Consider the following 57671-nt stretch of genomic DNA (forward strand, 5'->3'; position numbering starts at 1 on the left):
AACTAATCAATGCACCCTAAAACCGGAAGAGCCGTTTTATTCTTACTTCTTATTCTGCTTGGTTTCCCGCCTTCTTGGTTGATGACGTTGCCCATGCAAAAGGCTCTCCCCCTTACCCGGAGGTAATAGGGGAGAGCCTTCGAATATACGTCAAAGTGACGAAACGCTCTGGCTTAGAGCTTTACGGGGTAGTCGCGCTGCTCGATCTGTGGATCGATGCGGTTTTCGACGAAAATGCCGTGCCAGATCATGAAGGACAGGACGGTCCACAGGCGGCGGGAGTGATCGGAGACGCCATCGCGGTGCTCCTTGAGCATCTCCAGGACTTCCTTCTTGTTGAAGATGTCCTCGGTCTGCGACTCGTTGATCTGGTCTTGTGCCCACCCGTAGAGCTCGTCGCCGGCCAGCCAGTGGCGCATCGGTACCGGGAAGCCCAGCTTCTTGCGGTGCAATACGTGCGGTGGAACGATCTGCTCCATGGCCTTGCGCAGCGCGTACTTGGTGGTGCCGTGGGAGATCTTCAGATCGTGTGGAATGGTTTCTGCGACCTTGAAGACTTCCTTGTCTAGGAACGGAACACGCAGCTCCAGGGAGTTGGCCATGTTCATCTTGTCTGCCTTGACCAGAATGTCACCACGCATCCACGTGAACAGATCCAGGTGCTGCATGCGGGCTACTGGATCGAAGTCGCGGGACTGCGCGTAGATAGGTGCGGTCACCTCGCGGTGATCCCATTCTTCCTTGGCCCATGGGATGACGCGCTGCATCTGCTCGAAGTTGAAGGAGCGGGCGTTGCCGTAGTAGCGCTCCTCCATGGTCATAGAACCACGGTTGAGCAGCGACTTCCCCTTCATGCCCTCGGGAAGTACCTTGGAAAGCCGGCCTAGACCGCGACGCAGTGGGGATGGGATCTTTTCGAAAGGTGCCAGGGAAAGCGGCTCCTTATAAATGGTGTAACCGCCGAAGAGCTCGTCGGCGCCCTCGCCAGAAAGAACCACCTTGACGTGCTTGCGGGCTTCCTGCGCCACGAAGTACAGCGGGACCAAAGAAGGGTCCGCGACTGGATTGTCGAGGTACCACATGATCTTCGGGATCGCGGTGGCGTATTCCTCGGGGGAGACAATCTTGACAATGTGCTCCACGCCAATTGCCGCAGCGGACTCGGCGGCAACGTCCACCTCGGAGTAGCCCTCGCGCTCAAATCCGGTGGTGAAGGTGAGCAGGTCAGGGTTGTGGCGCTTGGCCAGTGTTGCGATGGCAGTGGAATCAATGCCGCCAGAAAGGAAGGAGCCTACGGTCACGTCTGCGCGCATGTGCTTCTCGACGGAGTCCTCGAGAGCTTTGGCAATCTTGTCGAAGAGCTGCTGCTCCTGCCCTTGGGCAACCTTCTGTACTGGGAAGCGTGGCTTGAAGTAACGGTCGTTGACCACCTTCTGGCCCGGCTTTAACGTGACGGTGGAACCGGACTCAACGCGACGAATGTTGGAGTGTAGGGACTCTGGCTCCGGCACGTATTGCAGATCGATGTAGTGCTCGATAGCTCGCTTGTCTAGGCTCAGGTCTAGACCGAGCGGCTCCGCCATTTCGAGGATGCACTTCATTTCGGAAGCGAAGATGGTGCCTGCATCCGTGGTTGCGTAATAGAGCGGCTTGATGCCGAACTGGTCGCGGGCTGCGAACATCGTCTTGGTTTCGGTATCCCAAATGACGAAGCCGAACATGCCACGCAGGTGGTTGACCACGTCTTCACCCCAGTGGTGGTAGCCCACGACGATCGGCTCACCATCGCCCTCGGTGTTGAGCTTCAGGCCGGCAGCGCTAAGTTCTTCACGCAGCTCGATGTAGTTGTAAATTTCGCCGTTAAAGGTGAGGGCGTAGCGCTCTGGGTTATCTTCTGGTCCCCAGCGAAGTGGCTGGTGGGAGTGCTCAAGGTCGATGATGGAAAGACGGTTGAAACCGAAGGCCGCATCTTCGTCATGCCAGGTGCCGGCGGCATCTGGGCCACGGTGGCGCATGCACTGAAGGGACTGCTCAAGGGCGTCTACGTACTCGGCCGCATTGTGGTTAGCGGTCAATAGTCCGCAAAGTCCGCACATAGTGTGGTTGCTCCTTATTAATGAAGGGTATTTTTCTTCTGACCACTTTACGGCGCGAAGGGGCAAAAGCAGGAACGCGCGCCGAGTTGGCAGCTTCATCTCAGGCTTCATAAAGCTGATAGGGCAGAGGTGGCGTGAGCTTACCCTTTAGGGTGCGAACTTTCGGATGATGCAGACGCCGGCGCTTTGTGAATTGAGTCATAGATGAAGGGGGTCTATAGGGGCCTTGGTTGGGCCCTTATGCAGGTGGGCCGGTAACATCCACAGCGTTCTTTGCTTACAGAGCTTAAAAGCAAGAGTTTGTGGACTCCGAAAAGGTAAGAAACGCAGGCTCCATCCACTATCCTGATTGGATAGGAATGCTCTGTGAGTATTCGAGAAGTTTGTGTGGACAGAAAGGCAGAACACACGTGGGACAGCGTAAACAGCGCAACTTTGCTCGCAAGGCGGGCCTAGCTGGCGCAATCGCTCTTGGTGGCTTTGCATTGGCCGGTTGTGACGTGAAAGCTCCAACCGCCGTTGAGAACCTCTTGGGCTTTGGTTGGCCAAAGGGTATTACCCCTGAGGCAGAGTCTATGTACAACTTCTGGATTTGGGTCTGGGTTGCAGCATGGATTATCGGTTTTATCATGTGGGGCTTGTTCCTCATTGCCATCTTCAACTGGAACGCGAAGAAGGCTGAAAAGGACGGAAAGGGTGAGTTCCCAAAGCAGCTGCAGTACAACGTGCCGCTGGAGATGGTGCTGACCATCGTTCCGATCCTCATCATCATGGGCCTGTTCTTCTTCACTGTTCAGGCGCAGCAGAAGGTTACTGCCCTGGATAAGAACCCAGAGGTTACCGTCGATGTCACCGCTTACCAGTGGAACTGGAAGTTTGGTTACGCCGAGAACAAGGTTGATGGCCAGAACTACAACGGCGAAGACGTCGAGCGTAAGAAGCTGGCGGAAGAGTCTGCTATCGACCCTGAGGGCGTAAAGAACCCGAACCCAATTCACGGCAAGTCCATGGGTGACATCTCCTACCTGAACTTCAACAAGATTGAAACCGTCGGTACCACCGAGGAAGTTCCGGTTCTGGTTCTTCCTTCTGGGACTCCGATTGAGTTCCGTCTCGCTTCCGGTGACGTCTCCCACGCTTTCTGGGTTCCGGAATTCCTCTTCAAGCGAGACGTCTACGCACACCCTGAGGCAAACGCTCAGGAGCGTCGTTTCCAGATTGAAGAAATCACCGAGGAAGGCGCATTTGTTGGCCGTTGTGCTGAGATGTGCGGTACCTACCACGCCATGATGAACTTCGAGATTCGCGTCGTTAGCCGCGAAGACTTCAATAAGTACCTCACCTTCCGTGAGCAGAACCCGGAGGCAACCAACGCTGAGGCTCTTGAGCACATCGGCCAGGAACCTTATGCAGTGACCACCTCTCCGTTCAACTCTCAGCGCGATACCCGCGACGGTGACAACTTCGTTGGCACCCCGAAGGCATAAGTAGAAAAGGACTGAATTCACAATGCGTGCAACATCTAAGGTCTTCTACTCGATTGCGACCTACCTCTTCGTTTCCCTGGTGGTCTACGTTCTGGGCGTTAACTTCGTTAAGGATGATGGCTACCTCTACGGCCCCGAGTGGGCAGGTATCGTCGGCCTTACCCTGGCGTTCCTGCTGTGCGTCATGCTCGGCGTGTACATCAACTTCACCGATTCCCGCGTCGACGTCGCTCCTGAGGACTGGGAAGAGGCAGAGACTGAGGACGGCGCTGGCATCCTCGGCTTCTTCTCCCCGGGTTCCATCTGGCCGCTGGCTATGACCGGCTCCATCGCCCTGCTGGGCCTTGGCATCATCTTCCTGTACTTCTGGTTGATTGTGCTTGGCGCTGCCTGCCTGGTGGCTTCCGTTACTGGCCTGTCCCTGCAGTACGGTCTGCCGAAGGAAAAGCACTAGGCTTTTCGTGAGTGTCGGAACAAGCTTCACGACGCCCGCCTGAAACTTCTCGCGTCCCCCATCGCATAAGCGGTGGGGGACTTTGGCGATCTTGCGTCGGCTAGACGCCAAAAAAGTTCCCGAAGGTTCCAAGAAAATCTCGAAGTTGCTCGCCATTGGGGGAGAGCGAGCCATGAAACTAATGAGCATACGTAGCGCTTTTGAGGAAGTAATAGCACGTGAGGGCCACTTTTTACGGGGGTCAACCGAAAGTTGGAAACCTGCGATTTTGACCTGAAGTCCTTTGTGATTTATGTCATTGAACTTCCTCCTCAAACTGGTTGCAAAGGATGGATGAAGGTCTCAACTTTCGAAACGCAAATTTGGCCTAGTTAGGTGCGGGCTGTTTAAAAGCTTGTTTACCTGCAGGGATGAGGCGTCGTAAAGCGCGCTCAAAAGTTCCCGCTAAACCGTATTTTTTTCCAAATTGGGAACATTCTGGCAGTGGGCTGCAAACGAAGTAGGAGGCGGTTAAGAAAATCGGGGGGAATAGAAGTGACTTCAGGGTTCTGACCGGCCATACTGTTAAGCGTGACGAGCGTAGTTTCAAACCAAGGTATGGCAGCACCACGTGTTGCCGCGCTGAACCGACCCAACATGGTCAGCGTGGGCACCATCGTGTTCCTGTCTCAGGAATTGATGTTCTTTGCCGGACTGTTCGCGATGTGGTTCACATCCCGCGCGAACGGCCAGGAAGGCGACTGGGCGGAGCATACCGCTCATATCAACGTGCCGATGGGCTTTCTCATTACGGCAGTGCTGATTACGTCTTCCGTGACCTCTCAGTTCGGCGTTTTCGCAGCAGAAAGGGGTGACGTATACAAGCTCCGACTCTGGTACTCAGTGACTTTGCTGTTGGGTGTTGTCTTCTTGGGCATCATGGCATTTGAGTGGACAGAGTTGATCATTCACGGTGTGACTATCCAGTCCAGCGTTTTTGGTTCGGTCTTCTACATTCTGACCGGCTTCCACGCTGCACACGTGACCGCGGGTCTTATTTCGTTCGCGATCATTTTGGCGCGTATCGCTAAGTCCAAGTTCACGCCTGCACAGGCAACCGCAGCGATGGCAGTGTCTTACTACTGGCACTTCGTCGACGTTGTCTGGATCGGCGTGTTCGTAGTCATCTACCTAGTCCAGTAGGCCGTAGGAGCCCGGGAGCAGGCTCTCGGCCTACAGCCATCCATTTCCGTGTACGAGTTATCTAAAGGAAAATGATGGATAACATCCAGCAGACCGCCGCAGTGGAAGAGACCACTGCCGCGGCTAAGAAGACCCGCCGTCGCCGCAAGGCGAAGCGCACTCTTGCCGGCGCCTTCGCACTGAGCATCGGCCTGACTGGCGCTGGTGTCCTGGCTTCTGCCTTGACCCCGGATGCGCAGATCGCCACGGCTCAAAAAGATGACCAGGCTCTCATCCAAGAGGGTAAGGACATCTACGATGTCGCTTGTATTACTTGCCACGGTGCAAACCTTCAGGGTATTGAGGGCCGCGGTCCTTCCCTCGTAGGTGTCGGCGCCGGATCCGTGTACTTCCAGGTTCATTCTGGTCGTATGCCGATGATGTCTAACGACGCACAAGCAGAGCGCAAGACCCCGCGCTATACCGAGCAGCAGACTCTGGCACTGGCTGCATACGTCGCTGCGAACGGCGGCGGCGCAGACATCGTCTACAACGAAGACGGCACCGTCGCGCAGGAATCTCTCCGTGGCGCTAACTACAACGGCCAGATTCAGGCCGAGGACGTAGCTAAGGGCTCCGAGCTGTTCCGCATGAACTGTGCATCCTGCCACAACTTCACCGGCCAGGGCGGCGCGCTGTCCTCCGGTAAGTACGCTCCGCCGCTGGCTCCGGCCAACGAGCAGGAGATCTACCAGGCAATGCTGACCGGTCCGCAGAACATGCCTAAGTTCTCCGACCGACAGCTGACTGCAGACGAGAAGAAGGACATCATCGCCTACCTCAAGTCTGCAAAGGAAACCCCGTCTCCGGCTGGTTGGGACCTCGGTGGTCTCGGACCAGTTGCTGAGGGTCTTGCAATGTGGATCATCGGCATCAGCGCTCTGTGCGTTGCCGCTATGTGGATTGGATCGCGCTCATGAGCAATGTAAAGAAGAACTACACCGACGCTGAGCTCGACAAGATGAGCAATGACGAGCTGGCTGCCCTCGGCACCGAGCTCGACGACGTAACCGTTGCATTCCGTAAGGAGCGCTTCCCGGTTGAAGGCGACCTAGCTGAAAAGCGTGCCGCCACCAACGTAACCATCTGGTTGCTGATTTCGGTCATCGCAGGCCTTGCTTTCTTGGGCGTATACCTGTTCTGGCCGTGGCAGTACAAGATGCTGGGTGAAGACGGCCTCTGGGGCCACACCCTGTACACCCCATTGCTGGGTGCTACCTCTGGCCTGGCCATCATGGCCTTGGGCTTCGCAATCGTGCAGTACGTCAAGAAGATTCTGCCGGAAGAGATTTCCGTGCAGCGTCGTCACGACGGTCCTTCCGAGGAAGTTGACCGCCGTACCCTTACTGCACTGCTCAACGACTCGTGGAAGACCTCCACTCTGGGTCGCCGCAGCACCATCAAGGGTCTGCTTGGCGGTGCCGGCGTTCTGTTCGGTTTGACTGTTATTGCTCCGCTTGGCGGCGCGGTTAACAACCCGTGGAAGAAGCGCCACGACCTGAACTACGCAGGTGACGGTACCCTGTGGACCTCCGGTTGGACGATGCACGAGAAGGGCGTCAAGCTCTACCTGGCACGTGATACCTCCACTATTGCTGAAAAGCACGAGGGCGAGTCCGGTACTCACTACACCACTCGTGGCCTTGCTCGCCTCGTTCGCGTACGTCCTGAGGACCTCGCTGCCGGCGGCATGGAGACTGTTTTCCCGCTCGCTGCGGAAGACGTCAACGATGGTGACCTGTGGTCTGAGGATAAGGACGTCTACGAGAACCACATGCACTCCATCCACGGCAACCGTAACGCCGTGATGCTCATCCGCCTGCGTCACTCCGATGCGCAGAAGGCTATTGAGCGTGCTGGTCAGGAAGACTTCCACTACGGCGATTACTACGCCTACTCCAAGATCTGTACCCACATTGGTTGCCCGACCTCTCTGTACGAGGCTCAGACCAACCGCATTCTCTGCCCGTGCCACCAGTCGCAGTTCGACGCTTTGCACTACGGTAAGCCGGTCTTCGGACCTGCTGCTCGTGCACTGCCACAGCTGCCGATCGGCGTGGACGAAGAGGGCTACCTCGTTGCCAAGGGTAACTTCATTGAGCCTGTCGGACCTGCATTCTGGGAGCGTAAGTCATAATGAGTAACAAACTTGCCAAGATGGGCAACAACATGGATTCGCGCTACTCCGCCGCCGGAGTTCTGCGAACCCAGCTGAACAAGGTCTTTCCGACCCACTGGTCCTTCATGCTCGGTGAGATGGCTCTATACAGCTTCATCATCCTGCTGTTGACCGGTATCTACCTGGCACTGTTCTTCGATCCTTCCATCACGAAGGTCATCTACGACGGTGCGTACACCCCGCTGAACGGCGTCGAGATGTCTCGCGCATATGCAACGGCGCTTGACCTCTCCTTCGAGGTTCGCGGTGGTCTGTTTGTCCGCCAGATGCACCACTGGGCAGCACTCATGTTCATGATGTCCATGGTTGCTCACATGCTCCGCATCTTCTTCACCGGTGCGTTCCGTCGCCCGCGTGAGGCCAACTGGATCATCGGTTGTGCACTGATTCTCTTGGGCATGGTCGAGGGCTTCCTCGGCTACTCTCTCCCGGACGATCTGCTCTCCGGCGTTGGTCTGCGAATCATGTCCGCTATTATCCTGGGCCTGCCTATCATCGGCACCTGGCTGCACTGGGCAATCTTCGGCGGCGACTTCCCGTCCGACCTCATGCTGGACCGTTTCTACATCCTGCACGTTCTGGTTATCCCGGGCATCATCCTGGGCCTGGTTGCCGCTCACCTGATCATGGTTTGGTTCCAGAAGCACACCCAGTTCCCTGGACCGGGCCGCGCTGAGAACAACGTCGTTGGTGTCCGCATTATGCCGGTCTTCGCTACGAAGGCAATCGGCATGGGCATGATGGTTGCTGGCGTTCTGGCTCTGATGTCTGGTCTGCTGACCATCAACGCCATCTGGCTGCTTGGCCCGTACAACCCGTCTCAGGTCTCCGCCGGTTCCCAGCCGGATATCTACATGCTGTGGACTGACGGTGTTGCTCGTGTCATGCCGGCATGGGAGCTGTACCTCGGCAACTACACCATTCCTTCCGCATTCTGGGTTGCACTGCTCTGTGGTGCGATGGTCGTCCTGCTGTTCGCTTACCCATTCCTTGAGAAGAAGTTCACTGGCGACGACGCTCACCACAACCTGCTGCAGCGTCCGCGCGACGTTCCGGTTCGCTCCGCTATCGGCGCAATGGCAATCACCTTCTTCCTGCTGGTGACCCTGTCCGGTGGTAACGACCACGTCGCACACTTCTTCCAGATCTCGCTGAACGCAATGACCTGGGTCGGTCGTATCGGCCTCATCGTCCTGCCTCCAATCGCTTACTTCATGACCTACCGCATCTGCGTCGGTCTGCAGCGTTCCGACCGCGAGGTCCTGGAGCACGGCATCGAGACCGGTGTTATCAAGCAGCTGCCGAATGGTGCCTTCATCGAGGTCCACCAGCCGCTTGGCCCGGTCGACGAGCACGGCCACCCGGTTCCGCTGGAGTACGCTGGCGCACAGGTCCCGAAGCAGCTCAACCAGCTTGGTTTCGCTGACGCCGAGACCCAGGGCATCTTTGCTCCGGACGACGCCGCTCTCATGCACCGCGTACACGAGATTCACGAAGAGAACCATGCCGAAGAGGCAGAGATGTACCGTCGTCTTAACGAGGCTAACCGCCGCGAAGACGAAGAGAACGGCCGCATCTAAGCACTCCTTTAAGGGTTAGCGCCCGAAACTCGCTCACAACCCCCGTCTCCTCCTTTATAGGAAGTAGAGATGGGGGTTTCGCGATCCTGTTGGAAGACCTAGCGGTTGTTTCCTACATTGGTTCCCTGGTCGGCTATCAAGGCGTGTAGGGGCGGGCGTTAAGGGGAGCTGGCACCGGGGTGCAATATCTGTTACCTCCGTTGGAGCATTCTGGCGCCACGATGGCTTTAGGCGCGCCCTAAGCGCTGTCTGCTGGAGTGAGGAGCCTTCTAGACAAGTTGTGGGATCGATCAGGTGGTGGGAATCAGGAATTGTCGGGAAATTCCCTTCGAGGATAAATAAGAGAAGCCTTTGAAAAGCGCCGGCAGTTCTTGCCTAGTTATGCCTCTGTACATGGCTGGCACGGCTACTCAATCCCGTGTGCAGATTTGGTCCTATATATAGGAAGGGTTTTAAGTTCTTACGAGGTTGCTACCGTGTGGGCGTGCTTTGCTTTTGCTGCTCTACGCTGTTTGCTTACATATAAGGAGCTAAAGGAAGACTCGGAGTAAGCAGGGGAGTGCGCCCGCCGCAGATTGCCCTTGTGGCGGATATTGACACGAGTCGACTTTTAGAATCGGCTCCAAGGGCTTGTCACGTGATTCCGGGACTGTGTCTTGGTTAGCGCGGGGTACAGCGTCCGAAGGCGGCTATAGCGGCGTTGCTAACTGTCAAACCGAGCGGTGTGGCGTTCTCTGACACCGACCTGACGTTGATTACGGCTCGTGGATTCTCATTTAAGTCTGCTATTTAGGATGCTGATCTTGGCCGTTTTCGGGGCGAGTTTAGAGTGAAAGTTGTTGTTCTAGCGCCTTGTGTGAGTTCGTTTAATCACTGCGTGGCGAAGCTCACAAAATACATTTTTTCAACGATTTGAAGCTTCAATCTTTGATGATATGTGCGCAATCTTAGGGTGTGGCGAAGTGTGGCATTGTCGCAGGTGAGAGATTGTCTCAAAGTGATAACGGGGAGCGTTCCCCGAGCGTTTATTGCAAACATTTCGGAATTATCAACAGAAGATAACAGGACGGTAACAGCGCCCTTTTTTGACGGAAAATTCGACACGGGACGTGATGATTTCGTAACCTACTTGAGACATTGAGTTACCGACACGAGGTGCTCAATACGAACTGAAGATTTAAGCGCCGCATCTGGCCCCTCCTGAACCGGGGCCGAGTGGAGATGTTCCTACAGGAACGGAACATCAACGAACGCTAGGCCCGACCAGGGTCAGAGCTTTGATTATCCGATTCGCTCGGAGGCGGCACACTTTAGTTCCAGCAAAACATCCTTTGCTGAACTGAGTGTGTGCAATCGAAGTAGGCGCGCAGGAAGATTTGGAGTTTATTTCGTGGCTAAGCACCGTCGTCAGGGCGCAATCAACACCCGCCGTATCGCAACCACCGCAGTTGCAGCAGCATCCGCAGCCGTTGCTGTCCCGGCAGTCGCACAGGGTGCAGAGGTTGTTATCCCTAACACCGACTTCCGCTTTGAGGTTGCAGGACTGGAAAACGTCCCGAACATCAACCAGGTGCCGAACATTCAGCAGTATGTTCCTTCCCTGCAGCAGGCAAACGTAAACTACGCCGCGTCCGTACAGGCTCCTGTTCCGGCTCCAGCCGCAGCACCGGTTCAGTCTGTAGGGCAGAAGGCACTTGCAGCAGCGCGCTCTGCAATGGGCTCCCCATACGTTTACGGTGCGGCAGGCCCTAGCGCATTCGACTGCTCAGGTCTGACCTCTTGGGCTTACCGTCAGGCAGGCGTTGAGATTCCTCGCACCTCCCAGGCTCAGGCAGCTGGCGGCCAGCAGGTCTCCCTTGATGCCCTGCAGCCAGGCGATATCATCGTCTACTACTCTGGTGCATCCCACGTTGGTATCTACACCGGCAACGGCACCATCATCGACGCTTTGAACTCCGGTACCCCGGTTCAGGAGCGTTCCCTGCACTACATGCCGATTCACTCCGCAGTTCGCTTCTAAGCGTCCGCCTGTTTCGGCCTAAAGACTCTTCTCGTCCATCTCTCGATGGAATAGAAGGGTCTTTTTATGGTTTTATTGAGACTCGTGCCGGTATAGAAATCGGCAGCTCCATGCGCTATCATCAAGCAGTCTTCTAATATTTTCTAAGCCTTGGGAACTTCAACGTGCTTTCTTCAACTTTGCGGGCTCGCCGCACAGCAACCGCGGCTTGCGCTGCAGCTCTTGCTTTTTCTGCTGCCTGTGGCGCTGTCACTGTGCCTGTAGCTTTTGCTCAGGAAGTGGAGAGCGCTCAACCAGAACAGTTGCAGCAGCTCATTGATCGCGTTGCGGAAGTAGCGCAGCGCGTTTCCGCAAAAAGCGAAGAGGTGAAAACGCTCGAAGATCAGCTCAGCGAAGCTGAAAAGGAAGTCGTAGCCCTCCAGCAGCATGCCGATGAAGCCAAGGCTGCAGCGGAAGATGCGTCAAATGCCGTTGCGGATCAGCAGGGCCGCATCAACGGCATCGCACAGTCTCGTTATCGCGGAGATTCCCGTAGTGCTGTGTCCGCAGCTCTCAATGCGGCAGACACAGCCTCGGCTGTAGAGCGCATGGGATACTTGGGCGCACTATCCCGCACCGCACAACGTCATCTTCTAGAAAAGTCAGCAGCCGCGCAGGAAGCGCGCGCTCTGCAGGAAGAGGCCGCTGCCGCAGTCAAGGCCGCCCAAGATAAAGCTGCCGATCTCAAGGTCAAGCGTGACGGCCTAGTGAAAGAACAGCAAGAGCTCGAGAAACAGAAGAAGGACATCGAGGCACAGGTCGATAGCCTGAACGAGGAGCAACGTGCTGCCTTCGTTGGACGCTTCGGTGCTCAGAACGTTGACCTCGCAGCGTTAGCAGATGGCTCCGGCTCAGAGGCAGTGGCCGCGGCTCTCACCCGTATCGGTGCGCCCTATGGTTGGGGAGCAACAGGTCCGGATACATTCGACTGTTCCGGATTGATGGTGTGGAGTTATCAGCAGATGGGCAAGTCCATTCCGCGTACCTCCCAGGCGCAGCTCGCCGGCGGCACGAAGGTGCCGCTTGATCAGCTCCAACCAGGTGACATTATCGGTTACTACCCAGGTGTAACCCACGTCGGTATGTACGTCGGTGATGGCCAGGTCGTCCACGCTTCGACCTACGGCGTTCCAGTCCAGGTGGTTCCGTTGGACTCTATGCCTGTTCAAGGCGCAGTGCGCTACTAGAGTAGGGCGCATGGCGCGCACTCTACTGGTTACTAATGATTTCCCGCCCACAATCGGCGGGATTCAGTCTTATCTACGGGACTTCGTTGACACGATCGATCCTTCTGAAATCGTGGTGTTTGCCTCCACCCAGGACGCGGAAGCCGCCGCGCTTTTCGACTCTGCCCAGCCCTATACTGTGGTGCGGTGGCCACACAAAGTCATGCTTCCGACTCCCGCAACTGCGCGGGAGATGCAGCGCCTCATCAGGGAGCACGGCGTCGTCAATGTGTGGTTTGGCGCAGCAGCCCCCTTGGCGCTGATGGGCAAAGCGGCCAAAGAGGCCGGCGCGCACAAGGTTGTCGCGACGACGCACGGTCATGAGGTGGGGTGGTCAATGCTGCCTCTCGCGCGCCAAGCCTTGCGCGAAATCGGTCGGCACGCTGATGTCATCACGTATATCTCTGACTACACATTGCGTCGCTTGACCGCGCCCTTCGGGCCTGGTCCGCGGTGGGTTCATCTTCCTTCCGCTGTGAGCCTCGAGGATTTCTCTCCGGCGGATGCGGCGGCAAAACAAGCTGCGCGAGCTCATTTTGGCCTTTCTGAAGGACCAGTTATTACCTGCATTTCCCGCCTTGTTCCCCGCAAAGGGCAGGACCAGTTGCTGCGTGCGCTTCCGCAGGTACGGCAGCGTTTCCCCGATGCCCAATTGCTCATTATTGGCCGTGGGCGTTACCGCACTGCTCTCAGTGAACTGGCTGACATCTATGCCCCCGACGTAGTTATCCGGGAAGCGAAGGACTCCGAAGAACTCCAGCAGGCATTGCATGCGGCGGACGTTTTCGCGATGCCTGCACGCACCCGCGGCGGAGGGCTTGATGTTGAAGGCTTGGGAATTGTCTATCTGGAGGCCCAAGCCTCCGGAATCCCGGTGGTAGCAGGTGATTCCGGCGGCGCCCCGGAGACTGTGACGCCAGAGAGCGGAATCGTGGTACATGGTTCAAGCGTTCCTGAAATAGTCGAGGCATTGTGCACTTTGCTTGGCGACGCCTCCCTTGCTCATCGCATGGGCCGCGCCGGACGCATGCATGTTGAACAGGAATGGACGTGGGAGATCATGGGGGAGCGTCTTCGCCGAATTCTCGATGAAGAGTAGCAAAAGCGATACAACGGCTGCGGGGTATTCGCTTGATCGATTCTTCACTGGCGCGCAGAATGTGAACATTAGCCCACATGGGGTATATCCTTTTGTGCATGCTTGAACACGCCCATCCTGCCGTCGACTCCGGTCTCACCATCGGTTTCGACATTGGCGGCACCAACCTTCGTGCGGCGGCTATCGACGCCGATGGCGAGATCGTGGACTCCGTGAGCGTGCCGACGGCCAAAGTCGCCACGCAGCTTGAAGATGACATTGCCCGTGCAGTCGAGGAACTCAGTGCGACCCACGAGATCTCCGCCGTGGGGCTGGCTCTCGCGGGATTCCTTGACCCAGAGTGCGAAACCGTGCGTTTTGCCCCGCACTTGCCATGGCGCGATGCGCCCGTTCGTGAGATCTTGAGCAAAAGGATTGGCCTGCCGGTGCGTCTCGAACACGACGCAAACTCGGCAGCCTGGGGCGAGTGGCGCTTTGGCGCGGGCCGCGGCGCAAAGGACTGGGTGTTCTTCGCAGTCGGCACCGGAATCGGTGCCACGCTCATGACAGAGGACAAGATCTACCGTGGAGCCTTCGGCACCGCCCCAGAGTTCGGCCACCTCACCGTGGTTCCTGGCGGACGTGAATGTTCGTGCGGCAAGCGCGGCTGCTTGGAGCGTTATGCATCGGGCACCGCACTGCCAGACACCTGCGAGGAACTGCGCCCACAGTACGAAACAGAGCTTCCGGCCAATGCCACAGGCGTACAGATTACGCAAGCGGCCCGCGAGGGTGACCCGCTGGGGTTGGCCGTTATGGAGAACTTTGGCACGTGGCTCGGACAAGGCTTGTCCATCGTGGCAGATGTCTTGGACCCTGAACTCATCGTTGTGGGCGGCGGCGTCGCCAATGACGCGGATCTCTACCTAGAGCGCGCACACGAGAACATGGCACGACAGATCGTGGGCGCTGGACATCGCCCACTGGCCCGCGTGGCCACTGCGGAATTGGGTTCAGCCGCGGGTATGATTGGCGTTGCTGACCTTGCCCGTCATGGGCTCACCGTAGGTTAATTAGACGACAGGGACTTCACGATGCGAAACAAGTGGTACTGGGCCTTTAAGAACATTTTTTTCGGCCCTGCTCTGCGAGTATGGAACCGCCCATGGACCGAAGGAATGGATAATATTCCAGCCGAAGGCCCAGCCATCCTTGTTTCGAACCATCAAGCAGTGATGGATTCTTTCTTCTTCCCTCTCATGTGCCCGCGCCAAATCACGTTCTTGGCCAAGAGCGAATACTTCACCACACCAGGCGTGGTTGGCCGTGCACAGGCTTGGTTCTTTAGTTCCGTTGGACAAGTTCCGGTAGAACGCGACAGTGACGCTGCAGGCGATGCCATGCTTAAAGCTGCCAAGAAGATCCTCGACAGGGGAGACCTCTTTGGTATCTATCCAGAAGGTACCCGCTCTCCAGATGAGCGCATCTATAAAGGCCGCACTGGCATGGCGCGAATCGCCATGGCCACCGGCAAGCCCGTCATCCCAATCGCCATGATCGATACCCGCAAAGCGAACCCCATTGGTAGTTGGGTCCCGCGACCCATCAAGGTAGGGATGCGAGTAGCCAAGCCCATCGATCCGCATGCGTGGGCGGCCGAACGCGGCCTTAACCCAGAAGAGCACGAGACCATTCGTGCTTTCACCGACTTCGTGATGCATGAGCTCGCTGAGTTGGCTGAGAGCTCCTACGTGGACCTATATGCATCGGACGTAAAGGCATCGCTGCAGGCAGGCCACGGATACCCCGCTGGGGCCGAACCAACTGGGGAGGCGCGCTAGCCATTGAGCCCCTCGCAGCCTCGATTAGCGTGGCCGGACATCGCCAAGGGCATTTCAATCCTAGGCGTTGTCCTTTTGCATGTCACCCTCACCGTTCCCGAATCCAGTGAGACTCGGCTGGCCGCTTTCAATGTGTGGCTTGATCCCCTACGCCTGCCGTTGTTCTTCCTCGTCAGCGGCTATTTTTCTAGCAAGGTCTTTAGCTTTACTTTCCCACAGCTCTTTGCCCGACGCCTGTGGTATTTCCTCGTGCCCTACGTCGTGTGGATGGCGGTGGAGCTGCAAGTAAAGCGTGTGGAATTGCATTGGGTTTTCGAAAGCCCGTTGTTTGACCGCAACGAGATGCTCTTCAACATGGTGGTGGGCCACACCATGGCGTGGTTTATCCACGCGTTGATATTCTTCAATATTTTCTTGTGGTGCGTGCGCAAGCTGCCCGGGTGGCTGGCGCTGCTGCTGAGTTTTGCACCCCTGCTCTTTATGGCGTGGCAGGCGCACTACACGGTCATTGCTAAAGCGATGATGTTCCTCCCAGTGTTCGTGGGCGCTGCCTTCTTCCGCGACTGGATTACCCGTTTCGCAGCAGAGGCAGAGGCCCCTTTCCAAGGCCGTTTTACTCGCACAACATTCTTCGTCTACGCGGGAGTCATTGCATCTTATGCTGGTGGTTTCCTGTTCCGCCGCGCCTGGGACGAGTACCCGCAGGAGGTCTTTATCCCGTGGCCGCTTCCTGGTGCGGAATATCTGACTTCGAACGAGGTCCACATCATGGTCCGCTTTGTTGAGCAGACACTCGAGGTTCCTTTTGGCATTGTCATGGCCATTTGGGTTTCTCATTTGCCCAAAGTCTCTACCGCCTTGCGCTTCGTGGGCTCGCATACGCTGCCCATCTATCTGGGGCACCCTATCGGCTTGACAATCGGCTACGGTTTCTTCATGGCTTGGTTCCCGCACACTGTCTCTCTCGACGGCCAAACCCTCCTGGACAACACGCGGTTCTGGCTCATCGCCTGCTTTGTCTTCGCAGCTTGGGCTGCCTTGGCACTGTGGGCGCTGGGCAAAGTACCAATTGTTGGATGGCTTCTTAAGCCTCCGTCGATTACGCATCTGGTGGAAACAGCCCCGCGGCGCGACCACCCAGAAAATGAGGCGTCGTCAAGCATGGGCGCAGGGCCCACGAGACCCCATCGCATTCAGATCTAGGCAAGGCAACTAAGATAAGACCCCGTGCGCTACTTCTATGACACCGAATTTATCGAAGATGGAGAGACCATTGAGCTGGTCTCCATCGGCATCGTTGGGGAGAATGGTAGCGAGTATTATGCGGTGTCCACGGACTTCAACCCTGCCCATGCCAACGCTTGGGTGCGCGAAAACGTCCTAGACAAGTTGCCTTCCCCGAGTAACCCCGTATGGAAGTCGCGCGAGCGCATCCGCGAGGAGCTGCTCGAGTTCTTCGCCGCCCACGCCACGCCGGTGGAACTGTGGGCCTGGGTTGGTGCCTATGACCACGTAGTCTTGGCCCAGCTCTGGGGTGATATGACCGGTCTTCCTAAGCGGATGCCGCGTTTTACGCGCGAACTCAAGCAGTACTGGGAATTTGCCGGCTGCCCCAAGCTGCCGCCGGTTCCGCAGGGCAATCACGATGCGCTTGTCGACGCCCGTCACAATCTCGCAAAATTCCGCGCCTGCATGGATGTACTACCCCTAGGAAGGGCCAACCAAGTCACTATCTAGCATCTAACTAACGCGCGACAGGTTAATAATGGTTAAATAGCCATGTGAGTTGGACAGTAGATATCCCTAAAGAAGCACTTCCGGACCTCCCACCATTGCCAGCAGGCATCGAGGAGCGATTCCAGGACGTCATCGCGCGTGATGCGAAGCAGCAGCCCAGCTGGGATCAGTCCCAGGCAGACAACGTTCGCAAGATCCTGGAATCTGTTCCACCGATCGTTGTGGCCCCAGAGATTGAAGAACTCAAGCGCAAGCTTGCCGACGTCGCCCTGGGTAAAGCATTCCTCTTGCAGGGCGGCGACTGCGCTGAGACCTTCGAGTCCAACACTGAGCCGCACATCCGCGGCAACGTGAAGACCCTCCTGCAGATGGCCGTGGTGCTCACCTACGGTGCCTCCACCCCTGTGGTCAAGCTCGGCCGTATTGCCGGCCAGTACGCTAAGCCGCGTTCTTCCGACGTCGATGGCAACGGTCTGCTCAACTACCGTGGCGACATCGTCAACGGTGTGGAACCCACCGAGGAAGCTCGTCGTCACGACCCAGCCCGCATGGTGCGTGCATACGCGAATGCGTCCGCAGCGATGAACCTCGTGCGTGCGCTGACCTCTTCCGGCACCGCTGACCTGTACCGCCTCCACGAGTGGAACCGCGAGTTCGTGGCCAACTCCTCGGCGGGTGCGCGCTACCAGGCGCTTGCCAATGAGATCGAGAATGGCCTTGCTTTCATGAATGCTTGTGGGGTTTCCGATGAGACGCTGCGCTCGGCGGAGATTTACTGCTCCCACGAGGCATTGCTCAAGGACTACGAGCGTTCCATGCTGCGTCTCGGCGTCGATTCTAACGGCGAAACCAAGCTTTATGACTTGTCCGCACACCAGCTGTGGATCGGTGAGCGCACCCGTGGCTTGGAAGACTTCCACGTCAACTTCGCCTCGATCATCGGCAACCCAGTGGGCATCAAGCTCGGCCCGGGCGTTACCCCGGAGCAGGCCGTTGAGTACGCAGAGAAGCTCGACCCGAACCGTGAGCCGGGCCGCTTGACCATGATCACCCGCATGGGCCACGACAAGGTGCGCACCGTGCTTCCGGCAGTAGTCAAGGCAGTGGAGGACTCCGGCCACAAGGTTGTTTGGCAGTGCGACCCAATGCACGGCAATACCTTCACCGCATCGAATGGCTACAAGACCCGCCACTTCGACAAGATCGTGGACGAGGTGCAGGGCTTCTTCGAGGTACACCGCGAGCTGGGCACCCACCCAGGTGGCGTGCACCTCGAATTCACGGGTGAGGACGTCACCGAGTGCCTGGGCGGCGCAGAGGACATCACTGACGTGGACCTGCCGGGCCGCTACGAGTCCGCAGTGGACCCGCGCTTGAACACCCAGCAGTCGCTGGAGCTGTCCTTCCTCATCGCAGAGATGCTGCGTAACTAGGCGAAGAACGTCGGCATAGAACCGTATTGGCCGGAGCCGAACCACCACCCGCCCAAGGCGACGGCAACGGTTGCTAGCCCAACGAACGCCAAGAACAGCAGCAGCGTGAACACGTTGCGGTTGCTTAATGGGCGCTCGGCTGGCTCGTCTTCAGCGATGTGCGACAGCGCGCCCTGAGGCTGGGGCTCTAGCGGTGCTTGTGCGTGATAGTTAGGTGCTGGATACTCCGCGCCGCGCGGGGCCACAGGTGGACCTGGTGGCGCGGCGAAGGGCGGAGCCGGCAAATCCGCGCGAGTTTCAAAACTCAGCGGTGCGCGGTGGGGGATATCCGCAGGAGGGGTCTGCGGAATGTATTCGGTCGCTGCCTCTGGGGCAGGGGCGGTGTGCTGCTCTGCGGGGGTTGCAGAGGGAGTATCGATAGTGGTCGTCGCGTCAAAGACGTGCGTGGCGCCGGTTCCCGAGAAGTCGGTGGGCTGTTCAGCTGTGCGGGCGGCCGCTGCGTTGCGCGGAACTGGAACGGTGAACTCCGGCAGATCTAGGTCCCGTGTGACGTCGTCAAGAGCGTCGAGGAACTCCCCGGCGTCGGCGAAGCGCTCGCTGGCTTGGCGAGCGGTTGCGGTGGCCACGAGAGCGTCGAAAAGCTTCGGCACCCCGGCAATGCGTGACGACGGCGCCGGAACATCGGCGTGCAGGCGCGCTGTCGCGTGTTCCATCGGGGTCGCGCCACTAAATGGCACGGTGCCGGTGAGCAGCTCGAAGAGAACCACGCCCGCAGAATAGACGTCGGATTCAGGCGTGATCGGCTCGCCCGTGACTTGCTCAGGGGAGAGGTAGGACACCGTACCGACGATCTGGTTCGACGCCTGCTCGGCCGCCGCGGAGCGCACCAGACCAAAGTCACCGAGCTTCACCCGGTTATGCGAGGTAATGAGCACGTTGTCCGGTTTAATGTCGCGGTGTACCAGGCCAGTGCGGTGCACCTCGTCCAGGCCCATGAGCATCGGGTGCATCACGGCGGCAGCCGCATGCGCAGGCATGGGTCCGCGCTCGGCGAGCAGCTCGCGCAACGTGCCGCCCGTGATGAGTTCCATGATGAGGTAGATGGGCACGCCTTCGGAAGAGAAGTCATGCACGGCAACGAGATTGGGGTGCTGTAGCTGCGCCATGGCGCGGGCCTCCCGCTCGAAGCGCTTCACAAAGGCAGGGTCGTCCTGGTAGCGCTCGTCCATGACCTTGGCGGCCACAGCTCTGCCTAGGCGCAAGTCAACGCAGCGATACACGGTGGACATACCACCTTGCGCGATTGGCCGATCAACTCGATAGCGGTCTTCGAGTACGTCGCCTATTTCCAGCCTTGTCATGCATTCCAGTATGGCTGATAGGGAAGCAGATGTGGTATCCAGCTAAGGTTGTGTCTGTGAGTAATGCAGATACAAACAGTGCACGGACAAACAACGTAGAGACAAACAACGCGCAGAACAATTCTCCTGCTGACAAGACGCAACAAATCGCAGCCCTGCTGGCTGATGAGAAGTTGCTGACATTGCAGGAAGTGGCGGACAAGCTTGATCTTCAGATCACCCGCGTCTTCGACCTGCTCAACGCACGCAAGTTCATCGCGTGGCGCGACGGCGAAGGCACCCGCTACGTTCCTGCTTCCTTCTTCAACGAGAAGGGCGTTATTTCCAAGTACGTTTCTGGCGTCATCACGGTCTTGACCGACGGCGGCTTCAACGACGACGAAATCTTCGTGCACCTGTTCACCAAGGACGATTCCCTTCCGGGCCGACCCATCGACGCACTGCACGGTCACCTTGCGCGCGAGGTCATCCGCCGCGCGCAGGCTTCGGCCTTTTAGGAAGCTTCGGGGGAAGATGCGGGGGCGTCGTCAAGCACAGGGCGTGGCTTGGCGGCGCGATCCCGCTCCCGTAAACCGCTGCCGAGGTTTTCCGGCAGCCCAGCAAAGATCCACTGCGTAAGCGCCCATGCGGCGACGACCATGCCGATATCCCACCACCAGTTGTAGAGCTGGTGGTTTCCGTCGCCGGAGAAAGCTACGCCAATAAATAGCGAGACGCCCGTGGTGATCTTGATGAGCAGCAGCGGCGGGCGGAATGTGCCCATGAGGGTCAACACCGAGGCGTAGTACCACGGCAGAGTTACAGAGTTGAACACGAACGCGACCTGGTAGGCGCCAGCGGTACCTGCGATGGCGCGGTTGATGGAACCGCGGCCCAGCCACCACATTAAGACCAAACCGATGAGCATGAAGACCATCGAGATGCTGCGCAGCATACCCAGTACACCGTTGTATGTGGTCTCTGGGCTAAAGACCTGGATAAGCGGGATGAGGACGTCGGCTGCGAAGGTAGGGCCGGCGAGGGGATTGACCACCTTGGAGTTGCCGCTGATTTGGGAGAGCCATCCCCAGGAACTGCCCGAGACCCATGTAATGACGGCGACGGATAGAGCTACCTCAACCAACGCCACGATTCCAGAGATGACGAATGCGAGCACCTGTTTGGCGACGCCGCGTTCCCGCGGTGCGTGGTGAAGCACCATCATCCACACTACGAAGGGTGCTGCAAAGATGGCCGTTGCCTTGAGCGCCACGGCCACGCCGATGAGGATGAGGCCGATGTGGAAGCGCTTGTGTACCGCGGCAAGCAGGCCCAGGGACACGAGGGCCACCATGACGGACTCGTTGTGCATGCCACCGATGAGGTGAAGGACAACTACCGGATTGGCCACACCCAACCACAGTGCCAAAGCGGGGTCGCCGCCTAAGGCGCGGGCCAGGCGGGTAATTGCGAAGACGATGACGGCAAAGCCGAGGACGGAGATTGCCTTGTAGACGATGATTCCTGCGGCGACGTTATCGCCCACTAGGCGCGTGACGCCTTCGGCGGTCCACAAGTGCAACGGGCCATAAGGGGTGGTGGTGTTGCGCCAGTCATGGGAAACCTCAAGCAGAAATGGTCCCGGGTTGACGGCTGCGCCCTCGGTATAGGGATCGAAACCATCGCGCACCATGGCGCCTTGCATGAGATAGGAGTAGACGTCGCGGGAGGCAAGAGGTGCAGCAAAGAGCAGTGGAGCGATCCATGCGGCGAGCATGCGACGGATCTCGCGCAGGCCTCCGTCAGGAGTAGGATTCTTCAGCTGCGGCGCGACCACCTGGCGGCCGGCCAGGATCCATGCAGCGACGAGGCCAAAGAGGCCGAACCAGTAGAGAACCATGCCCACGTTGCGGCCGTGCCCGTAGGCCAAGAACCCGATGTTGAGGGCCTCCAGAAAACCGCCTCGGTTGCGCGTAGCGCCGCCGGAGAAGGAGACAATCATCAAGATGATGGAGGCAACGATGCCCACCGGTAGTGCATTGGGCAGCTGCAGGCTATACACCTTGTGCTTTGGGCCTGCGGTCTGAGGAGCAGGGGAGGCAGGAGATGTAACTGACATGCTGCCTACATTCGACGAGCCGTGGCCTTGGTGGCCAGTGCCTCGAGGGTCTGAGTGACGTCGGCATCAACCTGCGCCTCGCGGAGGTGGCGCAGCCCTGACTCGGTGAGAGCGGTGATTTGCTCTTCAAGCAGCGCTGGGGCGCCGGAGTCCTCGATGATTTGCGCCATACGGGCAATGTCAGCGGGATCCTCGGTGTTGCCGATGAGACTACGCAGCGTCTTGGCAGCGGCTGGGTCCTTCGCGTCGGCGTGCTGGAGCGCCAAGGAAAGGAGGACGGTGCGCTTGCCTTCGCGCAGATCGTCGCCAGCAGGCTTTCCAGTGATCGCGGGGTCGCCGAAGACGCCGAGCTGGTCATCGCGCAGCTGGAAGGCGATTCCGATGTCGCGGCCGTAGCCACGGAAAGCGTCGATAAGCGCAGGCTCGGCGCCTGCGACTGCGGCACCAAGGTGAAGCGGTCGCTCGATGGTGTACGCGGCCGTCTTGTAACGGTTGACCGAGTTGGCTAGCGCTAGGTCTTCGGAACCCGCGGCCTCCAGCGAAATGTCTAGAATCTGGCCGCCGATGACCTCGGTGCGCATACCTGACCATGGGCCGCGAGCGCGATGCAGCGCGGCGCCGCTGAGGCCGGAGCCCTGCAGCATGTCTTCGGCCCATGCGAGTGCAAGATCGCCAACCAGGATGGCTACTGATTGACCGAAGAAGTCGGCATCGCCGTGGTAGCCCTTGGCCCTGTGTTGTGCTGCGACGGCGCGATGCACAGTGGGATTTCCGCGCCGGGTATCAGAGGAATCGATGATGTCATCGTGGATAAGCGCGCACGCCTGGATGAACTCCAGCGATGAGGCGGCGGTGGCCATAGCCTGGGCTTCCTCGCCGCTCTCTAGGCCGTGCGCGCCGAGGAAGCCAGCCCACGCGTAGGTGGGGCGAATGCGCTTGCCGCCATCGAGAACGAAGGACTCTAGGAAGTTCGTTGCGTTGACAACGGGTTCACCAATTTCTGCAACCTCGGGGCGACGCTGTGCGAGGAACTCGCTGAGCTTTTCGCGGGCGAGGTCGGGGAACTGCTCGATGGTGGGAATGCTGTTGTCTTTCACCCCTCACACGTTACCTGTTAGGGCAGACGTTTCTAATTAGGTGGCAGACAGGGGCAACCGTGCCGCGAGAATCGCAAAGGCGCGTTCGTCTGCGGGGTATTCGAGGTTGCGTAGGACATCGAAGAATCCCACTTTGCGGTAAAGGCCAAAAGCGGCGTTTGCCTCGTTGGGGACCTCGGGCGTGGATAACAAGAGATAGGAGGCTGGCGCGTTCCACGCGAGTTCCTCGATGAGGCAGAGGCCTAAGCCATGGCCCTGCAAGTTAGGGGTGACATGAATCTCGGCGAGCTCGAAATAGTTGTGCAAGATGTCCAGTTGCTCGGGCGTGGGGCCGCCGGCCTCGGTGAAACCGCGGCGCAGCTGGCGGTCCCACCAGGTGTCCGGCGTACCGACAAAACCGTAGGCCAAGCCCGCGATGCCGAATTCATTTTCGGCGATAACCGCAGTGAATCCGGGACGCATGACATCAGCCTTCCACGCGTTAATCCGGTTAGCCCGAATGGTGGGGTTATATCCCATGGCTTCGATGTAGATGTCCACCAACTGTGGGGCCAGCATGGCGAATTCTTGGGGGCTCAGGCGCCGAATTTGAAAACTCACACTTCTAATAACAGCAGACTTAGGGGTTGTTCGACAACGTAATTGCGCAGCTTTTCTGTTTTTAAAAATGAACATCGTGTGTAGATTTTCGAAAGTTAAAAACGCTCTGAAGTGGAAAAACTATTGCACTATTCGAACAAGCGATCTAAAATGAAGGTAGATGTCCGGAAGGCTCTTTAGATTGTTAGTCAATACCAGCGAAGGAGGAGCATCATGGCACAGGTAATTTCAGCTACGGCCCAGTTCAGGGGGTCGCGCGCGGCAGTGGGCGCATTCAAGCGTGACCGTTTTATGGAGCAAGCAAGCGACTTGCTAGCGCAAGCTCGTGTCATGGCTGCTGCGGGCCGTTGGGATCAGGCGCTGGAGTTTGCTTATCAGGCGGGCCTCCGTACGGCCGGTGCTCGTATTGCGGACTCTGCGGTGGCAAAGCGGCGTCGCCTTCCGTCGAGTGCTTGGGCGCAGCTCGCACTCGTTGGGGGAGAGGAAAAGGAATGGGCTGAGCGCTTTGGTGCTTACTCTCGTCTTCGCTCCCGGGTGGTCTCTGGCTTGGAGGACGCTCCTTCGGACGAGGTTGTCCTTGAAGTGATGGCCTTGGCGGCGGAATTCCTTTCCTATGTGGAAGAGGAAATGGGCTTCGGCTCCCTTGCTGCGTAAAGCGGGAACTGGGACATGTTCGGCGTGTTGTACCCCAGTTATGTGGGGGTAGACTGTATTTGCGGGAACTAACTGGTTACTCTGGGCGTTAGATAATTAGTAGTTCACAAAATATGGTGTATCCCAAAGCGTGTGCGGCCAGCATTTGTGCACTGCGTTGTGGAACTTAGCCCTAGACCCATTGAAATCAGTTGGAGGAACAGTGTCGCTTTCCGAGCACGAGCAGCAAGCTCTCCGTGAAATTGAACGGTCCTTATTGCAGGATGATCCTAAGTTTGGTTCCTCTGTTGCTGAGGATTCCGGCTTCGGTGGCAACGGTGGTGCGATTACCCTTCGAGGCATTGCGCTCATCGTCGTGGGTCTCTTGCTCTTGGTGGGCGGCGTAGCCCTCGCGCAGCAGAACCTCTGGTTCGTCAGCATTTCTATCGTCGGATTCCTTGTTATGTTTGCCTCTGGCGTGTGGATGCTGCGTGGGCGCAAGGAGAAGGTGCCGTCTTACTCGGATGCTCGCGCTAAGCAGAAGTCGGCTGGTGGTCAGGGCGGAGTAGGCGGCCGTCTGGAGGAGAACTTCCGCCGTCGTTTCGAAGAGCGATAAGCGCCAGCGCTGAAACAAGCCGAATTTGTGGGTTGAGCCCGCATTCCTAACTTCCCAAGTGGAAGAGGGGATGCGGGCTTTTTGCGTTCAGCCCTTTGTGAGATTCCCACTTCAAGGTTCCCACTTTCTAATCCCCACTTTGCCCCATATTCCCCACTTTGCCCCATATTCCCCACTTTCTCCCACATTCCCCACTTTGCCCCACCGGGGGGACGTTTGGGTTGAAGTTGTGGCGGCGCTTTCTAGAAGTGCAACCCTGGAATCCCAGACCTTGTGGTCGCTGTTGTCGGAGTTTGGAGTGTGAGCAAAACTGACCTTGACGTCTGGTTTTCCAGGTCTGTTATTTTGCGAAATGGGTAAATGGCGTCGGATGGTGCGCGGTGTGCGGGTGGAGAATTCACAATATAAGGGGCTATTGAGACTTATGGTGCGCAATATGTAGGTGTTACATGTGGGGCCAAAGGGGTGGTTGTGGGGTGGCGTCAAGGGGGTAGCGGGGATTTCTTCCCACCGTTAAAACAGGTGTCTACCTCGATCGATCGACTTGAAATTCTTTGAACACGCGGCTTGAGGTGACAGAAGTGGGGGAAAGTGGGGTAGAGTGGGGCGCAGTGTGAAAGTGAGCGTCGGAATTTCGAGTAAATCCCGAGGGTTTGGCGCAAGGTTTCATGCCAGAGGAATCCGGAGTTTCGAGTGACAGGAAGGTGGGCCCGGGATGTTTCTGGGTACCTACACTCCCAAACTCGATGACAAAGGGCGGCTTACGCTTCCCGCTAAGTTTCGCGAAGATTTGGCTGGCGGCCTTATGGTCACCAAAGGTCAGGATCACTCTCTAGCGGTTTATCCGCGTGAGGAATTCGCGGCGCGTGCACGGAAAGCGGCAGCAGTGTCTCGCACCAACCCAGACGCGCGTGCGTTTATTCGTAACTTGGCAGCAAGTGCGGATGAGCAAAGGCCGGATGGACACGGACGAATCACTCTTTCAGCCGCACACCGCGAATACGCAAACCTCTCAAAGGAATGCGTGGTGGTCGGTTCAGTGGACTTCCTCGAAATCTGGGACGCAGCCGCGTGGGCTGAGTACCAGGCGCAAACTGAAGATGCTTATTCGGCAGCAGACGCCGATGACGTACTCGCTGGGTTGCTCTAAAGAGCAAGGGCAGCGATGAGTGCGTGTACGGACTCTGCCCGAGGTGGATGCTCTGGTGTACTTCCCCGATATCAGAAACCTGCCTCGGACAGGGCCCTATACGCACTTTTTTTGCTCTGTGGGACCAATTGAGAAAAAAGGGGGTGACGAGCAGTAATGACGGCTCAAGACAAGAACACTGACAACGTAGCCAACAACATTAACTACGACATAGCCGAAAACCACGGCCATGTTCCAGTCATGCGCGAGCGCATGGCTCAACTGCTCGCGCCCGCAATTGAAGCGGCCGGGAGCAACGCGGTTGTCGTTGACGGCACCTTAGGTGCCGGTGGCCACGCCGATTTTTTCCTGCGGACTTTCCCTAACCTGCACGTGGTAGGCGTTGACCGTGATGGCGCATCGCTGGCCGCAGCCACCGAGCGCTTGGAGCCATTCGAGGATCGCTTTGTGGGCGTCAACGCACGCTTCGACGAGGTCGGCGGCGAAATTGCCAGGGGAGAGGGTGCAATCTTTGACATTGCTTGCGAGCACGGCATTGCTGGCGCCCTGTTCGACTTGGGTGTTTCTTCCATGCAGCTCGACCAAGTTGAGCGCGGCTTTGCGTATAAGACGGATGCACCGTTGGACATGCGCATGGACCCCTCGCATGGCATTACCGCTGCAGACGTGTTGAACACGTACAGCCATGGCGACCTTGCACGAATTCTCAAGACCTACGGGGATGAGCGTTTCGCAGGCAAAATTGCCTCGGCGGTCCTCAAGGAGCGTGAGAAAGAGCCGTTCAGCAACTCCGAACGTCTTGTCGAACTGCTCTACGCCACCATCCCCGCGGCAACTCGCCGCACCGGTGGGCATCCGGCAAAGCGCACCTTCCAGGCATTGCGCGTCGAGGTTAACCGCGAGCTTGAGGCAATCGAGCGGGTGATCCCCGTTATTACAGATGCACTACACGTCGGCGGACGCGCGGTGTTCATGAGCTACCAGTCTCTCGAGGACCGCATCGTTAAGCAGGCTTTCGCCGAGCTGGCTGCGTCTAAGACGCCAGCCGGGCTTCCGATGGATCTTCCAGGCACGGCTCCAAAGTTTAAAACGGTCACCCGTGGCGCTGAAAAGGCGAGCGCCGAGGAAATTGAAGAAAACTCCCGCGCCGCATCCGTGAGGGTGCGGGCCATAGAGAGACTCGAGGGCGAGCCTCACCTGCACCCACCGGGAGGTAGTGCATGAGCCTCTACGAACGCACTACCGCACCACACACTTCCCGCAACACCACACAAGAGAGGACCCGCACCATGGGGGCGAGCCGCGACTTTACAACCGGTGCCGATACCGGAGCTGCCACGACTCTTCTAGAGCCAGGCCGCCGCGCCGTTCCCCAGCGCACTCCGCGCCAAATGCCGCACCGTACGCAGGTGCCGGCGCGCCGCGGAAACCGCTTGGGTTCGAAGCAGGTTGTTTCTTTCCGTGGCCGTCGTCTTCCACAGCAGTCGCTAAATAAAAAGAGCTCGCTTTTTACTCGTATGTCCTTCATGGCCATCGGATTGCTGATTTTCGGCGTCGTGGTGTCGATGTGGCTTTCTGGTATCTCGACTGCCCAGACCTTTGTGGTCAAGGACTTGACAGTTCGCGAGTCTGAGCTGAATAACCAGCTTGAGACGCTGAATCGTGACCTCGAAAATGTGCGCTCGGCTTCTGACGTTGCGCGGCGTGCCAATGATGCCAAGATGGGTGTACCTACCCAGCCAGGAATCGTAGAGGTCGGCCCAGACGGGGCTGTCAACGAGAAGCGTCCGGCTGAGTTGAGCACTGAGTCCATTGTTGACGTCAACGGCGAGCCAGTCCGTCCGGGCCAGGCATCGAGTGATCCGAACGCAACGAAGGACATCTCAGATAGTCTCAACGAGGTGCCGCAGGGTCGTCAACGTGAGGCGCGCAATAACAATGGCCAGGCTCCGGCCGGGCAGGAATCTGCTCCGGCAGCACCGCAGGATCTGCCGAACATCCCAGCCCAAGCGCCATACGCTAACTAGCTAAAAATCCTGCTTCTTCAGATGTGCTCGCGCGTGCCTGTGCGAGCACTTGGCTTTTATAAGGCAGAATCTTCAAGCAAGACTGCCTGCTTTGCGGGCGAGCTTCAAGACCATCGGTCACGCCGAGCCCGCAACCGCATTTAAGTGGCTTTTATATTCGACGCGGCATAAGGAAAAGGTGACTTTGTGACTCCACCCAATTCAGGTGACCGTCGACGCGGTTCCCGAGGGGAGCATGGGCGCGATGGCAGGGATAATGCTGCCGATCGCGGTCGTTATGGCCGCCAAAGAGGGCGTTCCGGTGGTCGTAGCCATCGGGGTGCCGCCACTGGATCCGCTATGCCGCGTGCAGGTGCGGCGTCGCGCCCGAGTGAGCGAGTAACGCCTGCAACACGTGATCCACAGGCCCAGGGCGGTGGCCGTACCGGGCGTGCCAAGGCTGCCATGGCTTTGCCGCAGAAGGCTATCTTGCGGCAGCGAGTCAAAACCGTTGTTGCTGTCCTTATGGTGGTGTTCGTGGCATTGGTCGGGCGCTTGGCTTGGGTACAACTTGTCTGGGGTCCCGACTTTGCCGCTAAAGCTGTGGCTCAGCGATCCCGCGTGTATATCGACTCGGCTCGCCGCGGTGAGATTGTCGATCGCAATGGGCAGCGACTTGCCTACACAATGAAGTCGCGTTCACTCACCGTTTCGCCAACGCGCCTGCGCGACGAACTTCGTGAGCAGGAGGAGTTGGAAGCTACCGGAGAAGCTTCCTTTGACGGGCTTGACGACGCCGCGCGTAAGAAGTTTCTTGACGATAAGCTCGAAGAGCGACTCAAGGACATGGCGAAGGGCATCCCTTCCAAAATCAAGGATGCTGGATTGGACACCGGCGACGTGGACGAGAAACAGATTCTGGATAAACTGCACGCGGATACCCAGTACGAGGTTCTAGTTCGTAACGTGGACCCGGATGTAGCAGTGAAAATCGCTTCTGAGTACCACGGACTCGCAGCTGATGAGCAGCAGATTCGGCAGTACCCGAATGGCTCCATCGCGGAGAACGTCATCGGCAAGGTCTCCATGGACGGACAAGGTCAGTTCGGCTTCGAGGCTTCCGGCGACTCCACCCTGACCGGTATCGATGGCAGCTCCACCGAGGATGTTTCCACCAATGGGCAGGCAATTCCCGGCACGTTGCGCGATGAGGTCTCAGCAACCGACGGCAAGAACGTCACCTTGACCCTGGACCTTGATTTGCAGACCTATGTACAGCAGAAGCTGGAGAAGGCACGCGCCAACTCCAAGGCCAAGAATGCACAAGCGGTGGTCCTCGACGTTGCTACGGGCGAAGTCTTGGCCATGGCCAACACGGGAACCATCGATCCGAACAAGGACATCGAAAAGCAGCTCAAGGAAGACAAAACCTTCGACAACCACAGCGTTTCGCACCCGTATGAGCCTGGCTCAGTGGCCAAAATCATCACCGCGGCCGCAGCGCTGCAGGAGGGCGTTACCACCCCAGACCAGGTTCACCAGGTTCCAGGATCCATCGATATGGCTGGCGTAACTGTTAATGATGCCTGGGATCACGGCGTCGAGCCTTACACCACCACCGGTATCTTCGGTAAGTCCTCAAACGTGGGCACTCTGATGATCGCCCAGCAGTTGGGGCAGGAGCGCTACGCTAAGTATCTCAAGGCCTTCGGCCTTGGTCAGACCACTGGTATTGAGCTGCCAAACGAGTCTGCAGGTTTGGTCCCCGACGTAGAGCAGTGGTCCGGCGGTACCTTCGCCAACCTGCCGATCGGCCAGGGCCAGTCGTGGACCACGCTGCAGATGGCCAGCGTCTACCAGGCTTTGGCGAACGGTGGTGAGCGCATCGAGCCACGCATCATTTCCTCCATCACCAATTCCAACGGCGAGAAGGAGGAGCTCGACGCTCCCAAGAAGACGCAGGTAGTAAGCAAGGAAACCGCGAAGACCACTGTGGATATGTTCCGCGCTGTATTCCAATCCGACCCGAATGGCGTCCAGAACGGCACCGCCGGCGGCAACAAGATCGAGGGATACCAACTTTCCGGCAAGACCGGTACCGCACAGAAGGTTGACGAGAAGACGGGAGCCTACTCGAACTCCGCCTACTGGATCACCTTCGCGGGTATCGCGCCTGCCGACGACCCACGCTTTGTTGTGGCAATCATGCTCGACGAGCCGCAGTCCGGAGTTAACGACAATGGTTCCGGTGGTCAGTCCGCGGCGCCTGTCTTCACAGACATCGCAAGCTGGCTGCTCAATCGCGATAACATCCCTACCTCCCCGCCTGGCCCAGAATTAACCTTGCGAGCTCAGTAAGCCCCTCAACTATTAAAACCTCAAGAAAAGTTCACTAGAAAGCTTTAGGGAGAAATGCAATGAGCGTAGACCTCCAGACCCTCGCCACCATTGGCGGCGGCCGCGTCATCGGCGATGAATCCGTCACTGTTTCGACGTGCAGTCTCGACTCGAAGGCGATTGCCGCCGGCGGGCTCTTCGCGGCCCTTCCAGGTACGCGAGTACACGGTGCCCAATTTGCCGGTGACACTGAGGCAGCGGCCATCCTCACCGATGAGGCGGGTCTACAACACCTGCAAGAAGCTGGTGAGCGTCGCCCCATCATTGTCGTGGAAGACATTCGTGCAGTGTTGGGTCTCATCGCCGCTGAAATTTACGAGCACCCCACTGAGCACTTGACCGTACTGGGCGTGACAGGAACATCTGGCAAGACCACCACGAGCTACCTCCTCGAGGCGGGTCTTCTCCACGCAGGCCACAAGGTGGGTCTTATCGGCACAACCGGAACCCGCATCAACCGTGAACCCGTGCCGACTAAGCTCACCACTCCCGAGGCTCCGACCCTGCAGGAGCTCTTTGCGCGCATGCGCCACGAAGGAGTCACGCACGTGGTCATGGAGGTCTCCTCCCACGCACTTGAGCTTGGGCGCGTGCGAGGTACCCAGTTCGATGTTGGTGGTTTCACCAACTTGAGCCAGGACCACCTCGACTTCCACCCAACGATGGAGGATTACTTCGCAGCCAAGGCAGCGCTTTTCGACGGCCCGCAAGCAGCGTCCGCTGCCGTAATCTGCGTTGATGATGACTGGGGCAAGCGCATGGCGCAGCAAGTCGCCGGCAAGCCACTGACGCTCGTTTCAACCACAGGCGAGGAAACAGCCGAGAACACCAACCAGGTGATTAGCGCCCGTCAGTTAGGCATCGAGCCCACTGGCGCACAGCACGTTGAATTGAGCTTCAGTGGGGAGACCTATTCCTTTGAGCTGCCGATGCCAGGCAAGTTCAACATCGCCAACGCTGCGCTGGCAGCAGGCATGGCAGCTGCGGTAGGCGTGGACACCGAAACCTTCCTAAACGGTGTCGAGCGCGTGGCCGTACCGGGGCGGATGGAGAGCATCAGCCGTGGCCAAGATTTCGTGGCAGTTGTTGACTACGCCCACAAGCCAGCAGCCATTGCAGCGGTCCTTGATACCCTGCGCGGCCAGCTGTCTGAGACCGGCGGACGCCTCGGCGTCGTCGTCGGCGCCGGCGGCGACCGCGACTCCTCAAAGCGTCCGCTCATGGGCGCAGCTGCAGCAGAACGCGCAGACCTCGTCGTGGTTACGGACGACAACCCGCGTAGCGAGGACCCTGCAGCCATCCGTGCCGCTGTCATGGCGGGCGCGCAGAAGGCTTCCCAGACCGCAGACATTCGCGAGATCGGCTCCCGTGCCGCGGCCATCGACGCAGTAGTGGAGTGGGCACAGCCCGGCGACGCTATCATCGTCGTTGGCAAGGGCCATGAGGTCGGGCAAATCGTGGGTGATGAAACCCTGCACTTTGATGACAGGGAAGAAGTTGCCCGCGCTCTTGACACCAAACTCGGCGGTGGCGCGCCGGTTAGGCATGCGGAGTACGGTGACACTGTGAGTAAGGAACAAGCATGATTGCATTGACCCTCCAAGAAATCGCCGACATTACCGGCGGCCGCCTTGACTGCGTCCCAGATCCTGCAGCTACAGTTACTGGATTCGTAGAGTTTGACTCCCGCAAGGTCACCCCAGGTGGCCTCTTCCTCGCGCTGCCAGGCGCCCGCGTCGACGGCCACGACTTTGCCGAGAAGGCCGTTGAATCCGGTGCGGTGGCCGTTCTCGCAGCGCGTCCAGTGGGCGTTCCGGCCATCGTTGTTGAACCCACCGGCAAGGTGGAAGGCGACGGTGCAAACGCCGACATCTATGCCAATGACGAGGATGGCACCGCTGCCGCAGTCATCCAGGCGCTGTCCGCACTGGCCCGCGCCGTCACCCAGCGCCTAGCAGCTGAAGACGGCCTCAACATCGTGGGCGTGACCGGTTCCGCTGGTAAAACCTCCACCAAGGACCTCATCGCCACGATCTTCCGCGCCGCTGGGGAGACGGTGGCACCACCAGGCTCCTTCAACAATGAGGTCGGTCTGCCTTATACCGCACTGCGCTGTGACGAACACACCGAGTACCTCGTGGCCGAGATGTCTGCTCGTGGCATCGGCCACATCCGGCATTTGACCGGCATCACCGCGCCCAAGGTGGCCGTAGTCCTCAACGTTGGTACCGCACACCTAGGCGAGTTCGGTTCGCGGGAGAATATCGCGCTCGCGAAGGGCGAGCTCGTCGAGGCGCTCCCATCTGCAGCTGAGGGCGGCGTCGCCGTGCTCAATGCAAACGATTCTTTCGTCGCTGGCATGGCGCCCCGCACGAATGCAAAGGTGGTCTATTACTCGGCCGTCGCCAAGCAAGGCTACACTCCGCCAGCGCAGTACTATGCCACGGACGTGAAGCTTGACGACGTCGCCCGTGCTTCCTTCCTCATGCATACCCCAGGCCATGCGCCACTTCCGGTGAAACTACAGGTCTTCGGTGCGCATCAGGTGTCGAATGCGCTGGCCGCCGCGGCCGCCGCCATCGAGCTGGGGCTAAGCGCTGAACTCGTGGCAAACGCGTTGTCTGGACACCGCATTGCGTCGGAGCACCGCATGGACGTGCGCAACCGCCGCGACGGAGTCACCCTGATTGATGATTCCTATAACGCAAACCCGGATTCCATGCGTGCGGCCATCGCAGCGCTGGCATACACGGCCACTGCGCGTCCCGACGCACGTTCTATTGCCGTGCTCGGCGAGATGGGTGAGCTGGGCGACGACGCCCTCGACGCACACCGTCAGCTGGGCGCAGAGCTCGCGAAGTACCACGTAGACCATCTGGTTGCTGTAGGCAGCAGTCCCAATACGCGGGCGATGGCTGAAGCTGCACAGGCAAAGGGTATAAATACTAGTGTCAGTGCCGATGTTGATGAGGCCGCAAAGATTGTTGATAGTCTCCTCCGTACCCCGCCTGTGGGCGTGGACGATTGGCCGCAAAGGGACGTTAAAGATGTCGTCCTTGTCAAAGCTTCGAATGCCCAACGCCTGTGGCTCGTTGCAGAAAAGCTCAACCAGAGCTAGTTCACGAAATAGAAGGAACCCAAGCACGTGACTCAGATCATCATCGCTGGTGTGGTCAGCTTCCTCGTAGCGATTTTTATCACCCCACTCCTGATCCGTTATTTCTCGGAGGCAGGAAAGGGCCAAGAAATCCGCGAGGACGGCCCCAAGTCGCACCTTCGTAAGCGCGGCACGCCAACCATGGGCGGCCTTGCGATCCTCGCTGGTATCACCGTGGCTTACCTGACGGTCGGCATCTACGGGCAAATCACCGGCCATGGTGGCTTCACCTACTCGGGCATCTTGGTCCTCGGCTTGACCCTGGGGCTTGGTGGCTTGGGTTTTGCTGATGACTTCATCAAGCTCTTCAAAGAGCGCAACCTGGGCCTGAACAAGACGGCCAAGCTGGTGGGCCAGCTGGCGCTCGCTCTGGCCTTCGGCCTGCTGGTTCTACAGAACCCCGATGAGAAGGGCCTGACGCCTGGCTCCACGAAGCTTTCCTTCATTCGTGACATCGAGACTTTCGACATTGCCGTTGGCCCGACCATTGTCGGCACCATCGTGTTCCTCATCTTCATGTACATCCTCATCGCGGCATGGTCTAACGCGGTCAACCTGACCGACGGACTGGATGGTCTGGCAGCGGGTACCACCGCAATCGTGATGGGGGCGTACACCATCATGACCTTCTGGCAGTTCCGCAACTCTTGCGCGGCTGACTTCACCGCTGGCTGCTACCAGGTCCGTGATCCGCTGGACTTGGCGGTTCTGACTGCCGCCGGCCTGGGTGGTTGCCTGGGCTTCCTGTGGTGGAACGCTGCACCGGCCAAGATCTTCATGGGCGATACCGGTTCCCTGGCCCTGGGTGGTCTGGTTGCGGGCATCTCCGTGACCAGCCGCACCGAGCTGCTCATGATCATCATTGGCGCGCTCTTCGTCATCGAGACCGTTTCTGTGGTCATCCAGATCGTGGTCTTCCGTTCCACCGGCAAGCGTTTCTTCCGCATGGCTCCAATCCACCACCACTTCGAAAACGGCGGCTGGGCCGAGACCGCGGTTGTCATTCGCTTCTGGCTCATTGCGGCGATGGCCGCCATGACTGGTGTGGCAATCTTCTACGGCGAGTGGCTCGCTGATTCCGGCATCGGGCTGGTGGGCTAGTCATGACTAAAGTGCCAGAGAACCTAGCTGGAGGACTTCCCGAGTCCTTGCGAGGCCGTATCTTGGTGGCCGGCGCCGGAGTGTCCGGCCGCGGCTGCGCCACCGTCTTGCGGGGGCTGGGAGCAGACCTGGTTGTGGCCGATGGCAACGCCGACTCACGTGCCACACTCGCTGCCGACCTAGGCGTCGCGACCGTTGATACCGCCGCTGTTGATCCCGCGGAGTTCTCCCTCGTGGTTACCTCACCAGGCTGGGCGCCGAGCTCACCACTGTTGGTGGCCGCCGCTGCAGCGGGCGTTGAGGTGATCGGCGATGTCGAGCTAGCTTATCGCTTGGATAAGGCAGAGGTCTTTGGCCCCACGCGTACCTGGCTCGCTGTGACCGGCACCAACGGCAAGACCACTACCACGGGCATGCTGGCTGCCGTCATGGCGGCCGATGAAAAGCGCTCGGGCAAGCGCTCCCAGGCCGTGGGCAATATCGGAACCTCGCCCTTCGATGCGCTGGCGGCAAGCTCACGCGTTGACGTACTGGTTGCTGAACTTTCTTCCTTCCAACTGCACTGGTCCTCCCAGCTGACCCCAGAGGTCGGCGTACTGCTCAACCTGGCAGATGATCACCTCGACTGGCACGGCTCCTTCGCCGCCTATGCCGAGGCGAAGGCCAAGGTCCTCAAGGGTACACACGCAGTCATCGGCCGCGACGATGCGCACGTGCGCGAATACGCGGACAAGGCGCGCAATGCCGGATTGATTTCCGCCGATGTGCACGCCTTCACCCACACCGACCCTGCCGATGGGGAAGCGGGCGTTGTCGAAGGAAAACTCGTTCTTAACAACGTTGCCGGCCACTCGGTTACCCTCATCGAGGACGTCACCACCATTGAGCCTGCCGGAATGGCTGGAGTGCTGGACGCCGGTGCCGCCGCAGCTGCCGCCGCACTGGCAGGCGCAGTACCCCACTCGATTACCGAGGGGCTCGAGAGCTACACCGTGGCCGGCCACCGCGGCGAGGTCGTGCACTCTCACGCAGGCGTCGACTATATCGATAATTCCAAGGCCACCAATCCGCACGCTGCCGAGGCCGCGATGCGTGGGCTTGATTCCGTGGTGTGGATCGCCGGCGGTCAGCTTAAAGGTGCTGACACCTCAGAGCTGCTCGAAACACACGCCGCGCATATCAAGGTGGCGGTGATAATGGGCGTCGACAAGCAGCTGCTCGCCGACGCCATCGTCGCGCATGCCCCAGGCGTGCTTACCATCCTTATCGAATCCACCGACCCCGTTGCCGCCATGGATGAAGCTGTGGCTGCGGCAGTGCAACACGCCGAGAGCGGCGATACTGTGCTTTTGGCACCTGCTGGGGCATCGTTGGATATGTACACGGGAATGAGCCAACGCGGTGACTGCTTTGCCGCGGCTGCCCGACGCATCGCACGTTAATCACGCACGCACCCCAGGAGAATCCATGACTGCCACTCGGCCGCAAACACCGGCGTCGAAGACGCTCGGCCAGCGCGTGCAAGAAATCCGCCAGCACTACCGTGCTCAGCCGGGCTTGGACTATCAGCTGCTGCGCATCATCATCTTCTCGTTGATCGGCATCGGCGTGCTGATGGCTTTTTCTGCATCCATGGCGACATCCTTTACGGAGACTTCCAATGTTTGGTCAGAGGCCATCCGCCAGTGCCTGCTTGTCTTCGGTGGCTTGGTGCTGTTCTGGCTGGCGTTGCGTATCTCGCCTTATACGCTGCGTAAACTAGTCCCGTGGCTGCTGCTGCTGTCAATACTCCTGCTCATTGCGGTGCTTATTCCGGGAATCGGTACCGGACGCGAAACCGTGGGTTCCCAGTCGTGGATTTCCATCGGTAGTGTTGGCTTCCAGCCTTCGGAGTTTGCCCGAGTGACGGTGGCTATGTACGGCGCAACTGCGTTGGCCGGTAAGTCCCACCGCTCGCTACATCCGACCGATCCCTTCATGATGTATTCCATCATCTCGGGGCTGATGTTCTTCCTCATCGTGGCCCAGAGTGACCTTGGCATGGCGGTATCTTTCGCCATGGTCGTGGTCTTTACTTTGATTTTCGCTGGCGTTGACTGGCGGGTCCCCGCGGTGGTCTTGGTCCTCGGTACGTTGGGCTTGCTCGCTGTGTTCCTATCGGGTGGCTTCCGTTCGCACCGATTCCATACCTACTTTGATGCAATTCGCGGAAACATTGAGGATACGCAGGGCACAGGTTTCCAGGCATACCAGGGCTTTCTATCACTTGCCGACGGAGGCTTTTGGGGCGTAGGTCTCGGGCAGTCGCGCGCCAAGTGGTTCTACCTTCCCGAAGCTAAGAATGACTTTGTCTTCGCTATCATCGGGGAGGAACTCGGCCTGTGGGGCGGCGTCCTCGTTATTTTCCTGTTTGCGGCATTGGGATACATCGGATTGCGCACTGCGAAAAACGCTCAGGACCAGTTCCAATCCTTGTTGGCTGCCACTTTGACGGTGGGTGTGGTTATCCAGGCGTTTATCAACATCGGCTACGTCATTGGTTTGTTGCCTGTGACTGGTATTCAGCTGCCGATGATTTCTGCAGGTGGTACCGCTGCTCTTATCACTATTGGCTCGATGGGAGTGTTGTGCAATGTGGCGCGGCACGAGCCATTACAGATTTCGGCGATGCAGAACTTTGGGCGCCCGCTATTCGACCGCCTATTCTTCATCCCCGAGCCCCAGCTTGCTGGTGACGCGCCAAAGCGTAAGACGGGACGACACGCTTCACTAACTCCAGCAAAACGCGGGAAAGGGCAATCCGGCGTAGTCGGACAATTGGCTCGTCGCAACGCGGAACGAGAAGAACGCTTTGGCCGCCCAGTGACGAGCCGACAGCCGCGGGCTGGGGAGAATAACACCGGTTCTACGGCGCCGCGGGGTGAGTACCGCCAGCGTGGCGCCGATCGGCGAGACGGGCGCGGCGAGCGCCGTTAAGCAGCAGGCGCACTGGTAGCGTGTAGGGCATGAATTCCACCCCCATTTCCGTCGTCATTGCAGGTGGCGGCACCGCAGGCCATATTGAACCAGCACTCGCAGTGGGTGAGGCGCTCAGGCAGCGCCACGGCGCCCGATTAACGGCGCTCGGTACCCAGAAAGGGTTGGAACGCGACATCGTTCCGGGGCGTGGGGTCTATCTGCGCCTCATTACGCCAGTGCCCGTGCCGCGCAAGGTTAACGCTGAGCTGTTCAAGCTTCCCTTCAATCTGATTAAGTCCGTGCTGCAGACGCGCAAGGTGCTTAAAGAGGTCGAAGCGGACGTGGTGTTTGGAACCGGTGGTTATGTGGCAGCGCCGGCATATCTAGCTGCCAAGTCCATGGGTATGCCGTTCTACGTGTTGGAGACGAACGCGCTTTCCGGCATCGCCAATAAGCTCGGCGTGCGTATTGGCGGAATTGGACTTAATGCACACCGTAACTCCGGCATGCCCGGCGAGGTCGTGGGCATTCCGGTACGTCCTGGGCTGGGCGAGGACCCCGACGGCAGCGCCGCAGCCGCAGCACGCGAACGCTGGAATTTGGACCCAGAACGTCCAACCATCGTGGTTACTGGCGGCTCGCAGGGCGCTGTCAGCATCAACACCGCGGTTGCGGGCGCGTTGTCGCAGTTGACGGAGAAATACCAGGTTCTTCACGCCTATGGCAAGAAGAATGTGGCCCCAGCGGAAGCTGAGCACTACACTGCGCTGCCTTATATCGATGACATGGCCGGTGCACTAGCCGTGGCAGATCTTATGGTGTGTCGTTCCGGCGCCATGACGGTTGCCGAGGTTACTGCGGCCGGCGTGCCTGCAATTTACATTCCGCTGCCTATCGGAAACGGTGAGCAGGCGCTGAACTCTCGCGAATTGGTTGCGGCTGGTGCTGCAGTGCAGATTCTTGATGCGGAGCTAACCCCGCAGCGCCTGGTGGATGAAGTACAGGCAACCCTTGGGGATGAGCAGCGGTATGCGGCCATGCGTAAGGCGGCTGCCACTAACTCTGCGGGCGACGTTGCCAATACGATTGCCGATCACATCAGGGATATGATCGACGAAGCCTCGCGCGCAGCGCACACCGACTAAAAGTCGGCCTTATTAGCGAATGTGAAGGAAAAGTAAATGACAAACTCCTACGATCTTTCCCGCGTCCACATGGTGGGTATTGGTGGCTCCGGCATGTCCGGTTTGGCCCGCATCTTGGCTAACCGCGGGGGCGTCGTGACTGGCTCTGATGTGAAGGCCTCCACTCCAGTGGAAGTACTGCGCACGATGGGCGTGAAGATCGCTATCGGCCACGCAGCTGAAAACCTTGAGTTGGCAGGTGACAAGCCTACTGTTGTGGTGACTTCCTTCGCCGCTATTCCACAGGACAATCCAGAACTTGTAGGTGCTCGCGCGGCCGGTATCCCGGTCATCCGCCGCTCTGACCTTCTGGCGGAGCTCATGGAGGGGCACCAGCAGATTCTGTTGGCGGGCACCCACGGAAAAACCTCCACCACGTCCATGACCGTGACCGCGATGCAGCAGGCCGGATTGGATCCTTCCTTCGCTATCGGCGGCCAGCTCAACCGTGCAGGCACCAACGCCCATGCGGGAACCGGCGCGGCATTCGTGGCCGAAGCCGATGAGTCCGATGCCTCCTTGCTGCGTTACAGCCCAACCGTCGCAGTAATTACCAACGTCGAGCCTGACCACCTAGATTTCTTCCACAACGCCGAGGCTTATTACAAGGTCTTCGATGATTTTGCTGATCGCATCGAAGAAAGCGGGTACCTCGTTGTGTGCCTGGAAGATGATCACGCTGCCCAGACTGGCCTGCGCGCGCTCGGACGCGGCATTCAGGTCCTAGGTTATGGCAGTGCGGAAGCGGGGGAGAAGTACTCGTCCATCCCGCTGGCGGCTGAGGTTCTGGAGGAGAAGGTTTCCGTCATCGGAATGCAGGTCCGCGTGCGCGTGGCATTGCCGGGTGCACAGCCCCAAGAGCTGTCCTACGAGCTGCAGATTCCGGGCCATCACATGGTGCTCAATTCCTTGGCCGCGCTTGTCTCCGGCGGGCTTGCGGGCGGCGAGCTCTCCGAGCTGGCTGAGGGCCTGACGGACTTTACCGGCGTGCGCCGCCGTTTTGAGTTCCGAGGCACCGAGTCTCAAGTGCGCGTCTTCGACGATTATGCGCATCATCCCACCGAGGTCACTGCGGTGCTCACGGCAGCGCGTCAGAAGGTCGAGGCTGAGGGCAAGGGGGCGCGCGTTATCGCTTGCTTCCAGCCGCACCTGTACTCGCGCACGATGGAGTTCGATAAGGAGTTCGCGCAGGCGCTGGCGCTTGCCGACGCCGCCGTGGTCCTCGACATCTACGGCGCCCGTGAGCAGCCGGTGGAGGGGATCACCTCTCGCATCATCACTGACAAGATGCCGGAAGACATGAAGGTAATCTTCGAACCGAACTTCTCTGAGGCGGCGCAGGACGTTGTCTCGCTGGTGCAGCCTGGCGACGTCGTGCTCACCATCGGCGCCGGTTCAGTGACGATGCTTGCCGCAGAAATCTTGGACGAGCTAAAGGCGCTGAATGTCTAAGAAATCAATTACCGCAATAGTCGCCGGAATTCTTGCCGTGCTGGTTTTGGCGACTGCTGCCGTGTGGCTTTTTCCAGTGTTTAAGGTTTCCTCCTTTGAGATCCAAGGCAATTCCCACGTGGATGCTGCACAGGTGGAAGAGTCCAGCGGGGTAGCGGTGGGGGAGAATCTGGTTCGCGTTGATGCTCGTGCGGCGGCGTCGGGAGTGGCACACCTGCCGTGGGTAAAGTCTGCGACGGTATCGCGTGCCTTCCCATCGACCCTCGATATCGAGGTCATCGAACATGAGGCGGTGGCTTTCCGCGAGGGCAATTTGCTTATCGACGCCGAGGGTAAGGAGTTCACCACGGATACCCCGCCGGAGGGCGCAGTGGAAATTACCGGCAGCGCGGAGCCGGGCTCGCAGGAGATGCGCGATGCCGTTGATGTGCTTGCTGCGCTGCCGCAGAACCTGCGTGCGCAGGTCAAGTCGCTGGAGGTGAAGAACGCGTACTCGATGACTTTCCACCTCAAGGACGAGCGGACCGTTTTCTGGGGCGCCTCGGAGGATAATGCGAACAAGGCCTTGGCGTTTGAAACCATTCTAAAGATGGAGGGCCAAAACTGGAATATTTCTAACCCGGAATTGGTCACAAGTAAATAAAATTAGCGTTCAAAACTTAAGCCCTGCGCAGCCCCAAAAAGTGTCAACGGATGGGGTGCGTGGGGCTTTTGTGATCCGAAAACCTGCATGTCAGCAACCCTAAACCACTACTTGAGGGTACCGACACGCGGCAAAATGAACGCGAAAATTACAAGCGCGTCGTTAAAGATGGAACTAACCGCTCGCAACAAATGCTGCGCGCACAAAATCCTCGTTTACGCACCAACAGTGAAAGGTGAGAGCCCCTCACATGATCTCTACTAGCAATAACCTCGCGGACATCAAGGTCGTCGGTGTCGGCGGCGGTGGTGTCAACGCCGTTAACCGTATGATTGAAGAAGGCCTGAAGGGCGTTCAGTTCGTCGCAATCAACACGGACTCGCAGGCACTGATCTTCTCTGATGCCGACACCAAGCTCGACATCGGACGCGAGGCCACTCGCGGTTTGGGCGCGGGTGCTAACCCAGAGGTCGGCAAGACCTCTGCAGAAGACCACAAGACCGAGATTGAGGATGCCCTGGAAGGCTCCGACATGGTCTTCGTGACCGCAGGCGAGGGCGGCGGCACCGGTACCGGCGCCGCCCCGGTCGTTGCTTCCATCGCCAAGAAGATGGGCGCGCTGACCGTCGGCGTTGTGACCCGTCCATTCAAGTTCGAGGGCGCTCGCCGTACCCGTCAGGCTATGTCCGGTATCGAGGAGCTGCGCGAGGTCTGCGACACTCTCATCGTCATTCCGAATGATCGCCTCATGCAGCTCGGTGGCGAAGAGCTCTCCATCGTCGAGGCATTCCGCGCCGCCGATGAAGTTCTCCACAACGGTGTGCAGGGTATTACCAACCTCATCACCATCCCGGGCATGATCAACGTCGACTTTGCTGACGTCCGCTCCGTCATGGCTGATGCCGGCTCCGCACTCATGGGCATCGGCTCCGCACGGGGCGATAACCGCGCGCTCAACGCTGCTGAACAGGCCATCAACTCGCCGCTGCTCGAGTCCACGATGGAAGGCGCCAAGGGTGTCCTGCTCTCCATCGCTGGTGGCTCCGACCTTGGCCTGCACGAGGTCAACGCCGCTGCTTCCATGGTGGAGGAGCGCGCTGACGAGGATGCCAACATCATCTTCGGTACCATCATCGACGACAACCTGGGCGACGAAGTCCGCGTCACCATCATCGCCACTGGCTTCGATGCGCAGGCAAACATGACAACTAACGTTGCACCTCAGCAGCAGCAACAACAGCGTCCGGGCTCCCTCTTCGACAACCGCGAAGAGGCTGCCCCAGTCCAGCAGTCTGCACCGCAGCAGCGCTACGAGGAGCAGCGCTACGAAGAGCCGCGCTATGAGGAGCCGCGTCAAGAAGAGCGTCCTCGCTTCGAGGAACAACCGGCAGAGACCTACCGGCCGCGTCATTCCTCCAACGGTGGTCTGTTTACCACCTCTGAGCGTTTTTCTCGCGAGGAGCGCCGCGACGACTACCGCCTGTCGCGTCCGGCTGAGCGCCGCGACGACCGCCGCCAGGATGACGGTGACGACGATCTTGACGTGCCGTCCTTCATGCGCTAAACGCTGAAGGTACTGCGCTAATCTGGAGTGCATGCCAGTAAACGAGGAAGCACCACAACGCCCCGTGCGCATGGTTTTACAAGCCGTGCGGGCGGGGTTTCGTCGTCCCCATACGAGTCATTCAACCTGGGCGATCACGTCGGCGATGACCCGACGGACGTCGCCAGTAACCGGGCCCGCCTGCAGCGCGTGCTGGGGCTTGACGACATTGTGTGGATGGAACAGCTCCACACCAACACCGTCACGCGCGTGGACCGTGGCAACGTCGGCACGCCGGTCGAGGCCACCGACGCCATCATCACCACGGAAAAACGCCTCGGGCTCGGTGTGCTCGTCGCGGACTGCACGCCGGTGCTGCTTTCCGACGTCTCCGCCGGCGTCGTCGCCGCAGCCCATGCAGGTCGCCTCGGGGCTCGCAACGGAATCATCCGCAACACGGTCGAAGCCATGCTGGAACTTGGCGCCACTCCTTCGACTATCCAGGTCCTGATGGGGCCGGCCGCCTCGGGCCTGAACTATGAGGTACCGGAGGCGATGGCGGACGACGTCGAAAAGCATTTGCCCGGGGCCAAAACCCGCACAAAAACGGGTACCTGGGGTGTGGACGTACGTAAAGGGCTTATCCGGCAACTGATGGGGATGGGGATTACCAACATCGAATCGGATCCCCGCTGCACCATCGAAGACACTGATTTCTTTTCCTACCGCCGCGAAGGCATCACTGGGCGCCAAGCAGGCGTTATCTGGTTGGAGGTATAAATGAACCGCAAGGAAGAACTGCAAGCAGGGCTCGAGCGCACTCGCGCCCAAATTGAGGACTTCGCTCGCGCGGCCGGGCGAGAGGCGCCGCAGCTGTTGCCGGTGACCAAGTTCCACCCGGCGGGCGACGTCGCGCTGCTCGCCGAGCTTGGGGTCACTGACGTGGCGGAGAACCGCGAGCAAGAAGCGCGCGCTAAAGCCGCGGAGCTGCCGGCGGTGCGCTTTCACATGATTGGGCAGATTCAGACCAAGAAGGCTAATCACGTGGCGCGTTGGGCGCACAGCGTGCATTCTCTGGACTCGGCGAAGCTGGCGACGGCGCTCGATCGCGGCGTCGCCAATGCACAAGAATCTGGAGATCGTGACGACGCGCTGCCGGTTTTTATTCAGGTTTCCGCCGATGGCGATACCGCCCGCGGGGGAGTGGCTCTGCCGGATGTTCCGAGTCTCGTCGAGCTCGTGGAGGAATTGGTAAACCTTGAACTGCAGGGCTTCATGGTGGTTCCGCCGCTGGACTCTGATGCTGCTGAGGTCTTCGGGCGCGTGCGGACGCTGACTGACGACGTCGCCCGGCGCCTCGGGCGTCCGCTGAAAATGTCGGCCGGAATGAGCGCGGATTTGGGTGAGGCGATTGCTGCGGGAACAGATATCGTGCGTGTCGGAACCGGCATCATGGGACCCCGGCCAGTAGGTTAAGTGGCAACGCAAACGCGCATTTCACAGGTACAATTTACTGCTTTCACATTAGTAACATTCGTACCAAGTTAAGGGCAAAACAGATTAGGTCAGAGGGAGACTAGATATGTCTTTGATTGATAGGACGAAAGAGTTCTTCGGGTTGGGCCCGATGGACATCGAAGCCGACGACGCTTACTACGCCGACGAGCGCAGCTACGAGTCCAACGGCTCCGCCGCTTATGCACCGCGCTCCTTTGAGCCGGCTCTGGAAGAGGAATTTGTCCCGACCATCGTGGCGCTTTCCCTCGTTTCCTTCGACGATGCAGCCAAGGTTGGCGCGCCGTTCCGTGATGGCGATGCGGTTGTCTTCGAACTGACTGATGCTGACAAGGCTTCCGCGAAGCGTTTCGTCGACTTCGCTGCTGGCCTGTGCTTCGGCCTTGAAGGTCGCATGCTCAACCTGACCAAGGGTATGGACACCGACCGTCGTGTGTTTGCCATTGTTCCTAAGGGTGCAGACATCTCCACTCTCGAGCTGGAGCGTGCTGCACACCTGCGCTAAGTTTCAGCGTCAAAGATGCGAAGCGCCGTCCCGGTTCCCCAAGTGTTGGTGGGGAGCGGGGCGGCGTTCGCCTTTAGCGAAATTAATTGTGTGGATGCCGCATCAGTGGGGGTAGTTCAGATAGGCTCGTCCGAGTGAGCACTATTGGAATAATCCTGATCCTCATCCTGCGAATCTATTCGTGGATTCTGATTGCCCGAATCATCATTGAGATGATCCAGTCCTTCTCGCGCCAATTTAACCCGCCTCGCTGGTTTATGGTGCTAGCTGAGCCGCTGTTTATGGTCACCGACCCACCAGTTAGGGCGCTTCGCCGTCTTATCCCACCGTTGCGAATGGGTGGGGTTGCGCTCGATGTTTCAATCATCGTTTTGTTCTTGCTTTTGTCCGTCTTGATGATGGTGGTCTCGAGCATTTTCCTATAAGGCGGGTGTATTGAAACCTCCTGTTAACGTTGAGACTCGGCGATTCGTTAGCTAATGTGAGCGTTTGGATACAATCAATACTGATATTCCGTATTATTAAACGCACATGTTCTTTGTAGACGTATCTAGTGGCGCAACTTTTGGTTAGCCTTTAGATGTGTTTGCATCTCCCAAGACCTCGGAGCCTCCGGGGTTGCACCGACTTGAAGGGGAAGAGAAGTCAATGCCACTGTCACCAGCTGATGTACACAACGTCGCTTTCAGCAAGCCGCCAATTGGCAAGCGTGGCTACAACGAGGATGAAGTCGACCAGTTCCTCGACCTCGTAGAAGACACCCTTGCCCAGCTGCAGGATGAGAACGATGACCTGCAGGCTCAGGTCGAAGAGCTGCAAACCAAGGGCAGCGCTACTACAGGCGTAGCCGCAGCTTCCGCTAACAAGGGTGCCGACGAGGCCACCCTCCGCAAGGAGATTGAGTCCAAGCTCCGCGCAGAGTACGAGACCAAGCTGGTGGACTCCAAGAATGAGGTCGCAAAGGCCAAGGAAGAGGCTAAGCGCGCTCAGGAGCAGGCAAAGACCGCTCAGGCTGAGATTTCCAAGGCACCAACTGGCTCTAACAACGATGCAGAGCTCAAGGCCGCTCGTGAGGATGCTGCAAAGGCTAAGCGTGAGCTCGAGGCAGCTCGTGCAGAGGCAACCCAAGCTAAGAAGGATCTCGAGGCTTCCAAGAAGGAGAACGAGGACCTCAGGAAGAACGCTGGCTCCGCCAAGACCGCTGCCGTTTCCGGCATCGCGGGTGCTGGTGCAGGCGCTGCCGCCACCAAGGCTGCGGAGGGTCTGGCTACCCCGGATACCCACATGCAGGCTGCTCGCGTCCTGGGTCTGGCTCAGGAGATGGCAGACCGCCTCACCTCCGAGGCAAAGGCAGAGTCCGAGTCCATGCTGTCCGAGGCACGCGCCGCGGCCGAGAAGCAGCTTAACGACGCCGATTCCCGCTCCAAGGCACAGCTTGCCGACGCCCAGAAGAAGTTCGACGCTCAGCTGCTCGACGCAGACACCCGCTCCAAGAAGCTGGTTTCTGACGCTGAGGCTAAGGCAAAGCAGACCGAGTCCGAGGCTAACTCCCGCGCTGAGGCTCAGATCCGCCAGGCTGAGGAGAAGGCTGCAGCCCTGCAGGCTGACGCTGAGAAGAAGCACACCGAGGTTATGAACACCGTCAAGCAGCAGCAGACGGCCCTCGAGGCTCGTATCGCCGAGCTGCGTACCTTCGAGCGTGAGTACCGCACCCGCCTCAAGACCCTGCTGGAGTCCCAGCTGGAGGAGCTTGAGACCCGCGGCACCGCTGCACCGAACGGTGAAGCTGGCAAGTAAGCTTTTAACGGCTTAGGCTTTAAGGCGTCCTTCCATGGCATTGGGAGGGCGCCTTTTTTGGAGGTAAAACATGCTTGTTGCAGCACTCGTATTGGCATTCGTAGCGTTCTTGGCGCTGGTGAACTTCGTACTTACTTCTGCCGATTGGTCTTTGTATCTTCTCTTCGCAGCCGCGGGGCTTGGGATGGTGCTCTTCATCATCGACGGCTTCCGGAAGCGCAAACCGGATCTTGCGCAGGACGAGGCGGCAGGGGAGTACCCTGCCTAACTGGCCTGCCAGCGAATCTTGCCGTTTGCCCCTATGGGGGAGCCGCAGCCTGTGAAAATTTGACGGCATGGGTATACTTCGAAGACGTATGCACTGAGCCGGCAATCACCGGGGAGCATCTCGGAAGAACGCACAAAGTGCCAGTAGAACCGAGCGGGTGGGACCGAAATCTCCTTCACTGAAACGAAGTGGGCGTCGTCAAGCGCCAAGCAGGGTGGTACCGCGAGCCGCAAGGCGCGTCCCTGCACCAGCCCACGAGTGAAGGAAGATTAATGAGCGAAAACGTTGGCGGCGTTTACCCCAAGGTTGATATGACCGGCGGCTCGAGCCGTTTCCCAGACATGGAAGAAGTCGTCCAGAAATTCTGGAAGGAAGACGGAACTTTTCAGGCCAGCTTGGACCAGACCAAGGATTGCCCTGAGTACATCTTCTACGACGGTCCTCCCTTTGCTAATGGTTTGCCGCACTACGGCCACCTGTTGACGGGCTACGTCAAGGACATCGTTCCGCGTTACCGCACCATGGCTGGCAATTACGTCCCGCGCGTCTTCGGCTGGGACACGCACGGCCTACCTGCAGAGCTGGAGGCTGAAAAGCAGCTCGGCATCACAGACAAGGGCCAGATCGAGGAGATGGGCCTCGAGAAGTTCAACGAGTACTGCGAGAAATCCGTCATGCAGTACGCCGGCGAGTGGGAAGACTACGTCAACCGCCAGGCGCGCTGGGTGGACTTTGAAAACGGCTACAAGACCCTGGACATCGGCTACATGGAATCGGTCATGTGGGCATTCAAGGAGCTCTATGACAAGGGGCTTATCTACCAGGGCTTCCGCGTCCTGCCTTACTCCTGGGCCGAGCACACCTCGCTGTCCAACCAGGAGACGCGCCTGGATGACTCCTACAAGATGCGGCAGGACCCGACCCTGACGGTTACCTTCCCGGTCACCGGCGCGAAGCCTGGCTCCGCGGCTGAAAAGACCTTGTCCGAAAACGCTGAGCTTGGCGACGCCGCCTTCCTCGCTTGGACCACGACTCCCTGGACCCTGCCGTCTAACTCGGCGCTGGCCGTCCACCCAGAGGTCAACTACGTGCTGTTCAAGGCCACCGACGGCGATTTTGAGGGCAAGACCTTCGTCATGGCTGAGGCGCTGACTGGCACATTGGCTAAGGAACTCGGCGAGGTGGAAGTCCTGAAGAGCTTCTTAGGTAAGGACCTGGAGGGCTTTACCTATCAGCCAATCTTTGACTTCTTCCCAGACCTGGAGAATGCTTTCCAGGTAATCCTGGCGGATTACGTTACAACGGAAGACGGTACTGGTGTTGTCCACCAGGCTCCGGCGTTTGGTGAGGACGATATGAACACCTGCCAGAAGTACGGCATCGAGCTGGTCATCCCGGTTGATGAGGACGGCGAGTTCACCTCCCAGGTCCCGCCTTATGAGGGCCAGCTTGTCTTTGATGCGAACAAGGACATCATCAAGGACCTGAAGGCTGCGGGCCGCGTGGTACGCCACGTGACCATCGAGCACTCCTACCCGCACTCCTGGCGCTCTGGTGAGCCGCTTATCTACAAGGCACTGCCGGCATGGTTTGTGAAGGTCACCGAGTTCCGCGACCGCATGGTCGAGCTCAACCACAACGAGATCGAGTGGCTGCCAGAGCACATTCGCGACGGCCAGTTCGGCAAGTGGCTCGAGGGCGCGCGCGACTGGAACATCTCCCGTACCCGTTACTGGGGTGCGCCGATCCCGGCGTGGGTTTCGGATAACCCGGAGTACCCGCGCGTGGACGTCTACGGCTCGCTCGACGAGCTCGAGGCTGACTTCAGCGTGCGCCCGACGTCGCTGCACCGTCCGTACATCGACGAGCTGACTCGCCCGAACCCGGACGATCCAACTGGCAAGTCGATGATGGTTCGCGTTCCTGACGTTCTGGACTGCTGGTTCGAGTCCGGTTCCATGCCGTTTGCACAGAAGCACTACCCGTTTGAGAACAAGGAATGGTTCGAGACTCACTCGCCGTCCGACTTCATCGTGGAGTACTCCGGCCAGACTCGCGGTTGGTTCTACGTCATGCACGTTCTGTCTACCGCGCTGTTTGACCGCCCGGCCTACAAGAAGGTCGTAGCGCACGGCATCGTGCTGGGCAACGACGGCCTGAAGATGTCGAAGTCCAAGGGTAACTACCCGAACGTCAACGAGGTCTTCGACCGCGATGGTTCTGACGCTATGCGTTGGTTCCTGATGTCCAGCCCGATCTTGCGTGGTGGCAACCTCATCGTCACTGAGCAGGGTATCCGCGAGGGCGTACGCCAGGCCATCCTTCCTATCTGGAACGCGTACACCTTCCTGCAGCTCTACGCGAGCCGCGAGGCCCGCTTCGACGTCTCCTCGAAGAACGTGCTTGACCGTTACATCTTGGCCAAGACTCACGACCTCGTGGAGCGCACGAACGACGCCCTCGCGAACACCGACATCGCTGCGGCCACCGAGGAGGTACGGCACTTCGCGGACGTGCTCACCAACTGGTACGTGCGCCGTTCCCGCGACCGTTTTTGGGCGGGCGAGGAGCAGCACGAGGAGGCCTTCAACACGCTGTACACCGTGCTGGAGACCGTCACCCGCGTGGTGGCTCCGCTGCTGCCGCACGTGGCTGAGGTCATCTACCGCGGCCTGACCGGGGAGCGCTCTGTGCACCTGGCTTCCTACCCGAAGGCAGAGGACTACCCGGCAGACCCGAGCCTCGTGGCATCGATGGATGCCACGCGCGCTGTGGCTTCGGCGGCGTCGTCTGTGCGCAAGTCCAACAAGCTGCGCAACCGCCTCCCGCTGCCGAAGCTGACCGTGGCCATGGCTGATTCCGCGCAGCTCGCTGACTTTGCGGACATCATCCGCGATGAGGTCAACGTGAAGGATGTTGTTCTCACCGATGACGTCGATTCCGTGGGCACCTTCGAGGTTGTCTGCAACGCTAAGGTCGCTGGCCCGCGCTTGGGCAAGGACGTCCAGCGCGCCATCAAGAACCTGAAGGCGGGCAACTACGAGCGCCGCGGCGACGAGGTTGTTGTTGACGGCGATATCGTTCTGGGCGCTGATGAGTACACCGAGCGTCTGCAGGCGGCGAACCCGGCATCGACGGCGCGTATCGACGGCGTCGACGGCCTGGTTGTCTTGGACACCGAGGTCACCGAGGAGCTCGAGGCAGAAGGCTGGGCCGCCGACGTCATCCGCGGTCTCCAGGATGCCCGTAAGGCCGAGGACTTCGAGGTCTATGACCGCATTTCGGTGGTCTTGTCAGTTCCAGCTGACAAGGAAGAGTGGGCTAACCGCCACGCAGACCACATCGCGGCTGAGGTCCTGGCAACCGAATTCACCGTGGTCACCGAGCCTCTCGAGGGCCACCAGGTGGTCAAGGGCGCTACCGCAACCGTAAAACGCGTTAATGCTTTGAAACGTTAACGCTTAGAAAAATGCCCGGAAAGGAAGACTTCCTTTCCGGGCATTTTTCTGCATGCCGAGGGCATATGAAGCTATCGTCTAGTGCCTGGCAGGTGCGAGCGCCAGGCAAAGATGACGTTTACGAGGCAGACGAGCGCAAGGCAGCTGCCGATGATGAACAGATTGGTAAAGCCCACGTAAGGCGCAAGCGCGCTAAACGCCATGGGGATAAAGAAGCCGGTGTAGGAAATCGAGTAGTACACCGCAGTCAGGCCCGCAAGCTCGCGCTCGCCGGCGATGCGCTGGACCTCCGAAAGGCCAGCCACCAAAGCCAGGCCGTAGCCCGCGCCCATCGTTGCCGCAGCGGCAATGCCCAGCGGAAGCGAGAGCGTGTGCGCCGCAATCGCCGCGAGGAAAGCGCCGACCGTAATAACAGCCATCGCAATTGCAGAAGCGCGCGCCGACTTGTGCGTGTCGATAAGGCGGCCGAGCATCTGTACGCCCACGCCGCAGCCCAGGGTGATAACCGTCATGAGACCTGAGAAAGCAATGGGAGTCTGGCCCGCGGACTTTGCAAGCAGCTGCGGAAGCAACGCATAAGCAGCACCCGCGCAGCCAAAGACCCACGGTGCCACCGGGACCACGACGCGCAGGAAGCGCTTGTGCGCGGCCGTCGGGATGTGGAGCATCTCCAGCATCTCGCGGACGGTGAGGTCAAGGATGGTGGTCTTGACTGTCCCGTGGTGCGGCTGGCGGGTCTCCGGCGTATGGCTGAGCCAAACCGCGGTCACGAGAGTAATCAGGATATGCAGGACGTAGGCCAGGTGCGTCGGCCACGGGCCCCACTGCGCCAGTACCGAGGCAATGCCCGCACCCACCAGGAAGCCAGCAGTCAAGCACAGCGACGCCTTGCGCGCACCGGCAGCAGGATCGCCACCCGCGCGGGATACCAGCTCTGTCACCCAAGTGGAACCTACCGCCATGACCAAGCCCAGCGCCATGCCACAGAGCACGCGACCCAAAGCGATGATGAGCGGCTCATGCGGCGCGATGGAAAGCAAGAAAGACCCCATCAAAGACAGGGGAGCGGCCGGCAAAAGGGTGGGTTTGCGTCCGATGAGGTCAGACAGCGGGCCGCCCACGAGCAGCGCTGGGATAATTCCCAGCACGTATGCGGCAAGTAGACCGTTGACGGTGACCTGCGAGAAGTTCGACGTCTCGCGGTACATCACCAGCAGCGGCGTGAACTCGTTGCCGCCCCAGGCCACAGCCACCATCGTCCCGGCCACGGGAAACCAGGAATGCTTGTTCACAAGGGGCTGAGATATTTCCTTATGAGCGGGCGCCTCGACTTGCGGGGTGGAGTGTGCAAAAACTGTCACAGTTGTTTCCTTGAAGTTGTCAGATGGTCGTCGAGTTCGGTGAGATACGTGTCGATGTCGCCGGCACGGAGAGCGTCGGCAAGCAGGCGATGCTGCGCGACGAACGCGCGGGCACGCTCCACATTGCGCCCGATGGCGGTCGCAGTGAAACGCTGTTGACGCTCGCGCAGGGAGTGGCCAAGGCTAGCCAGCAGGCTATTTCCACCGTTGTCCATGATGGTTTGGTGGAAACGTGCGTCGAGGCGGGTGTAGGTGCGCAGGTCCTCGGCGTCGAGAGCCGCGGACTGTTCCTCGATGGTGGCGTCCAAGCAGTCCGCAATCACAGTTCGCTCGGTGTCGTCGAGGCCGCAGATGTGGCGGGCAGAGTGCTCGTCGACAAGCATGCGTGCCTCGTAGACCTCGCGAATCTCGCGCGGGCTAATCGGCACCACCAGGGCGCCGCGCTTGGGGTAGAGCTTGAGGAATCCTTCTACCTCGAGGCGAAGAAATGCCTCACGCATGGGGGTACGGCTCATGCCCAGTTCGGCGGCGATGGCTGCCTCGGAGAGCATTTCTGAATCATCAATGTCGCCGTCAATGATGGCGCGCTTGACGTATTCATAGGCGCGCTCCGCGGCTGGCGTGCTTACATTCTGCATGCATTCATCTTGCATACAAGAGCGCCTTGCTGTCTAGAAAATAGCTAAATTCGTGAGATATCGATCACCAAAACCTCAAGTGAGACCCACGCGACTCCCGGTATGGAATGACTGCTTGTGAAAGAACGCCTCCTCGCTCCTGGTGGTGCCGTGGCATTGCGAAGGCCCTAAGATTAGGACGCATGTTCTAAACTGGTGTGCATGCAACGCTGGGTCTTACACATCGACATGGATGCCTTTTTCGCATCCGTCGAACAGCTGACCCGGCCGACCCTGCGTGGGCGCCCAGTGTTGGTCGCGGGTGTCGGCGGGCGCGGCGTCGTGGCGGGCGCGTCCTATGAGGCCCGCGCTTTCGGGGCGCACTCGGCCATGCCGACATTCCGCGCGCGGCAGCTGGTTGGCTTGCGCGGCGTGGTGGTGCAGCCGCGGCACGTGGTGTATTCGGCGGCGTCGAAAAAAGTATTCAAGATTCTCGCCGAGCACGTAGGCCTCATCGAGCAGCTCTCCATCGATGAGGCCTTCATGGAGCCCGAGGCACTCGTTGGCGCCACGGCCGAAGAGGTCAAGGAGTGGGCGGATAACCTGCGCGAGTTGATTCGTGAGGAGACCGGCCTGCCTAGCTCCATCGGGGCAGGCGCGGGCAAGCAGTTCGCCAAAATTGGCTCTGGCGAGGCGAAGCCTGACGGCACCTTTGTCATCCCGGTGGAGAAGCAATTGGAGATCCTCCATCCACTTCCCGTGGGCAAGCTGTGGGGAGTAGGGCCGGTGACGCGGACAAAGCTTTCGGCAATTGGGGTGGAGACCATCGGGCAGTTGGCGGCGATGTCGCAGAAGGAAGTGGAGATTTCCCTCGGCGCCACGGTTGGCATGGGCTTGTGGAAACTGGCGCAAGGCATTGATGACAGGGTCGTGGCCCCGCGTGCGGTGGCCAAGCAGATCTCCACGGAGCACACTTATTCCAAGGATCTGCTTACGGTGGGCGCGGTGGATGCGGCCATCACCAGGGCTGCCGAAGGCGCACATCGACGCCTGCTTCGCGACGGCCGTGGTGCCCGCACCGTCTCGGTCAAGTTGCGCATGGCGGACTTTCACATCGAATCGCGTTCGGCGACCTTGCCTTATGCCACCGATGATCTGGAAACCCTCAAGGCCACGGCTTTTAAGCTGGCTCGGTATCCCGACGAACTCGGGCCCATCCGCTTGGTCGGAGTAAGCTACTCGGGGCTGGAGACTGCCCGCCAGGACGTACTGTTTCCCGAGCTGGACCGAGTGGTGGTGCGCCCGCCGAGCAAAGCCGATGACGATTACGAGGCTGGCGTGTCCGACAACTCGCTGGATACCTCCCGTGTGGAAATCAGTATCGAGGACGAGCCCGATACGTCTTGGCGGGCTACCCAGGACGTCTATCACCCAGACTATGGCCACGGCTGGATTCAAGGTGCAGGCCACGGTGTGGTGAGCGTGCGATTCGAAACGCGCGCCACAGGGCCAGGTCGCACCAAGTCCTTCGCGGCCGATGATCCCGATCTGGTGCCGGCCGACCCCCTAGAGTCGCTGGCCTGGCCGGAGTTGTTTGCGGAGTTAGAGGACTAGCGCGCGTACTGCTTAGGTGCGACGGCGGTCTCAAAAACCTTCACCACGGGCGTGCCCGTGGCCAAGGCTGCGGCCAACAGGATGCGTGCCTGTCCTGGGCGAAACTCGCCAGCATTGATCGCGCCTTTGTCCGCCAAGGTGGCGCCGCCGCCGGCCCCGCCATAGGCCAGCGAGGTCTTGCCATAAGGCACACGCGTGCTGACGACGACCGAGATGCCCGCATCGAGCGCGCGGGCCACGCCTTCGCCCATCCCTGCACCCATGTTGCCTGAGCCCAAGCCTTCGATGACGAGGCCGGCAAAGTGGGAGGAGGCGGCGTCGACAAGCACAGCTTCAGCGCCCGGATACGCGGTAAGGATGGCTACTGGGTGCTGCGCCAGCGCAGCCAGGGGGAGGGGGAAGATGCTGCCTTCGCCCACCGGCATTGACTCGAAACCGTTGAGATGGAAGGTGTGGTTCTTGCGGGCACCGCGCGCCGGGATGGTCATGCCGCCGAACTGGATGAAGACGCCGGGCTGGGCCTGTTTGATGAGCGCGACAGCGTCCTGGAGATTGCGTGGGCCATCGCCGTTTGGGTGATCGAATGAGCGCTGTGCGCCGGTCAACACCACCGGCTTCGTGCCGGGATCGAAGATGGACAGCGCCATGGCTGTCTCTTCCATGGAGTCGGTGCCATGGGTGATGAGGATTCCCTCGACCTCGGCACGGTGGAGCAACTCGTGGACCGTGGCAAGCAGCTCATCGAGGTCCTCCAACGTGATGGAACTGGAGTCGAGCTGGCGGAACTCGATGACCTCGATGTCGGCGTCAAGGGAATCCGCGAGTTGTTGGCCGCTTACGGTAGGGACCAGAGAGCCGTCTTCTTGGGTGGTGCACGCGATGGTGCCGCCGGTGGCGATGAGTGCGATAGTCATGGCTTACACACTAGCGTTGAGCCTAAAAGGCCGTCTCGCTGGGCGCGGGTCGCCCTGAAATGGATGGGGCGTGGGTAGTGTGGTGTAAAGAACTGCGACGTCGGGTGTGGCGTCGCGAAACCCAACGTGAGGAGAAAAAGTGAAGTTCACCAAGCTCAGCGCCGCGATTATGGCAGTGAGCGCTGCTACCGCATTGGCAGCCTGCTCTTCTTCCGATGAAGTTGAAAAAGCTGGCCCAGCAACTATTGAGAAGAGGCCGAGCTCCGAAGAAACCTCGATTGCCTCCGCAGAAATCCCAGACGCAGCGGCACTGAATGCCATCCTGGCTAAGGCAACTGACCCCAACGTGCCGGTGGAGGAGAAGACCAAGACCGTACAGGGCTCGGAGCAGGCTCCGGAGCTTTTCGACGTCATGGCTGCATCGCAGGCCGAGTCCGGCGCTGTCTTTGAGGTCGTGGACCCAGTTCTGCCTGGTTACACCCCAGAGTCGGCGCTAGCCACCGTGAACTTCTCCACCCCTGACGGCCAGGGGCAGACTGCGGACCAGGTTGAGTTCGTCTTTGAGGACGGCGATTGGAAGCTGTCGAAGAACTGGGCTTGTATCTTGGTCTCCAACATCGTCCCTCCGGAGCAGGGTCCGCCGATGTGCGCTGATACTGCTGGCGGTGCGGGCGCTCCTGCCGAGGGCGCACCGGCTGAAGGCGCTCCTGCTGAGGGCGCTCCTGTTGAAGGCGCTCCTGCTGAGGGCGAGGTCCCACCAGCAGAGGCACCAGCGCAGTAAGAAATATCCGGGCTGTGGCCCCGGATTTTTTATTGGGTCGGTGGCCCGGTGTGCATTCGAACCATCGTTGAGGCCCCGCGGCGGCGCGGGAGCGAGCACAAAGATCGTCCGAATACACGCGGCTAGCGGCTACTCGGCTGGGTTGAACTGCAGATCCGTTGTGGTCGAGTGCACCACGCGCAGATCGGAGTCCTCGGTGCCGTAGATGATTTTGGTGTCGATGGAAACATCGCCGTCGGTAGGCAGCGGCTGCTTCAGATCCACGGTGAGCTCGCCCTTGGAATCCGTCGTGGAGCTCAAGACCTTAAGCTCCTTGTTTGCTAGGTCCGTTCCCTCCGCCTGGCCTTCGAAAGACAAGGCGCCAAGCGAAGGGCGCTGCTGCACCGAAACATCCAGCTTGACCACATCGCCGGCCAGCTCTTTCACCGTGTAGGTAGTGGTCTGCAGCAACGTCGACTCACCCGCAACGCGGGACTCCACGGTCCACTTCGCGCCCCTGCCAATCGCATCCTCAGGGAACACCACCGGCAGAGAAGTCAGCTTCATAATCGCCTGCTCAGTAATGCCGCGGGCCTCGTCGGTGCCACTCTGCGGTGCCGCCAAACGCAGTGAAGACATCTGGCCTGAGTCCACCGCACGCCAGCCAAACTGGAAGCCCTCACCGCTCGCTGCATCAGCAACACCGGAGTACTCCGGCACGCCGGTTGAGCCAAAGACATTGCGGGTAGCTGGCAGCTGGCCTTCGACGTTCTCCGTAGCCTTGTCCACGCTGACCTCTAGTGGGAGAGTGGTGGTCGCGGATTTGACCTTAGCCGGATTGAAATCCTGCGCCGCGGAGGACTTAAGCAGGTCTTGGCTAAAACCTTCCGAGACGGTGTACTTAATTTTTTGCTCTGCATCGAGGTCATTGAAAGTCAGCACGCGCTTTTCCCCGGTTCCGGTGGATTCAACGGTGATGCGCGGGGCGTCGACAGGCAGGCCCACGGGCTCTTCGACGCTGGGTGCCGGCTTTTCATAGGAGCACGCGGCGAGCGGAGCGGCGCTAAGGGCGAGGATGGAAACTGCGGCTAAAGCTTTAACACGGAACACAGTATTCCAAATTACCGGAAGGGGGTGTTTAGAATGATTCGGGTGAGTCAAAAAAGAAGGAGTTTCGTCGGCATGATGGCCGCGGTGGTTATCGCGGTGGCTGTCATCGACCAAGTGTTTAAGCAAATCATGCTGTCCATCCTCACTGAGGGGGAGCCGATGAATGTCATCGGCGGATGGTTCCGCTTCTACCTTCTATTCAACCCCGGCGCTGCCTTTTCTATGGGTGGCGAGGGCAACACCTGGCTGTTTACCACTATTCAGCTGGCGTTTGTTTTGGGCGTAGCCATCGCCGCGCCACGGATGCGGGATAAATGGCAGGCCATCGGACTGGCGATGATCGCAGGCGGCGCGCTCGGTAACCTCATCGATCGCCTCTTCCGTGAGCCCGGCTTCTGGTTTGGGCACGTGGTGGATTACATTTCCGTGGGACGCTTTGCGGTGTTCAACCTGGCAGATGCATCTATTACCTGCGGAGTCGTGGTGTTCGTCATCGCGATGTTCTTCGAAGAACGCGAAAAGGGGGCAGCGGATGCGCGAGAGTCGTAGATTGCCGGTCCCCGAGGGCCTCGAAGGCATGCGTGCCGACGCCGCGTTGGCTAAGCTCATCGGCATCTCACGGGTCAAGGCCGCAGATTTGTGCGCGGCTGGCGACGTCGAGGTCGACGGCACCATCGTCGGCAAGTCGGACCGCTTGGAGGCAGGCGGCTGGATCGACGTCATGATGCCCGCCCCCGAAGAGCCGGTGGTTCCCAAGGAAGAGCTCGTTGAGGGCATGGACGTGCTCTACGCCGACGACGACGTCATCTGCGTGCATAAGCCCGTGGGTGTCGCCGCGCATCCGACGTTGGGCTGGGAGGGCCCCACGGTCATTGGCGGTTTGCGGGCGGCGGGTTATCAGCTTGCCGACGCCGGCCCTACCGAGCGCAAGGGAATCGTTCACCGTCTCGACGTGGGAACCTCCGGCGTGATGGTCGTAGCTGCCAGCGAGCGCGCTTACTCGCAGCTCAAGGCGGCGTTTAAAGAGCGCACCGTCACCAAGACCTACCATGCCGTGGTGCAAGGCCTGCCGGATCCCATCGTGGGAACCATCGACGCGCCCATCGGGCGGCATCCTTCCTCGGGCTGGAAGTTCGCGGTGGTCGATGGCGGAAAGCACGCCGTCACGCACTACAAATTGCTTGAGGCCTTCCGCGAGGCGAGCCTGCTCGAGGTGCACCTGGAAACTGGCCGCACGCACCAGATTCGCGTCCACATGTCCGCCACGGGGCACCCCTGCGTGGGCGATCCGATGTATGGCTGCGACCCGAACCTGGCCAAGCGGGTGGGCCTCATCCGGCAGTGGCTGCACGCAGTGTCATTAGG

The 57671-nt window shown here is 59.3% G+C and carries 49 protein-coding genes and 1 pseudogene (1 of these 50 running past the window's edge); 41 read left to right on the top strand and 9 right to left on the bottom strand.

The window, feature by feature from the left end; all coding sequences use genetic code 11:
• Positions 1–173: 173 nt before the first annotated feature.
• Positions 174–2096 carry an asparagine synthase (glutamine-hydrolyzing) gene (gene asnB, locus HMPREF3153_RS07455; RefSeq protein ID WP_070420476.1) on the bottom strand — a complete coding sequence of 641 codons (1923 nt, stop codon included), beginning with the start codon at positions 2094–2096 and terminating at the stop codon, positions 174–176.
• A 410-nt stretch (positions 2097–2506) separates the two neighbouring features.
• Here asnB and HMPREF3153_RS07460 point away from each other — a divergent pair, with 410 nt between their 5' ends.
• From HMPREF3153_RS07460 to HMPREF3153_RS07525, 14 genes are all read left to right on the top strand, one after another.
• Positions 2507–3583 carry an aa3-type cytochrome oxidase subunit II gene (locus HMPREF3153_RS07460; RefSeq protein WP_046645206.1) on the top strand — a complete coding sequence of 359 codons (1077 nt, stop codon included), beginning with the start codon at positions 2507–2509 and terminating at the stop codon, positions 3581–3583.
• 22 nt (positions 3584–3605) lie between these two features.
• Positions 3606–4037: an aa3-type cytochrome oxidase subunit IV gene (locus tag HMPREF3153_RS07465; RefSeq protein ID WP_046645207.1), complete on the top strand. Its 432-nt coding sequence runs from the start codon at positions 3606–3608 to the stop codon at positions 4035–4037.
• A gap of 597 nt (positions 4038–4634) precedes the next feature.
• Positions 4635–5219: an aa3-type cytochrome oxidase subunit III gene (locus HMPREF3153_RS07470; protein ID WP_180298325.1), complete on the top strand. Its 585-nt coding sequence runs from the start codon at positions 4635–4637 to the stop codon at positions 5217–5219.
• Positions 5220–5290: 71 nt separating this feature from the next.
• A complete protein-coding gene (locus HMPREF3153_RS07475; protein ID WP_005528657.1) occupies positions 5291–6178 on the top strand; it encodes a cytochrome bc1 complex diheme cytochrome c subunit in 888 nt (295 codons plus the stop codon).
• Positions 6175–7395 (top strand): cytochrome bc1 complex Rieske iron-sulfur subunit, encoded by a 1221-nt coding sequence (locus tag HMPREF3153_RS07480; protein WP_070420477.1) that lies wholly within the window; start codon positions 6175–6177, stop codon positions 7393–7395. The genes HMPREF3153_RS07475 and HMPREF3153_RS07480 overlap by 4 nt, the downstream gene beginning before the upstream one ends.
• The gene (locus tag HMPREF3153_RS07485; protein WP_046645208.1) at positions 7395–9017 is read left to right on the top strand and encodes a cytochrome bc1 complex cytochrome b subunit; all 1623 of its coding nucleotides are present in this window, start codon (positions 7395–7397) and stop codon (positions 9015–9017) included. The genes HMPREF3153_RS07480 and HMPREF3153_RS07485 overlap by 1 nt, the downstream gene beginning before the upstream one ends.
• Positions 9018–10407: 1390 nt before the next feature.
• A complete protein-coding gene (locus tag HMPREF3153_RS07490; protein WP_046645209.1) occupies positions 10408–11037 on the top strand; it encodes a C40 family peptidase in 630 nt (209 codons plus the stop codon).
• 164 nt (positions 11038–11201) lie between these two features.
• The gene (locus HMPREF3153_RS07495) at positions 11202–12263 is read left to right on the top strand and encodes a C40 family peptidase (RefSeq protein WP_371440902.1); all 1062 of its coding nucleotides are present in this window, start codon (positions 11202–11204) and stop codon (positions 12261–12263) included.
• Between the two features lie 10 nt (positions 12264–12273).
• Entirely contained in the window at positions 12274–13401 is a 1128-nt protein-coding gene (locus tag HMPREF3153_RS07500) for a glycosyltransferase family 4 protein (RefSeq protein ID WP_070420478.1), read from the top strand.
• Between the two features lie 98 nt (positions 13402–13499).
• Complete coding sequence (locus tag HMPREF3153_RS07505) at positions 13500–14453, top strand: ROK family protein (RefSeq protein ID WP_070420479.1); 954 nt, start codon at positions 13500–13502, stop codon at positions 14451–14453.
• Between the two features lie 21 nt (positions 14454–14474).
• Complete coding sequence (locus HMPREF3153_RS07510; RefSeq protein WP_005528673.1) at positions 14475–15221, top strand: lysophospholipid acyltransferase family protein; 747 nt, start codon at positions 14475–14477, stop codon at positions 15219–15221.
• A 3-nt stretch (positions 15222–15224) separates the two neighbouring features.
• A complete protein-coding gene (locus HMPREF3153_RS07515; protein ID WP_070420480.1) occupies positions 15225–16424 on the top strand; it encodes an acyltransferase family protein in 1200 nt (399 codons plus the stop codon).
• 24 nt (positions 16425–16448) lie between these two features.
• Positions 16449–16958 carry a polyadenylate-specific 3'-exoribonuclease AS gene (locus HMPREF3153_RS07520; protein ID WP_046645210.1) on the top strand — a complete coding sequence of 170 codons (510 nt, stop codon included), beginning with the start codon at positions 16449–16451 and terminating at the stop codon, positions 16956–16958.
• 44 nt (positions 16959–17002) lie between these two features.
• Entirely contained in the window at positions 17003–18391 is a 1389-nt protein-coding gene (locus HMPREF3153_RS07525) for a class II 3-deoxy-7-phosphoheptulonate synthase (protein WP_034656806.1), read from the top strand.
• Here HMPREF3153_RS07525 and HMPREF3153_RS07530 read toward each other — a convergent pair.
• A complete protein-coding gene (locus HMPREF3153_RS07530; RefSeq protein WP_049160301.1) occupies positions 18388–19752 on the bottom strand; it encodes a protein kinase domain-containing protein in 1365 nt (454 codons plus the stop codon). The two genes, HMPREF3153_RS07525 and HMPREF3153_RS07530, sit on opposite strands and share 4 nt — an antisense overlap.
• Positions 19753–19781: 29 nt before the next feature.
• On the opposite strand from HMPREF3153_RS07530, the gene HMPREF3153_RS07535 reads away from it, so the two are divergent.
• Positions 19782–20249 carry an Rv2175c family DNA-binding protein gene (locus HMPREF3153_RS07535; protein WP_371440903.1) on the top strand — a complete coding sequence of 156 codons (468 nt, stop codon included), beginning with the start codon at positions 19782–19784 and terminating at the stop codon, positions 20247–20249.
• On the opposite strand, the gene HMPREF3153_RS07540 is transcribed toward HMPREF3153_RS07535, so the two are convergent.
• The 3 genes from HMPREF3153_RS07540 to HMPREF3153_RS07550 are packed head-to-tail and all read right to left on the bottom strand — an operon-like array spanning position 20246 to position 23547.
• Complete coding sequence (locus HMPREF3153_RS07540; RefSeq protein ID WP_046645212.1) at positions 20246–21850, bottom strand: alpha-(1->6)-mannopyranosyltransferase A; 1605 nt, start codon at positions 21848–21850, stop codon at positions 20246–20248. The two genes, HMPREF3153_RS07535 and HMPREF3153_RS07540, sit on opposite strands and share 4 nt — an antisense overlap.
• 5 nt (positions 21851–21855) lie before the next feature.
• Positions 21856–22947, bottom strand: coding sequence for a polyprenyl synthetase family protein (locus HMPREF3153_RS07545; protein ID WP_070420481.1), 1092 nt, complete (start codon positions 22945–22947; stop codon positions 21856–21858).
• 36 nt (positions 22948–22983) lie between these two features.
• On the bottom strand, positions 22984–23547 hold the full coding sequence (locus HMPREF3153_RS07550; RefSeq protein ID WP_034656807.1) for an N-acetyltransferase: 564 nt from the start codon (positions 23545–23547) through the stop codon (positions 22984–22986).
• A 213-nt stretch (positions 23548–23760) separates the two neighbouring features.
• On the opposite strand from HMPREF3153_RS07550, the gene HMPREF3153_RS07555 reads away from it, so the two are divergent.
• The 22 genes and pseudogenes from HMPREF3153_RS07555 to ileS all read left to right on the top strand — a co-directional run bounded on the left by HMPREF3153_RS07555 (position 23761) and on the right by ileS (position 49930).
• Positions 23761–24201 carry an SAV_6107 family HEPN domain-containing protein gene (locus HMPREF3153_RS07555; protein WP_070420482.1) on the top strand — a complete coding sequence of 147 codons (441 nt, stop codon included), beginning with the start codon at positions 23761–23763 and terminating at the stop codon, positions 24199–24201.
• 202 nt (positions 24202–24403) lie between these two features.
• The gene (locus HMPREF3153_RS07560) at positions 24404–24796 is read left to right on the top strand and encodes a DUF3040 domain-containing protein (RefSeq protein ID WP_046645215.1); all 393 of its coding nucleotides are present in this window, start codon (positions 24404–24406) and stop codon (positions 24794–24796) included.
• A 715-nt stretch (positions 24797–25511) separates the two neighbouring features.
• Positions 25512–25946, top strand: a complete 435-nt coding sequence (gene mraZ, locus HMPREF3153_RS07565; RefSeq protein WP_005528693.1) for a division/cell wall cluster transcriptional repressor MraZ — start codon at positions 25512–25514, stop codon at positions 25944–25946.
• A gap of 156 nt (positions 25947–26102) precedes the next feature.
• The gene (gene rsmH / locus HMPREF3153_RS07570; RefSeq protein ID WP_046645216.1) at positions 26103–27170 is read left to right on the top strand and encodes a 16S rRNA (cytosine(1402)-N(4))-methyltransferase RsmH; all 1068 of its coding nucleotides are present in this window, start codon (positions 26103–26105) and stop codon (positions 27168–27170) included.
• Complete coding sequence (locus tag HMPREF3153_RS13035) at positions 27167–27973, top strand: cell division protein FtsL (protein ID WP_046645217.1); 807 nt, start codon at positions 27167–27169, stop codon at positions 27971–27973. Before rsmH ends, HMPREF3153_RS13035 begins: the two co-directional genes overlap by 4 nt.
• A 444-nt stretch (positions 27974–28417) precedes the next feature.
• Positions 28418–30310 (top strand): peptidoglycan D,D-transpeptidase FtsI family protein, encoded by a 1893-nt coding sequence (locus HMPREF3153_RS07580; protein ID WP_070420483.1) that lies wholly within the window; start codon positions 28418–28420, stop codon positions 30308–30310.
• Between the two features lie 59 nt (positions 30311–30369).
• Entirely contained in the window at positions 30370–31935 is a 1566-nt protein-coding gene (locus HMPREF3153_RS07585; RefSeq protein ID WP_070420484.1) for a UDP-N-acetylmuramoyl-L-alanyl-D-glutamate--2,6-diaminopimelate ligase, read from the top strand.
• Positions 31932–33467 (top strand): UDP-N-acetylmuramoyl-tripeptide--D-alanyl-D-alanine ligase, encoded by a 1536-nt coding sequence (murF, locus tag HMPREF3153_RS07590; protein ID WP_046645220.1) that lies wholly within the window; start codon positions 31932–31934, stop codon positions 33465–33467. The genes HMPREF3153_RS07585 and murF overlap by 4 nt, the downstream gene beginning before the upstream one ends.
• A 27-nt stretch (positions 33468–33494) precedes the next feature.
• A complete protein-coding gene (gene mraY, locus HMPREF3153_RS07595; protein WP_046645221.1) occupies positions 33495–34607 on the top strand; it encodes a phospho-N-acetylmuramoyl-pentapeptide-transferase in 1113 nt (370 codons plus the stop codon).
• Positions 34608–34609: 2 nt separating this feature from the next.
• Entirely contained in the window at positions 34610–36049 is a 1440-nt protein-coding gene (gene murD, locus HMPREF3153_RS07600; protein WP_070420485.1) for a UDP-N-acetylmuramoyl-L-alanine--D-glutamate ligase, read from the top strand.
• Positions 36050–36074: 25 nt separating this feature from the next.
• Positions 36075–37583 carry an FtsW/RodA/SpoVE family cell cycle protein gene (locus HMPREF3153_RS07605; RefSeq protein ID WP_070420486.1) on the top strand — a complete coding sequence of 503 codons (1509 nt, stop codon included), beginning with the start codon at positions 36075–36077 and terminating at the stop codon, positions 37581–37583.
• 29 nt (positions 37584–37612) lie between these two features.
• Positions 37613–38710, top strand: a complete 1098-nt coding sequence (gene murG, locus HMPREF3153_RS07610; RefSeq protein ID WP_070420487.1) for an undecaprenyldiphospho-muramoylpentapeptide beta-N-acetylglucosaminyltransferase — start codon at positions 37613–37615, stop codon at positions 38708–38710.
• Positions 38711–38746: 36 nt separating this feature from the next.
• On the top strand, positions 38747–40201 hold the full coding sequence (gene murC, locus HMPREF3153_RS07615; RefSeq protein WP_070420488.1) for a UDP-N-acetylmuramate--L-alanine ligase: 1455 nt from the start codon (positions 38747–38749) through the stop codon (positions 40199–40201).
• Complete coding sequence (locus tag HMPREF3153_RS07620) at positions 40194–40844, top strand: cell division protein FtsQ/DivIB (RefSeq protein ID WP_046645225.1); 651 nt, start codon at positions 40194–40196, stop codon at positions 40842–40844. The genes murC and HMPREF3153_RS07620 overlap by 8 nt, the downstream gene beginning before the upstream one ends.
• Before the next feature lie 250 nt (positions 40845–41094).
• Positions 41095–42408, top strand: a complete 1314-nt coding sequence (gene ftsZ / locus HMPREF3153_RS07625) for a cell division protein FtsZ (protein WP_070420489.1) — start codon at positions 41095–41097, stop codon at positions 42406–42408.
• 31 nt (positions 42409–42439) lie between these two features.
• A pseudogene (pgeF, locus tag HMPREF3153_RS07630) lies at positions 42440–43167 on the top strand (peptidoglycan editing factor PgeF).
• Complete coding sequence (locus HMPREF3153_RS07635) at positions 43168–43863, top strand: YggS family pyridoxal phosphate-dependent enzyme (protein WP_070420491.1); 696 nt, start codon at positions 43168–43170, stop codon at positions 43861–43863.
• A 106-nt stretch (positions 43864–43969) separates the two neighbouring features.
• Entirely contained in the window at positions 43970–44407 is a 438-nt protein-coding gene (locus tag HMPREF3153_RS07640; RefSeq protein WP_070420492.1) for a cell division protein SepF, read from the top strand.
• Positions 44408–44541: 134 nt separating this feature from the next.
• Entirely contained in the window at positions 44542–44832 is a 291-nt protein-coding gene (locus tag HMPREF3153_RS07645; RefSeq protein ID WP_005528727.1) for a YggT family protein, read from the top strand.
• 223 nt (positions 44833–45055) lie between these two features.
• Positions 45056–46204, top strand: a complete 1149-nt coding sequence (locus HMPREF3153_RS07650) for a DivIVA domain-containing protein (protein ID WP_070420493.1) — start codon at positions 45056–45058, stop codon at positions 46202–46204.
• 70 nt (positions 46205–46274) lie between these two features.
• Positions 46275–46472, top strand: coding sequence for a hypothetical protein (locus tag HMPREF3153_RS07655; protein ID WP_005528732.1), 198 nt, complete (start codon positions 46275–46277; stop codon positions 46470–46472).
• Positions 46473–46744: 272 nt separating this feature from the next.
• The gene (gene ileS, locus HMPREF3153_RS07660; RefSeq protein WP_070420494.1) at positions 46745–49930 is read left to right on the top strand and encodes an isoleucine--tRNA ligase; all 3186 of its coding nucleotides are present in this window, start codon (positions 46745–46747) and stop codon (positions 49928–49930) included.
• Positions 49931–50001: 71 nt separating this feature from the next.
• Here ileS and HMPREF3153_RS07665 read toward each other — a convergent pair whose 3' ends face one another.
• Both HMPREF3153_RS07665 and HMPREF3153_RS07670 read right to left on the bottom strand, forming a co-directional pair.
• Positions 50002–51186, bottom strand: coding sequence for an MFS transporter (locus tag HMPREF3153_RS07665; protein ID WP_046645395.1), 1185 nt, complete (start codon positions 51184–51186; stop codon positions 50002–50004).
• 101 nt (positions 51187–51287) lie between these two features.
• The gene (locus HMPREF3153_RS07670) at positions 51288–51944 is read right to left on the bottom strand and encodes a GntR family transcriptional regulator (RefSeq protein ID WP_046645229.1); all 657 of its coding nucleotides are present in this window, start codon (positions 51942–51944) and stop codon (positions 51288–51290) included.
• Positions 51945–52130: 186 nt separating this feature from the next.
• On the opposite strand from HMPREF3153_RS07670, the gene HMPREF3153_RS07675 reads away from it, so the two are divergent.
• Entirely contained in the window at positions 52131–53522 is a 1392-nt protein-coding gene (locus HMPREF3153_RS07675; protein ID WP_049063108.1) for a DNA polymerase IV, read from the top strand.
• Here HMPREF3153_RS07675 and HMPREF3153_RS07680 read toward each other — a convergent pair.
• Positions 53519–54436 carry an asparaginase gene (locus HMPREF3153_RS07680; RefSeq protein WP_070420495.1) on the bottom strand — a complete coding sequence of 306 codons (918 nt, stop codon included), beginning with the start codon at positions 54434–54436 and terminating at the stop codon, positions 53519–53521. The two genes, HMPREF3153_RS07675 and HMPREF3153_RS07680, sit on opposite strands and share 4 nt — an antisense overlap.
• Before the next feature lie 139 nt (positions 54437–54575).
• On the opposite strand from HMPREF3153_RS07680, the gene HMPREF3153_RS07685 reads away from it, so the two are divergent.
• On the top strand, positions 54576–55217 hold the full coding sequence (locus HMPREF3153_RS07685; RefSeq protein WP_070420496.1) for a WKL family lipoprotein: 642 nt from the start codon (positions 54576–54578) through the stop codon (positions 55215–55217).
• A 129-nt stretch (positions 55218–55346) separates the two neighbouring features.
• On the opposite strand, the gene HMPREF3153_RS07690 is transcribed toward HMPREF3153_RS07685, so the two are convergent.
• Positions 55347–56306 carry a hypothetical protein gene (locus tag HMPREF3153_RS07690; RefSeq protein WP_070420497.1) on the bottom strand — a complete coding sequence of 320 codons (960 nt, stop codon included), beginning with the start codon at positions 56304–56306 and terminating at the stop codon, positions 55347–55349.
• A 33-nt stretch (positions 56307–56339) separates the two neighbouring features.
• Between HMPREF3153_RS07690 and lspA the strand changes: the two genes are divergently transcribed.
• Together lspA and HMPREF3153_RS07700 are read left to right on the top strand one after the other, a co-directional pair.
• Positions 56340–56855, top strand: coding sequence for a signal peptidase II (gene lspA, locus HMPREF3153_RS07695; RefSeq protein WP_049063111.1), 516 nt, complete (start codon positions 56340–56342; stop codon positions 56853–56855).
• Positions 56839–57671, top strand: partial view of an RluA family pseudouridine synthase gene (locus HMPREF3153_RS07700; RefSeq protein WP_070420498.1) — the 5' portion only. Its footprint extends 91 nt past the window's final position; the window shows 833 of its 924 coding nt (coding positions 1–833); the start codon lies at positions 56839–56841; its stop codon lies off the right edge, out of view. Before lspA ends, HMPREF3153_RS07700 begins: the two co-directional genes overlap by 17 nt.

Origin of the sequence: Corynebacterium sp. HMSC06C06 (assembly GCF_001807295.1) — a bacterium.
In the GTDB taxonomy this organism is placed as follows: Bacteria; Actinomycetota; Actinomycetes; order Mycobacteriales; family Mycobacteriaceae; genus Corynebacterium; species Corynebacterium striatum.

Coding starts and splice junctions, on each gene's coding strand:
- HMPREF3153_RS07650 (WP_070420493.1), top strand. CDS start 45,056: ATGCCACTGTCACCAGCTGATGTACACAACGTCGCTTTCAGCAAGCCG.
- HMPREF3153_RS07555 (WP_070420482.1), top strand. CDS start 23,761: ATGGCACAGGTAATTTCAGCTACGGCCCAGTTCAGGGGGTCGCGCGCG.
- asnB (WP_070420476.1), bottom strand. CDS start 2,096: ATGTGCGGACTTTGCGGACTATTGACCGCTAACCACAATGCGGCCGAG.
- HMPREF3153_RS07485 (WP_046645208.1), top strand. CDS start 7,395: ATGAGTAACAAACTTGCCAAGATGGGCAACAACATGGATTCGCGCTAC.
- HMPREF3153_RS07465 (WP_046645207.1), top strand. CDS start 3,606: ATGCGTGCAACATCTAAGGTCTTCTACTCGATTGCGACCTACCTCTTC.
- mraZ (WP_005528693.1), top strand. CDS start 25,512: ATGTTTCTGGGTACCTACACTCCCAAACTCGATGACAAAGGGCGGCTT.
- HMPREF3153_RS07675 (WP_049063108.1), top strand. CDS start 52,131: ATGCAACGCTGGGTCTTACACATCGACATGGATGCCTTTTTCGCATCC.
- HMPREF3153_RS07510 (WP_005528673.1), top strand. CDS start 14,475: ATGCGAAACAAGTGGTACTGGGCCTTTAAGAACATTTTTTTCGGCCCT.
- HMPREF3153_RS07540 (WP_046645212.1), bottom strand. CDS start 21,850: ATGTCAGTTACATCTCCTGCCTCCCCTGCTCCTCAGACCGCAGGCCCA.
- HMPREF3153_RS07620 (WP_046645225.1), top strand. CDS start 40,194: ATGTCTAAGAAATCAATTACCGCAATAGTCGCCGGAATTCTTGCCGTG.
- HMPREF3153_RS07470 (WP_180298325.1), top strand. CDS start 4,635: ATGGCAGCACCACGTGTTGCCGCGCTGAACCGACCCAACATGGTCAGC.
- rsmH (WP_046645216.1), top strand. CDS start 26,103: ATGACGGCTCAAGACAAGAACACTGACAACGTAGCCAACAACATTAAC.
- HMPREF3153_RS07480 (WP_070420477.1), top strand. CDS start 6,175: ATGAGCAATGTAAAGAAGAACTACACCGACGCTGAGCTCGACAAGATG.
- ileS (WP_070420494.1), top strand. CDS start 46,745: ATGAGCGAAAACGTTGGCGGCGTTTACCCCAAGGTTGATATGACCGGC.
- murF (WP_046645220.1), top strand. CDS start 31,932: ATGATTGCATTGACCCTCCAAGAAATCGCCGACATTACCGGCGGCCGC.
- HMPREF3153_RS07670 (WP_046645229.1), bottom strand. CDS start 51,944: ATGCAAGATGAATGCATGCAGAATGTAAGCACGCCAGCCGCGGAGCGC.
- HMPREF3153_RS07635 (WP_070420491.1), top strand. CDS start 43,168: ATGAACCGCAAGGAAGAACTGCAAGCAGGGCTCGAGCGCACTCGCGCC.
- ftsZ (WP_070420489.1), top strand. CDS start 41,095: ATGATCTCTACTAGCAATAACCTCGCGGACATCAAGGTCGTCGGTGTC.
- HMPREF3153_RS07605 (WP_070420486.1), top strand. CDS start 36,075: ATGACTGCCACTCGGCCGCAAACACCGGCGTCGAAGACGCTCGGCCAG.
- HMPREF3153_RS07475 (WP_005528657.1), top strand. CDS start 5,291: ATGATGGATAACATCCAGCAGACCGCCGCAGTGGAAGAGACCACTGCC.
- HMPREF3153_RS07500 (WP_070420478.1), top strand. CDS start 12,274: ATGGCGCGCACTCTACTGGTTACTAATGATTTCCCGCCCACAATCGGC.
- murC (WP_070420488.1), top strand. CDS start 38,747: ATGACAAACTCCTACGATCTTTCCCGCGTCCACATGGTGGGTATTGGT.
- murG (WP_070420487.1), top strand. CDS start 37,613: ATGAATTCCACCCCCATTTCCGTCGTCATTGCAGGTGGCGGCACCGCA.
- HMPREF3153_RS07580 (WP_070420483.1), top strand. CDS start 28,418: ATGGCTTTGCCGCAGAAGGCTATCTTGCGGCAGCGAGTCAAAACCGTT.
- HMPREF3153_RS07640 (WP_070420492.1), top strand. CDS start 43,970: ATGTCTTTGATTGATAGGACGAAAGAGTTCTTCGGGTTGGGCCCGATG.
- HMPREF3153_RS07680 (WP_070420495.1), bottom strand. CDS start 54,436: ATGACTATCGCACTCATCGCCACCGGCGGCACCATCGCGTGCACCACC.
- HMPREF3153_RS07665 (WP_046645395.1), bottom strand. CDS start 51,186: ATGGTGGCTGTGGCCTGGGGCGGCAACGAGTTCACGCCGCTGCTGGTG.
- HMPREF3153_RS07530 (WP_049160301.1), bottom strand. CDS start 19,752: ATGACAAGGCTGGAAATAGGCGACGTACTCGAAGACCGCTATCGAGTT.
- HMPREF3153_RS07535 (WP_371440903.1), top strand. CDS start 19,782: ATGTGGTATCCAGCTAAGGTTGTGTCTGTGAGTAATGCAGATACAAAC.
- HMPREF3153_RS13035 (WP_046645217.1), top strand. CDS start 27,167: ATGAGCCTCTACGAACGCACTACCGCACCACACACTTCCCGCAACACC.
- lspA (WP_049063111.1), top strand. CDS start 56,340: ATGATTCGGGTGAGTCAAAAAAGAAGGAGTTTCGTCGGCATGATGGCC.
- HMPREF3153_RS07505 (WP_070420479.1), top strand. CDS start 13,500: ATGCTTGAACACGCCCATCCTGCCGTCGACTCCGGTCTCACCATCGGT.
- HMPREF3153_RS07585 (WP_070420484.1), top strand. CDS start 30,370: ATGAGCGTAGACCTCCAGACCCTCGCCACCATTGGCGGCGGCCGCGTC.
- HMPREF3153_RS07655 (WP_005528732.1), top strand. CDS start 46,275: ATGCTTGTTGCAGCACTCGTATTGGCATTCGTAGCGTTCTTGGCGCTG.
- murD (WP_070420485.1), top strand. CDS start 34,610: ATGACTAAAGTGCCAGAGAACCTAGCTGGAGGACTTCCCGAGTCCTTG.